This is a genomic window from Cupriavidus sp. YAF13 (genome assembly GCF_052113425.1).
GTDB lineage: Bacteria > Pseudomonadota > Gammaproteobacteria > Burkholderiales > Burkholderiaceae > Cupriavidus.
Window position 1 is genome coordinate 1 of record NZ_JBFRDD010000017.1, and the last position, 56643, is coordinate 56643.

The window sequence follows — 56643 nt, forward strand, 5'->3', positions numbered from 1 at the left end:
GCGGCTATCTGGGCCGTAAGCACGACCGCCCGCCAGGGCCCACTGTGCTCTGGCGCGGCTTCTTCATCCTGCACGAGAGCATCAAGATGTATCGCATCTTCCGCCAGAACGAATGAAGTCATGTCGATGATTTGTGGGTAATCCTGAGCCCACAAGTGGGAGAGGGGAGCCAACCAGCGGCAAGATCAACCAACTGTGGTAGCCGTGTAAAGCGCCCGAAGGGGCGGGAAACACCCACGGCGATGCGAAGCGAGCCGTGGAGGTGTGCCAAGGCCGTATGGGGCGCCTCGGGATTCGGCGAAAAGAGCGGAAAAGAGGGACCCATGTCTGAGTATCGCCTTAAGGCGATGCGAGTTTGGGTCCCGGCCGCTCTTTTCGCCGAAGCCCGAGGGGTAGTCGCCCCATCCGGCGCGCCTTTTTTGCCTACTTTTTTGGCAAGACAAAAAAGTAGGTCGCCGCGCCGCAGGCGTGGTGAAACTGCAGTTGCTTTTGACGTTAAGCAGTTGCAGTTAAGCAGTTGCAGTTAAGCAGTTGCCACAAACACCAAACACCAAACACCAAGAGTAAGGAGCCAACATGCACATAGCCTTCATCGGCCTAGGCAACATGGGCGCCCCCATGGCCCGCAACCTGCTCAAGGCAGGCCACACCCTGACCGTATTCGACCTCAACCCCACCGCCCTGTCAGCCCTGCAAGCCGACGGCGCAGCCGTAGCCCCCTCCGCCCGCAAGGCTGCCGCCGAAGCCGACTTCGTCATCACCATGCTGCCGGCCGCTGCTCACGTCCGCGCCACCTACCTCGGCCCGGAAGGCGTCCTTGCCGGCGTACGGCCCGGCGTACCGCTAGTGGACTCCAGCACCATCGACCCGGCCACCATCCGCGCACTGGCCGTCGAGGCCAACCAGCAAGGCAACCCGATCGCCGACGCCCCTGTCTCCGGCGGCACCGGCGGCGCGCAGGCCGGTACGCTGACGTTCATGGTCGGCGCCGAACAAGCCCTGTTCGAACAACTGAAACCCGTGCTGTCCGGCATGGGCCGCAACATCGTCCATTGCGGCGGCACCGGCACCGGACAGGTCGCCAAGATCTGCAACAACCTGATCCTCGGCATCTCCATGATCGGCGTGTCGGAAGCCATGGCGCTCGGCGTCAAGCTGGGCATCGACGCCGGCGTGCTGGCCGGGATCGTCAACACCTCCACCGGCCGCTGCTGGGCCGCCGACACCTGCAACCCTTACCCGGGCGTGATCGAGACCGCGCCGGCCTCGCGTGGCTACAGCGGCGGCTTTGGCGCGGACCTGATGCTCAAGGACCTGGGCCTGGCCACGGATGCCGCCCGCAGCGTGCGGCAACCGCTGTTCCTCGGGGCGCTGGCCCAGCAGATCTACCAGGCGGTGAGCCAGGCCGGCGACGGACAGCTCGACTTCTCGGGCGTGATCCGCCAGTACCTGGCCCAAGAGGAGCGGCAAGCATGATCGAGCACGTCATCGACGGGCACATCGCCCGCCTCACCCTCAAGCGCCCGCCCGCCAATGCATTCAACGCCGAGGGGCTGGCACAGTTGCAGCAACTGGTAGCCACGCTGAATGCAGACACGCGCGTGCGCGCCATCGTGATCACCGGCGACGGCAGCCGCTTCTTCAGTGCCGGCGCCGACCTCAACGGTTTTGCCGATGGCGATCGCGCCCATGCGCGGCTGATGGCGCAACGCTTCGGTGCCGCCTTTGAGGCGCTGCAAAACGCACGCCCCCTGGTGATCGCGGCGATCAACGGCTATGCAATGGGCGGCGGGCTGGAATGCGCGCTGGCCTGCGACGTGCGCATTGCCGAGGAACAGGCCCAGATGGCGCTGCCGGAAGCCGGCGTCGGCCTGTTGCCGTGTGGCTGCGGCACGCAAACCCTGCCCTGGCTGGTGGGCGAGGGCTGGGCCAAGCGCATGATCCTGGCCAACGAACGCATCGATGCCGCCACCGCGCTGCGCATCGGGCTGGTGGAAGACATGGTGCCCACGGGCCAGGCGCTGGACGCGGCGCTGCGGCTGGCCGAGCGCGCCAGCAATGTGAGCCCGCGGGCGGCTGCCTACAGCAAGCAGCTGGTGCACCTGGCGCGCCAGGGCGTGCCGCGCGGCCCGGCGCTGGCGCTGGAGCGCGAGCGCTTTGTCGACCTGTTCGACGGCGAGGACCAGCGCGAAGGCGTCAACGCCTTCCTGCAAAAACGTGCGCCGCAATGGCGCGATGCCTAGGAGCCACGCCATGCGCCTGAACCCGAACGATGCCGCGCAGGGGCATCCTGCAGCCATGCCGAGCGCCGAAGACGAGGTGTGCTTCGTCGAGATCAACGGTATCGGCCTGATCACGCTCAACCGGCCGCGCCAGTTGAACGCCTTGTCCTACCCGATGATCGGCCTGCTCGATGCGCAGCTTGCCGCCTGGGCCGCACGCGACGACATCGCCGCGGTGGTGCTGCGCGGCGCGGGCCCCAAGGCGTTCTGCGCCGGCGGCGACATCCGCGCGCTGTACGACAGTTTCCACGCGGGTACGGCGCTGCATCGCCAGTTCTTTGTCGACGAATACCAGCTCGACTACCGCCTGCATGGCTACCCCAAGCCGGTTGTGGCGCTGATGGACGGCATCGTCATGGGCGGCGGCATGGGCCTGGCGCAGGCCGCGCACCTGCGCGTGGTCACAGAGCGCTCGCGCGTGGCCATGCCGGAGACCGGCATCGGCCTGGTGCCCGATGTGGGCGCGAGCCATTTCTTGTCGAAGCTGCCGCTGGCCCTGGCGCTCTATGTCGGGCTGACAGGCGTGACGCTTGGCGCTGCCGATACGCTGCTGTGCAAGCTGGCCGACATGGCCGTGCCTGCCGCAAGCCTGGAGCACTTCGAGCAGACGCTGGCAGCCATCAACCGGACAGGCGACGTGCTGGCGGACCTGCGCGCCGCGCTGCAGGCAACGCCTGCCGACAGCGCGCCGGCGGCGCCGCTGCAGTCGGTGCTGCCTGCCGTGCTGCGGCATTTCCGGGCAGACGCCAGCGTGGCAGCCCTGCTCGACAGCCTGGCCGCGGAATCCGACCCGGCCTATGCCGACTGGGCCGCGCGCACGCTCGATATCCTGCGCGGGCGATCGCCGCTGATGATGGCGGTCACGCAGGAATTGCTGCTGCGCGGCCGCGACCTGGATCTTGCCGATTGCTTCCGCATGGAGCTTGGCGTGGTGTCGCACGCGTTCACGCAGGGCGATTTTATCGAGGGGGTGCGCGCGCTGATCGTCGACAAGGACAATGCGCCGCGCTGGCGCGTGAAGGATGCGAGCGAGGTCAGCGAGGCCGTGGTGCAGTCGTTCTTCGACAGCGCATGGCCGCGTGAGTCCCACCCGCTGGTCATGCTTGGCCGATCAGGGAATGCCTGATGGTTGCACGCCGGCCTGGCGCCGGCGTGTGGTCACGTGCATGCGGATAAAACCACGCACTCAGTCCTTGGGCTTCGGCGCGTGGCCGTGCGGCTGGTGCTCGTCCACCGGCACCTTCACCAGCCCGTCCGCGCGGAACATCGCCTTGATGCCGCGCACCGCCTGGCGGATACGCGCTTCGTTCTCGATCAGCGCAAAGCGCACGTACTCGTCGCCGTAGTCGCCAAAGCCGATGCCGGGCGAGACGCAGACCTTGGCCTTGGCCAGCAGTTGCTTGGAGAACTCCAGCGAGCCCAGCGCGCGATACGGCTCGGGGATGCGCGCCCAGATATACATCGACGCCTTGGGAATCTCCACCGGCCAGCCGGATTCAATCAGCCCGCGTGCCAGCACGTCGCGGCGTGTCTGGTAGTGCGCGGCGATCTCCTTGACGCATTGCTGGTCACCTTCCAGCGCGGCAATGGCGGCGACCTGCAGCGGGGTGAACGTGCCGTAGTCGTGATAGCTCTTCATGCGCGTGAGCGCGGCCACCAGATCCGGGTTGCCCACCATGAAGCCGATGCGCCAGCCCGCCATGTTGTAGCTCTTGGACAGCGTGAAAAACTCCACGGCAATGTCTTTCGCCCCTTCCACCTGCATGATCGACGGCGCCTTCCAGCCGTCGAACACGATGTCGGCATAGGCCAGGTCGTGCACCACGAAGATATCGTGCTTGCGCGCCAGCGCGATCACGCGCTCGAAGAAGTCCAGTTCCACGCATTGCGCGGTGGGATTCGACGGAAAGCCCAGCACGATCATCTTCGGCTTGGGATAGCTGCCGCGAATGGCGCGCTCCATCTCGGCGAAGAAGTCCACGCCCGGCACCAGGGGCACGGAGCGGATATCAGCTCCGGCAATCACCGCGCCATAGATATGGATGGGATAGCTCGGGTCGGGCACCAGCACGGTGTCGCCGCGATCGAGCGTGGCCAGCATCAGGTGGGCCAGCCCTTCCTTGGAGCCGATGGTGACAATGGCCTCGGTGTCCGGATCGATCTCGACGTCGTAGCGCTCGCGATACCAGTGCGAGATCGCGCGGCGCAGTCGCGGGATGCCCTTGGAGGCGGAGTAACCGTGGGTATCGGGGCGCTGTGCGGCTTCGGTAAGCTTGGCAACGATGTGCGGCGGCGTGGCGCCGTCCGGGTTGCCCATGCTCATGTCGATGATGTCTTCGCCACGGCGGCGCGCCGCCATTTTCAGCTCGGCGGTGATATTGAAGACGTACGGGGGAAGACGATCGATACGCGCGAAGCGGCGCTTGCCTGCGGAGGCTGACATGGATTTTCCTTGAACGTAAGCGCCCGGAACCGTCCGAGCGACGCTGCCAGCCGTTGGTGCGGCCGACCGGAAAGATCTTAGCGGCGAATACCGGCCGCGTCTACGGCTTTTGCAAGCTGGGCGGCGGCACCACTACGCACCGGGCACGCCGGCCGTGCGGATCAGGGCATCGATCTCGCTTTCATTCCAGACGCGCACGCCAGCCTCGGCCAGCAACGCCGCGGCCACGCCCTGGCCCGGGCGCAGCGCGCCGCCAAATGAACCATCGTAGTGTTCATGATTGCCGCACGACGGGCTCAAGGCTTTGAGCAGCGCGTGCCGGCATTGACGCTGCCGGGCGATGGCCAACKCGTCGCGGGCGCCCGCCACGAACGGCGCGGTCACGTCGGCACCGGTGGCATCGCGCACCATGGCCGCGCCGGCCAGCACCTGCGGGCCGCTGCCGCCGACGATCTCGGCCGGCGGGCGCGGCGTCGGCAAACCCCCCATGGATTCCGGGCAGACCGGGATCAGTTCGAAATGCCGCGCCAGCGTGACCAGCGTGGCGTCGGGCTGGGCCTTGGCCTGGCCGTCATAGCGCACGGGCTGGCCAAGCAGGCAGGCGCTGACAAGAAGGGGCGGCCGGGTGAGAGATATTTGCGGCATGGCGATGAGCGAGAAGAGATGTTGGACAGTGCTGGACAGTGTTGAAGGTCGGGATAGTCGATGGATCCGGCGCCGGGCTGACTACAACGCGTCCTCGCCGACCTTCCTCACCACCGCATCGTCCGGCCCGAGCAGCCGGCCATCCTCGGCACGCACCTCGAGCGGCCGCACCGGCTTGCCAGCCTTGCTGTCCACCAACACGGAATGCGGCTCGCCAGGGACATAGAAGAACGCTTCGCCCCACTGCCGCAAGCCCACCACCACCGGAAACAGCGCGCGCCCTTTCGGCGTCAGCACGTATTCCTGGTAGGCGCTGCCGTCGGAGGCCGGCACCTGTTCCAGGATGCCGTGGGCCAGCAGCGTGCGCAGCCGGCCGGCGAGGATGTTCTTCGCCAGGCCGAGGCTGCGCTGGAACTCGCCAAAGCGCCGCAAGCCATCGAAGGCATCGCGCACGATCAGCAGCGACCACCAGTCGCCGATCACATCGAGCGAGCGGGCCACGGGACATGCAGCGCCTTCCAGGCTGGTTCGCCGGACCATAGTGCAACTCCGTTTCACTCGCCAGATGCGGCGCGCCGCGGAATGCGGCGCCAATGGCGAGGCGGTTGCATTGTAAAACCAGTTGATCCGGCCTTCAAGGCTTGCACTGCCGCCGGCATGCGCCGCTCAGTCGTCGATGTTCTCGTGGACGGCGGCGGCCCCGGCCTTCCAGTAGCTGGCCGCGCGGATGCGGCCCTTCTCGACGCCGCGCTCGCCCACCAGGTACTGACGCACGGCGCGAATCGACGCGGCCTCGCCAGCCGCCCACACATAGCCTTCACCGCGCGGCAGCGTGACCTCGCGCAAGGCTTGTTCCAGCAGCCCGGTGGCGCTATCTGCCGGTGCGCTGTCACGGTGCTGCCAGCGGATCTCCACGTCGGCGCGGCTAGGCAGCGGGATTTCTGCGGCGGCGTTGTCCACCGCCAGCACCACCAGCGCGCGCACACCGGACGGCAACTCATCCAGCCGGCGGCCGATGGCAGGCAGCGCGGTTTCGTCGCCCACCAGCAGGTGCCAGTCGAAGCCCTCGGGAATCACGAACGACCCACGCGGGCCGCCCACGCCGAGATACTGGCCGGGCGCAGCCTGCGCGGCCCAGGTAGAGGCAGGTCCATCGCCGTGCAGCACGAACTCGATATCGAGCTCGCCCGCGGCGGCATCGTAACGGCGCGGCGTGTAGTCGCGCGCGGCGGGCCTCGGCTGGCCTTCGGGAAACACAGGGCCGTTGGGGCCAAGCTCCGGCAGCGCGGGCTTGCTTTGCCCCGGCGCCGGGAAGAACACCTTGATGTGGTCGTCGAAAGACGCGGAGACAAAGCCCTTCAGGTCGTCGCCGGCCAGCGTCACGCGCAGCAATTGCGGCGACACCGCCTGGGTACGCACCACTTGCAGCAAGCGCATCTTGAGTTCATGGCGAACGCGTTGCACGGTGAGGTCGCGAGTAGTCATGGGTTTCCTGGTTGGCGGGAATGAGGGGAATGAGGGGAATGAGGAATACGGAATATGGCGTGTCGGGATGCGGGTCAGCACTAGGCACCCTGGCCGGCGTTGATCTCGGCGGTCGCCCGCGCCAGGATGGCGGCGATGCGCCGCTGCTCGTCCGGCGTGGCATCGGTGCGCAGCAGCAGCGCCCGCTTGAGCGCCACGCGCGCCTCGACGAACTCCGGCAGCCAGCCGCCCGCGGCTTCGCGCTCGTCGGCGGCTGCACCCGCTGCACCCGCCGCACCCGGCTCGGCGGCTTCGCCCGACAGCGCGCGCCGCACCCACTCCATCTTGCGTGCCACGTGCTTGAGCTTGTTGAGCATCAGGGCCAGCCGCTCGCGGTTGGCGTCGAGATGGGCCAGGCCCGGCCCCGCCAGCTGGTAGCGCTTTTTGTTGCCCTCGGTGTCCACCGTGGCGTAGCCAAGTTCTTCGAGGAAGGTCAAGGCCGGATAGACCATGCCCGGGCTGGGTTTGTAGAAGCCATTGGTGCGGGCCTCCAGCGCCTTGATCAGCTCGTAGCCATGGCTGGGCTTTTCTTCCAGCAAGGACAGCAGCATGAGTTGAAGATCGTCCGAGCTGAACTTGCGGCCGCGCCGCCAGCTATCGCCGTCGCCGTCGAAGCCATCGCCGCCGCCGCCAAAGAAGCCGCCCGGGCCGCCGCCGTGGTGGTGGCGGCCAATGGCATGGCGGCCATGATGCTCGCCGTGGTGCTCGCCGTGGCGCGAGGATTGGGACGAAAAATGGGAAGACAGATGGGCAAGCATGTGATGGCTAAGCCTGCCCAGAAGGGGGTGGTGACGCATCGTCGCAGCTCCTACGTATCGAAAAACATATCGTAAGATATATATCGTACGTAAGGATGTCAAGGCGATCTTTGCGGGCATGGCCCGCTGGAGCCGGCGCATGAGGCGCCGGCTCCTCAGCTTACCTGGCGGCCTTCACCGTGCTATAGCTCGCCATCAGGTTGCGATAGTCGGGAATGTGATTGGCGAACAGCGTGCCCAGCCCTTCGATATCGTTGCGCCAGTCGCGGTGCAGTTCGCAGGCCACGCCGAACCAGCTCAGCATCTGCGCCCCGGCTTGCTCCATGCGGGCCCATGCGGCATTGCGGGTGATCTCGTCGAAGGTGCCGGATGCATCCGTGACCACGAACACGTCGTAGCCCTCGGCCATCGCAGACAATGCCGGGAAAGCCACGCAGACTTCGGTCACCACACCCGCGATGATCAACTGCTTGCGCCCGGTAGCCTTGACCGCCCTGGTGAAATCCTCGTTGTCCCAGGCATTGATCTGGCCGGGGCGAGCAATGTAGGGCGCATCGGGAAAAGTCTGCTTGAGCTCCTGCACCAGCGGCCCGTTCGGGCCATCTTCGAAGCTGGTGGTGAGGATGGTGGGCAGGTTGAAATACTTGGCCAGGTCCGCCAGTGCAAGCACGTTGTTCTTGAACTTATCGGGTTCGATATCGCGGACCAGCGATAGCAGGCCGGCCTGGTGATCGACCATGAGGACGGCGGCCTGGCTCTTGTCCAGGCGCTTGTAGGGGGTTGCCATGAGCATCTCCTTTCATTGATGCACGATTTGCGATTACGCCGAACGGGTTAGCGTCCGACGCTAACTACGCCGCTTCGATCTGCCCGAAGCGGCCGCTGCGAAAATCCTGCAGCGCTTGCTTGATCTCTTCCTCGGTGTTCATCACGAACGGCCCGTAGGTCGCCACTGGCTCGTCGATGGCATCGCCATGCAGCACCAGCACCAACGCGTCGCTTGTAGCCGCCAGCGCAAATCCGGCACCAGCGCGATCGAGCAGCACCATCTGCCCCGCTTGTGCGGCCTCGCTGCCGTTGACCAGCACGTTGCCGCGCAGCACCACCAGCGCCACGGCGCGCCCCTCGGGCGCAGGCAGGTCCACGTCCGCGCCATGGCGCAGTTGCACGTCCCATACGTCCATCGGCGTGAAGGTGTGTGCCGGCCCGCGTGCGCTTTCGCCTGTGTTCTGGTACTCACCCGCAATCACGCGCACCTGGCCGGCGCCGCCGGGCAACGGCACCGACGGGATCTGCGCCGACACGATGGTCTGGTAGCCGGGTGCCGTCATCTTGTCGCTGGCGCGCAGGTTCACCCACAACTGCACCATTTCCAGCGTGCCGCCGGTGCGGGTGAAGGCCTCCGAATGGAACTCCTCATGCAGGATGCCGGACGCCGCCGTCATCCATTGCACGTCGCCGGGGCCGATGCGCCCGCCCTGCCCCGTGGAATCGCGATGCTCCAGCTCGCCCTGGTAGACGATGGTCACCGTCTCGAAGCCGCGGTGTGGATGCTCGCCCACGCCGCGCCGCCGGGCGGCAGGCGGGAAGTCAGCCGGGCCCGCATGGTCGAGCATCAGGAAGGGGCTCAGGTGGCTGCCAAGGCTCTGCTGCGAGAACAGCGTGCGCACGGGAAAGCCGTCACCCACCCAATGGGCATGCGGGGCGCGGTAGGTGCCGATGATCTTCTTCATGGGAAATCCTGAACGGTGGCGGGCTGGCTTTGCCCCTGATGGAGATCAGCTTAGGCCAGCGGCAATAGCACCGGTAGCTGCTGTGCGCTATCCTCAGTGTCCTATCGATAGGACGATGCCCCGATGCACCCCGACCTCAACGACCTCTTCTACTTTGCCCAGGTGGTGGACCATCAGGGCTTTGCGCCGGCAAGCCGTGCATTGGGCATCCCCAAGTCCAAGCTGAGCCGCCGCGTGGGCGAACTCGAAGAACGCCTGGGCACGCGCCTTATCCAGCGCTCGACGCGGCATTTCTCCGTGACCGAGATCGGGCAGAGCTACTACACGCACTGCAAGGCCATGCTGGTCGAGGCCGATGCCGCGCAGCAGGCCATCGACCTGACGCACTCGGAGCCCCAGGGCATCGTGCGGGTGACCTGCCCGGTGGCGCTGCTGCACGCGCGGATCGGCGCCATGATCGCTGAGTTCATGGCGGCCTGCCCAAAGGTCATCGTGCATCTCGAGGCCACCAACCGCCGCGTGGATGTGATTGCCGAGCGCATCGACGTGGCCATTCGGGTGCGGGTGCCGCCTTTGAGCGACAGCGACCTGGTGATGCGCACGCTGGCCACCCGCGCGTGGTGCCTGCTGGCCAGCCCCGCGCTGCTGGCGGGCCGCCCCATGCCCGCCGTGCCGGCCGACGTGGCCGAACTGCCCACGCTGGACTGGGGGCCGCCGCAACCCACGCATAGCTGGCGGCTGCAGGGGCCGGAGGGCGCCAGCGTGGAAATCCGCCACACCCCGCGCCTGGTCACCGACGACATGCTGGCCCTGCGCCTGGCCGCGCTGGCCGGGGTGGGCGCGGTGGCACTGCCGAGCATGGTGGTGGAGGATGAGCTGAAACAAGGCCGGCTGGTCATGCTGGTGCCAGACTGGCGGCCAAAGGCCGGCGTCATCCATGCCGTGTACCCCTCGCGCCGGGGCCTGCTGCCTGCGGTGCGTGCGCTGATCGACTTTCTCGCCCTGCGCTTCGAGGCGCTTGTGGAGGCGTAGGCAAAGCGCTGGCGGACAAGCCGGCACATCGCGAGCCACACCGCCCAACTCCGGCGCATGGGCGGCTTTACCGCTAACCTGGCGCCACAAGAAAAATCCCGCGGCCACGCAGCGCCGCGGGATCACCGTCGATGCCAGCGCGCCCTACGGCTTCGCTCGTCCAGAGTGTAGGCAAGGTGCTGAATGACGGCACCGATGGCACCATGGCGTCCTGGACGTCCCCGGCGCGAGGCAAGCGCAAGCCGATCGAAGGCCACCTGACGCCACTGCGCAGCAAGACTGGAAGCTGCCGCCGCTGACAGCCGCCACGGACTGACGGCCTCACAACCTCTCTGTTCATCGATGGACGCCTCACCATGCGGCTCCCCCAGGCTCTCCTCAGGTTCTCAATTCAACCAGAATCTGTTCAGCAAGGTAATCACAGGGCGGTCGCGCAGACCGGGAACTGCGCGCAAGGACGATTTCGAGTTCAGCCAGTGGTGGCAAACCGTCGCTCTGGGATAGCTGAACAAGATGCCCCGGTACGCTGCATCTTGCCAGGGGGGCGACCGCAAGCCCCGCTTCGACCATGCTGACAAGGCCCAGCAAGCTCGGGCTTTCGTAGGACATGCGGTATTTGATGTTCTCCCGCTGCAGCGCGCTGATGGCATTGGCGCGTGCCGTGCTGCCATGCGCGAATACAGCGATGGGCAGCGGGCGCTCGTTCCACACTTTCCGCACGGCCGACCCGACCCAGACCATCGGCTCGAACCGGATGAATTCACCGGCTATGCCCTTGGCTTTGGTCAGGCAGGCCAGGTCGAGTGTGTTGTCCTTGAGCAATGGCACAAGCGCACTGCTGGGCATGCCGATCACCCGGATTTCCACACGCGGGTGCGCCACCGCGAACTGTCTGAGGACCGACGGCAGCAACGATGAGGCGTAGTCGTCAGGCACGCCGATGGTGACGCGCCCCTTCATCTCCGGGCGCACGATCGACGCCCACGCCTCCTCCCGCATCGCGAGCATGCGGCGGCCGTAGTCCAGCAGCGTCTTTCCCTCGGCGGTAATCGTCACATGCCGCGTGGTCCGCACGAACAGCGGCTTCCCAAGCGACTCCTCAAGCGCCTTGATCTGCATGCTCACCGCCGACGSSGACCGGTGYACGGCCTCCGCCCCCCGGGCAAACGAGCCGGTGTCGGCGACCGCCACCACCATCTCAATGACGTCCAGATCGAGCTTTTTCATATTAATCAGAAAATCTGAACAARAAATTCAGTTTAACCCGTTTTACTCGGGCATTCACCAAGTGGATACTGCAGTCGATGTCCACAGGGGAACCCCGAAAATGCACGGTATGGAATCGATCTACGGATTTTTAGCGGTGGGGGGCATGCTTGCCGTGACGCCGGGCCCAAACATGGTCTACGTGATGTCGCGCTCCATTGCGCAAGGACGCAAGGCCGGCCTCGTGTCCCTGGCTGGCGTCATGCTCGGATACCTTTTCTATATGTTTGGCGCGGCGTTTGGCATCACGGCATTTTTCCTGAGCGTGCCCTACGCCAGCAGCATCCTGGGCGCGGTGGGCGCCGCCTATCTGTTCTATCTGGCGTGGCAGGCCGTAAAGCCTGGTGGCCGCTCCCCGCTCGAAGTCCGCGACCTGCCGCACGAACGCCCCCGCCGGCTGTTCGCGATGGGCGCGACCACCAGCCTGTTGAATCCCAAGCTGGCGATGACCTTCCTGTCAGTCTTGCCGCAATTCATCAACTATCGGAACGGCAACGTCCTCGAGCAATCTCTCGTGCTCGGGTCCACATTGATTATCGCGTTCGCCACCGTCAATGGCGCCGTTGCAATCTGCTCCGGCAGCATGGCAACGCTGCTGTCCCGCCGGCCGGGACTCCTGCTAGCCCAGCGCTGGGCCATGGGCGCGGTTCTGCTTGTACTGGGCGCAAACATGATGATCGACGCCCGAAGGCTGGCGGGAATTGGCTGACTTTGGCGATTGCCTGCCACTACCAGCGCACCCGCCCCGCTGAAGACTGTCCGATAAGCCAGATTCCGAATGGGCGGTTTTGCCCACCGCCCCTGGCAGACCTCCGCGTCAGGTGTGCGCAAGCACGTTGATCAGTTTGCCAAATGGGTCGCGAACATAGAAGCGCCGTACGCCCCATGGCTCGTCGACCGGGCCGTACTCGATGGGAATCCCTGCCGACTTCACGCGCTCAAGTGCGGCGGCAATGTTGTCCACTTCGATCGAAAGATCCGGCGTTGGCGTGTCCGATCCTCCTTGTGAAGCGATACTGATCTGCGCTTTCATCGTTTCCGACGACCCGTACGTGGCAATCCAGCCATGATCCATCACCAGGTTGAGACCGAATACGCCCTCGTAGAAGTCCTTCGCATCGCCTACGGCTTGCGTGTTGATATTGGCAACGATTCGTTTGACTTTCATTGCGACCTCGATAGGCGTGTGGAGGGAAAGATGGCGGGACACTACCATACGGCTTCGGCCGCTCCCTCGCCCGGCAGCAGGTGCGCATGCTGRCAATCTTGGGCAACTGTTCCTGGCTGGCAGGCGACCTCTGCCTACGATCCGCTACAGTATCGAGACAGCCGGATGACACTGCTACAGATGAACCACCGCCCTCAACCGCATCGAGCACAAGACCTCCTCACTTCCTATTTCTGGAGCGGCGACGCCATCCGCAGCCGATGCGTCAGTGACATCGTGCTATCCGGCACGGTCGACGTGCCTGTGCCCCCTGCGCGTCTGCTTGCGGATTGGGCAAGGGAGATATCGTCCCGCCTGGTCCTGGAACCCGGGGATGTCGAGGCAATGCCCTTGGCGCGAGCGCGGGCGCGCTGGCCGGACTACGCACGCTGCGTGCAGGCGGTGTCCGATTGGGCGTGCGCGCTTGGACTGCCCGGGGTGCTTGCCGCCAGCGACGTGGCCCTCATGGCCTGCCGCGGGGCGCGGTACCACCATGATGGTGCGCAGTATGGCGGCGTCGCCTTTTGCAATCTCTTCCTGAGCGAGGACAGGGGTCAAGACTTGCATTTTCCCTCGCTGGGCCATCGGATCCCCCTGTCCCGGGGTACGGCTGTGATATTCGATACTTGYCAGCCTCATGGCGTGATTCAACGCCAGAGCAGCGGTTTTCACGCGACCGATTTCCCGCCCGACCAGGATTGCATCCAGCTATTCCTGACCTGGGAGCTTCCCATTGAAGATACCCATGTTGGGCACGCACTCCAGGTTGCCTTCGACACCACCCCTTCAACCTCTTTGCAACTGAATGAAGAGCAAGTCTGGCTGGACGGTGCAAGGGCCGCTGTGTGCCCGGATTCTGGCCGGTGGTGCCGGGCCGACTAATCGTCAGGGTCATGCGGCGGTTTTACCCTGACTGGGCGGACGGGTGCTGCCAGCAGCCGGAAGTCGTTCCAGATGCAAGGCGTACAGCCCGCATGGCCCCTTGGACCCTTGGATCCTGGGCCCCTCCTACTGCCTGCCAGACACAAGCCGCGCATTGCGCTCAGTCAGCGACTGGATCAGCCCCTCCACCCCGCCTTGCTGAATCCTGTCATTGAACTGCTGCCGGTAGGTTTGCACCAGCCAGGCGCCCAGCACGTTCAGGTCATACACGCGCCAGCCTTCCGGCGTCTTGTGCAGTCGGTAGTCGATCTGCACAGGCTGGCCGCTTTTCATATTGGTGGCGACCGTGCGCACCACCACGTCCGTCTCGGTCGGCTCGATGCGCGACGGCGGATACTCGATCTGCTGGTCCGGGCGGAGTTGCGCGATAGCACCGGCATAGGTGTGGATCAGCAGCAGCTTGAACTGCTCCACCACTTGTTGCTGCTGCGCCGGCGTTGCGGTGCGCCAGTAACGGCCCATGGCGAGCTGCGTGGTGCGGTTCAGGTCGGTGTACGGAAGGATGTCCTTGTTCACGATCGCCGTGATGCGCTGGATATCTCCTGGCGCGACCGCGCGGGCGCGCACCTCACGCAGCAACTGCTGCGTCACGGTCTGGATCAGCGCCTGCGGCTTCGACTGGTCATCGACCTGGGCGCAGGCCGCGCTGCCAAAGGCAAGCAATGCCGAAACAAGGGGAATCAGGAATACGTTCCTCATCGGCGGGGGTCCTGTCTGAATGTGTAGCCCGCATGTTAAAACAAAGCGCGCTGCGCTACATCCAGTCACCCGCAGAACCACCTGCACGCTCCAGCATCGTCCGTGCCCCCTTCAATATCTCCCTGGCCACATCCTGGTTGGCCACCGTGCGCGCCAGCATCAGCGCCCCGACGCACTGGGACATGACGCCCCAGGCCGCCTCCCCGCTCCCCAGCCTTACCGCCAGCTCCAGCTGCATGGCTACCATGCCGTCCTCGCAGGCCTGGCGCGTGTCCGCATCGGCGCGGGCGATCTCCGCGCCCAGGCTGGGCAACGGGCAGCCCGTCTCCGGATGCCGCACATGGCCCATGGTGAGGTAGCAATCCAGCATCCTTGCCAGCCAGGCGCCATCGCCTGCCTCCCCGTCAGGCAGCAGCAGCTCCCGGCTGCGCTGCAGCTCGCGCTCGATCACTTCGCGCAGCAATGCCTGCTTGGAATCGAAATGGCTGTAGAACGCCCCGCCGGTCAGGCCGGCGGCGCCCATCAGCTGGTCAACACCCGTCGACGCAAAGCCCTCGCGCTTGACCAGCGCGCCGCTGGCCTCCAGCACCCGCTCGCGGGTGGCTGCTTTGTGAGTTGCGGAATAACGCATTGCAGTTCCTGAGATTGTCCTGGGGCAGATGCCGCTTGACGCGACCCGCATTCATACCATAACGTTCGTTTACTAAACGATCGTTTATCTTATGCCGGATCCGCTTTCGATGGAAGCGGCCAGCGTGGGCACGAACGCAGAGAGCCCGCCCGGCCATTGCCGGCGGATAATTCCAAGACTGGAGACAAGTCATGTCCAACAAGAAAGCCATCCTTGTGGTGGGTGCCGGCGACGCCACTGGCGGCGCCATTGCGCGCCGCTTTGCCCGTGAGGGCTATATCGCCTGCGTGACGCGCCGCAGTGCCGACAAGCTCACGCCGCTGGTCGAGCAGATCCGCGCCGAGGGCGGCGAAGCCTACGGCTTTGCCTGCGATGCCCGCAAGGAGGACGAGACGGTGGCGCTGATCGAGCGCATCGAGCGCGAGATCGCGCCGCTGGAGGTGGCGATCTTCAATATCGGCGCCAATGTGCGGTTTTCCGTGCTGGAAACCACATCCCGCGTGTACTTCAAGGTCTGGGAGATGGCCTGCTTCGGCGGCTTCCTGATGGGGCGCGAGGCTGCCCGCGTGATGCTGCCGCGCGGGCATGGCTCGATTTTCTTCACTGGTGCAACCGCCAGCCTGCGCGGGCGCGATGGCATGAGCGCCTTTGCGGGCGCCAAGCATGCCCTGCGCGCGCTAGCCCAGAGCATGGCGCGAGAGCTGGGGCCGAAGAATATCCATGTGGCGCACCTGGTGGTGGACGCTGCCATCGACACCGACTTCATCCGCTCGAACTTCCCCGACCGCTACGCCACCAAGCAGGACGACGGCATCGTCAATCCGGAGCATATCGCCGACACCTACTGGATGCTGCACCAGCAGCCGCGCGACGCGTGGACGCACGAGCTGGATATCCGTCCGTGGATCGAGCCGTGGTAAGCCCTGCCGGCCAAAGCCTCAAAGCCATGAAAGGCATGAAAACCAACAAAGACAAAGCACCACAACAAGCGGAGACGACGACATGAGCAAGCAAGTTGAATTTTATTTCGACTTCGGCAGCCCGTATTCCTACCTGGCCTACAAGGAATTGCCGCGCGTGGCACAGCGCACCGGCGCGCAGATCGTATGGCGGCCCATCCTGCTGGGCGGCGTGTTCAAGGCCACCGGCAACCACAGCCCCGCGGAGATCCCCGCCAAGGGCCGCTGGTCGAAAACCGACACCGCGCGCTGGTCGCGCCGGTACGGTGCCAACCTGCAGCAGAATCCGCATTTCCCGGTCAACACGCTGGCGCTGATGCGCGCCGCGGTCGGCTTCCAGTTGCAGGACGAGGCCGCCTTCCACCGTTATGTGGAGACGATCTTTGCCGCCATGTGGGAGCAGCAACGTAACCTGAACGACCCCGCCGAGATCGGCGCCGCGCTCACAGCCGCCGGGTTCGACGCGCGCCAGGTGCTGGGGATGATCGATGACCCGGTGGTGAAGGAGGCGCTGAAGCAGGCCACCGAGGCCGCGGTGGCACGCGGCGTGTTCGGTGCCCCAAGCTTCTTCGTCGGCGACGAATTGTTCTGGGGCAATGACCGCCTGCTGTTTGTCGAGGAAGCGCTGGCCGCATAGCCGGCGCTATCCTCGAGCGCGCGCGCCGTCAGAACGCCGGCAGGATCGCGCCCTTGAACTGCGTGGCCAGGAAGTCGCGCACTTCCTGCGACTGGTAGGCTGCCACCAGCGGCTTGACCCACGGCTTGTCCTTGTCCTGCGTGCGCACCGCGATCAGGTTGGCGTACGGGCCGCGCAGGTCTTCGGTGGCAATCGCATCCTTGGTTGGGCTGAGGCCGGCCTTGACCGCGTAGTCGGTATTGATGGAAGCCACGGCCAGGTCATCGAGCGAGCGCGGCAGGATGGCCGAGTCCAGCTCCACGAGCTTCAGCTTGCGGGGATTGGCCTTGATATCGAGCGGCGTGGCGTTCTTGCCGTTCGTGCCGGCGCCATCGCGCAGCGTGACCAGACCCTCTTTCTGCAACAGCAGCAGCGCGCGGTTGCCATTGGAGGGATCGTTCTGGATGCCCACCTTGGCGCCGTCCGGCAGTGCCTTCAGCGACTTGAGCTTCTTCGAATAAAAGCCCATCGGCGCCACGTATGTCAGCCCGACATTGGCGATCTTGTAGTGCCGCGCCGCGATCTGGCTGTCGAGAAAGGGCTGGTGCTGGAAGCTGTTGGCGTCCAGGTCCCCGGCATCCAGCGCGGCATTCGGCTGCGCATAGTCGTTGAACTCGATGATCTTCACGTCCAGGCCACTGCGCTTGGCCACGGTCCGCACGACCTCCCAGATCTGCGCGTCGGGGCCGCTCATGGTGCCAAGGCGCACCACCTGGTCGGCGGCGTGCGCGGCCGGCAGCACAATCATGGCGGCGGCCAGGGCGATGGATTTGAATAGACTACGGCGTTGCATGCAGGCTCCACACTCAGGGTTGCGGCTCTTCGCGCGCCACGCCGATGCGCGGCGGCGCGCAAGCTGGCCGCTGTTATCAAGGCGCGACCGGCACTTGTGATGCCGGCTCGCTGGAGCGATGTTAGCGCCGCGGCCATGGGCATGGAATGAAGGTGTTCGCCTATCGATATGCGTGGCGTGTGCGGCGCGGACACGCTCGGCTGCGGGTAGAATCGCGCTCCAGTTTCCAGCAGATGTCCAGCCAGCCATGACGCAAACCCAGCCAGCATTGCCCACCTGCGAGATTCTCTTTGCCTTCACCGCAGGCGCGGGCACGGTGCTGGAAATCAAGCGCCTCGGCTTGCCCGCCGACGCGCCGCGCTCGCGCAAATACCAGTGGCTGTGGATAGCCTCGGGCAATGGCCCGCGGCAAGCGCTGCCCTTGCAGTTTGTGTCGATGAGCCAGGGAGATTGCCAGGAGCGCGTGTTTGCCGAAGGCACGTTGCGTTTTGGCGAGCAGGATGCGGCAATGACGCTGCGCGACAGACAGACGCTGCATCTGCGGGCGTGCGCGGCGGATGCGGTCCCGCCCGATGTGGCGGCGCTGGTGGCGCGCTATTTGGCTGCGGATTGAGCCAACCTCGATTGAGCCAACCTCACTCGCCCAGGAACTCCGCCACCACTTCCAGCCCCTCCACATGATCCGCCACCACCTTGGCGATCACGGCGATGGGAATCGCCAGCAGCACGCCCCAGGCGCCCCATAGCCAGGTGAAGAGCAGCAGCACGACGAACACCGCGACGGCGTTCATCTTGGCCATGCGCCCCGTCATCCAGGTGGTCACCAGCGCGCCGATCAGCGTGGCGACCAGCAGCGAGCCGCCTGCCGCCATTGCCGTCAGTGCGAAGTCGCCCGACTGCATGAAGGCGGCAAGCCCGATGCAAACCGCAATAAGCACCGCACCGAAGTAAGGCACCAGGTGCAACGCCGCGGCGGCCAGCGCCCACGTGCCGGCATTCTCTACGTGCAGCCATTTCAGCAGGAACCAGGTCAGCACACCCACCATGGCGTTGGTGACCAGCAGCATCACCATATAGCGCTGGATCTGCCGGTTGATCTCGTCGAGCATGTGCACGCTGATCTTCTTTTGCGACAGCGTGGTACCCGCCATCTTGATGAACTTGCGCTTGAACATGTCGCCGGACACCAGCATGAAGAAGGCGAGGAACAACACCACCGCGGCCTGCCCGGCGACGGTGAAGACGCCAACCGAACCTGCCAGCAGGATATTGTTGAGCGAATCCCCGGCGCGCTCCACCACGATCGGCGAGCCACGCACGGGTGGCCCTTGCCCGGTACCGCCCAGCACCGTGGCCGCCCGCCGGATCTTTTGCACCATCGAGTCGTCTCCGCTGAGCAAGGCGCCCACGGAGCGCGACAGCTTGGTGGCCACTTCCGGCAAACGGTCGATCAGGCTGGCAACCTGATCCTGCAGCAGGTACGCGCTGCAGACCACGCTGGCCAGCAGCGCCAGCAGCACCAGCGAGGCGCCGAGCACACGCGGGATGCGCCGTCCGCACAGCACGGTGACCAGCGGATCGAGCATGTAGGCGACAACCACTGCCAGCACCACGGGGATCACGAAAGCGCTAGCCAGGTGCAGCGTGTAGAGCGACGCAAGCACCGCGAGCATGGTCAGTGCCAGTTCACCGCGCCTGGCCGGAACGGGAGGGGTTGCGGCCACGGCAGGCTGGGCCGCCGATGCGCCCGCATCTGCAGCCTCAGGCGGCGCCGGCGGCTGGCTGGCTGCAGGAGCCAGCCAGCCATCACCGGCGCCGCCACGGACATCCGCGGAGACAGACGACTGGCTGGCCGCAGCGGGGCCGGCGTTCAGATCAGCCATGGGATTGCGGTTCCTGTCGTGATGGTCGCGTACGTGCCACGTGAATGCCGGCAATGCAATTGGCATTGCGCGCAGCGCGCGGCATGCTTCATCCAAGCATAGTCTCGCCTGCCGGCGTTTCTGTCGGAGAATGACGCAAGCCTGTGTAGGACAACCACGGCTTGCCGTGCGGCGCGCGATGCACCACATTGAGAGAACACGGATGCGCCGCGAAAGAAGCCTCCCTGCCAGACATAGCAGACCTCCCGACCCGGCATCCCAACCCGCAATGCGCCGTGGCCTGCGCTTTCTTTTGCCGTCCCTGCTGTCCCTGCCATGTCGAACTGACCCATCCTCTGCCATGCAGATACTCGACGCGCGCGCCCGGCTGGTGCTGAAGCACCCGTGGCGCTTCGTACTGCGCACCCTCCGGCAATTCCGGGCCAACCAGGGCTTGCTGCTCGCGGGCGCGGTGGCGTACTACGCCCTGCTGTCGATCGTGCCCTTGCTGATCCTGATGGTGATCGCGCTGTCCCATGTGATCGAGCCGGCATCGCTGCTGGCCACCTTGTCGCGCTACCTGGAATGGTTGCTGCCGGGGCAATCCCGCGCGCTGGTGGGCGAGCTGGCCAGCTTCCTGGCGAACCGCGGGGTGATCGGCTGGGTGCTGCTGGCGAGCATGATCTTTTTCAGCTCGCTGGCGTTCACGGTGCTGGAGAACGCCATGTCGGTGATCTTTGTGCACCGGGTGGCCATCCGCCGCCGCCACTTCCTGGTGTCGGCGGTGCTGCCTTACTGCTACATCATCGTGCTCAGCATCGGCCTGTTGCTGGTGACGGTGGTCGCGGGCAGCCTGCAGGCGCTAGGCGCGCGGCATGTGGAAGTGTTGGGCCACGACCTGTCGCTGGACCGGGTCTCCGGCACCCTGCTCTACCTGCTCGGGCTGGCGGGGGAGATCCTGCTGCTGGCCTCCATCTACCTGGTGATGCCGGTAGGCCGCTTGTCCGTGCGCCATGCGCTGATCGGCGCGGTGAGCGCCGCGCTGCTGTGGGAGATCTCGCGCCACGTGCTGGTCTGGTACTTCGCCACGCTGTCGCAGGTGAGCGTGGTGTACGGCTCGCTCGCCACGGCGATTGTCGTGCTGCTGAGCCTGGAAATCGCCGCCACCTTGCTGCTGCTCGGGGCGCAGGTGATCGCGGAGTTCGAGCGCGGCGGCCTCGATGCGCCAGTGCAGGCGGAGGCAGAGACCGAAACCTTTCATACCTGAGCCGCTGCCCACGCGGGCCCAGGGCTCACGCCAATCAGTGCAACGTCCCCAGCAGCTTCGGCAGCGAGGCCGACAGCAGCGCCACGCCCGATGCGGTCAGCAGGCTCAGCACGATCCTGCGAAATGCGAGCTCGCTGATGCCGATGTACAGCCGCGCGCCAAGGATGCTGGGCACCAGCATGGCCGGCCCCACCACCAGGAACATGGGCAGCATGTCGCGCGTGACGATGCCGGTGCCGACATAGGTCGCCATGGTCACCGCCAGCGTGGCCAGGTTGAAGTTCTGGATGATGGCGCGCTGCTCGTCCTTGGCCAGCCCGCGCAGGGTGCACCACAGCGTGGGAATGACGCCGGTAAAGCCGCCGATGCCGCCCATGATGCCACCGGCCGCGCCGATCACGCCATCGGCCACCCGCCCGCCGGCCCGGATGTGGGGCAGTTGCCTGGACATCAGCATGAGCGGACACCAGATGACCAGCAGCCCGCCCAGGCAAGCCTTGAACACGCTGGGATTGAGTGCCGGCAAGATCGCCACGCCAATGGGAATGCCCAGGATGCCGCCGGCCACGAAGGGCAGCAACTGCCGGGGCGAGAAGCTGCGCCGCACCGTCACCGCCGCCACCACCTGCCCGGTCAGCGAGCCGAACACCGCCATCGTCGCGGCCAGGCGCGGCTCCACGGTCCAGACCCAGAAGGACATGGCCACCATGCCGAAGGCAAACCCGGACAAGCCTTGCACGAAGCCGGCCACGACGGCGCCCAGCGCCAGGATCAGGACAGGAAATTCCATCGGTAACTCGAATACCCGAAAGCCAGGAAGCCAGGAAGCCGGAGAGCCGCGCCATGCGGCACGAAAGCCGCAAACTATGCCGGGGATCGAACGCTTTGTCACCCACCGGTGGCCTTCGCGCCGCGTGCCTGCACGTCGAGCACCTTGGCCCGCGCCGCATCGAAGCGTGCACCCTCGGCAGCCAGCCAATCCTCCACCATGGCGATAGGCGGTGTCTGCCCGTGCGCGCAGACGAAGAAGTAAGACGCCTGCGAGCGCGCATGGATGCCGAACAGGTCGACCAGGCGGCCAGCCTCGATGTCTTCCAGCACCAGCGCCGAGCGCCCCATTGCGATGCCCTGCCCGGCCAGCGCCGCACCCACGGCCAGCTGCGACAGGTTGAAGCGCTGGCCCGCGTCCAGTTCGCCCACCTCCGCCTCCACCCCTGCCACCTGCAGCCAGTGGCGCCATTCCTCGAAGGCTTGCGCGCCGTCCCATGGGCTCACGTCGTGCAGCAGCCAGGCGCCCCTCAGGTCCTGCGGCCTGCGCAGCTCGGGATGCGCGGCCAGGAAGGCGGGGCTTGCCACCGGCAGCAGCCATTCGTCGAGAAACAGCCGGGCCTTGAGGTCGTCGTAGCCACCCAGGTCGAAGCGCACGGCGGCATCGATGCCATCGCGCACCATCCGGGTGCGGTCCAGTGCGTGGAACTCGCCGTAGACGCGCAGGCCCACCTCGGGGTGATCACGGAAAAAGTCGCCCAGCCGCGGGGTCAGCCAGCGCATGGCGAACGACGGTGCGCAGCTCAGCGCAATAGGGCCGGCCTCGCGCGGCTTGCGTAGCTGGGTAAGCGTGCCTTCGATGGCCTGGAAGGACTCGCGCAGCACAAAGCGCAACCGCTCGCCTTCGGGCGTCAGCACCAGCGCGCGCGGCGTGCGCAGGAACAAGGGCCGGTCCAGCCACTGCTCCAGCTGCTTCACCTGCTGGCTGACCGCGCCCTGCGTCACGCACAGTTCCGTAGCGGCGTGGGTGAAGTTGCAATGACGCGCCGACGCCTCGAAGCAGCGCAGCCAGCTCAGCAACGAGGACGATAACAAGGTGCTCATAAGCGGCCGCCGATACGCATGCCCGCCCTCAGACTTCCATTAGCCAAACTAATGCCTCGCTAAATATAAATGGATTGCCAGCGGATCCGCGCAGGCCAACAATGAAGTCACCCAGGAACCCGCAGCAGCCTATCCCTTGCCGATGAACCAGTCTTTAGCCACGAACCCATCAATCGCAACCGGCCCGGACAATGCCGCAGCGCTGCGCGCCAGCCTGGCCGCCGCCACGCCGTTGCTCTGGTGCAATCCGGCGCGCGCCGGGACGCCGCCGCCCGTCCAGGCCGCCGGCGAACACAGCATTAGTCTAGCTGATGTCGAGGCCGCACAGGCGCGCTTTGCCCGCTTTGCCCCGCTGCTGCCGGCGCTGTTTCCCGAGCTGGCTGACACCCATGGCGTCATCGAGTCGCCCCTGGTGGCCGTGCCGTCGATGCAGGCGGCCCTCGGGCTGCCGCTCAGCCAGGGCCGGCTCTGGGTCAAGGCGGATCACAGCCTGCCGGTGGCGGGCTCCATCAAGGCGCGCGGCGGCATCCACGAAGTGCTGGAATTTGCCGAGAACCTGGCGCTGCGCCATGGCCTGCTTGGCCCTGGCCGCAACGGGCCGGAACATTACCTGGCCCTGAGGGCGCCCGCGGCGCGCGCCTTGTTCGGCCGCTACCAGGTGGCGGTGGGTTCCACCGGCAACCTTGGCCTGAGCATTGGCGTGATGGCCTCGGCGCTGGGTTTTCGCGCGGCCGTGCATATGTCGTCAGATGCAAAGGCATGGAAGAAGACGCGGCTGCGCGACCGTGGCGTGGAAGTCGTGGAGCACGCTGGCGACTACGAGGACGCCGTCGCCGCCGGCCGCCGCCAGGCGCAGCAGGACGAGTTCACCTACTTCGTGGACGACGAGCGCTCGCTGTCGCTGCTGCTCGGCTACAGCGCCGCGGCGCTGCACCTGCGCCAGCAACTCGCCGCGCATGCGATCCGCGTCGATGCCGGGCACCCGCTCTTCGTTTACCTGCCTTGCGGCGTGGGCGGCGCGCCGGCCGGCATCACCTTCGGCATGCGGCAGCTGTTTGGGCCGCACGTGCACTGCGTGTTTGCCGAGCCGACCCAGTCGCCCTGCTTCCTGGTGCAGATGATGGCAGGCGCAGGCAATCCGTCCGTCTATGACTTTGGCCTGAGCAACCACACGCAGGCCGACGGCCTAGCCGTGCCGCGCGCCTCCGAGCTGGCCGCTGCCGTCATGCGCCCGCTGCTGTCCGGCGTGTACACGGTGGCGGACGATACCCTGTTCGAACACCTGGCCCTGGCATGGCGCACGCAAGGGCTGCGCATCGAGCCCTCGGCGGCGGCAGGCTTCAGCGGGCCGCGCATGCTGTGCGAGAGCGCGGCGGGGCGCGACTACCTGGCCCGGCACCAGCTCGACGCCACGATGCCGCAAGCCACGCATCTGGTGTGGACCACCGGCGGGCTGTTCGTGCCGCAAGCGGAGTACCAAGGCTTCCTGGACCAGGCGGCCGCGCTCGCGGCCTGAGCCGCCCCCCGCCATCATCCATCCCCCCATCGTCGCACGCAGGAGAGTCAGCATGAAACCCGTCCATACCTTCAAGCTTGCATGCCTGGCCGCCTGTTGCCTGGCGGCGCCCGCCGGCAGCGCGCTGGCCCAGGCCTACCCCACGCATCCGATCCAGATGGTGATCCCCTACCCGCCCGGCGGCGCCACCGATGTGATCGGCCGGTTGCTGGCCAAGAAGCTCGGCGACCACCTGGGCCAGACCGTGGTGATCGACAACCGGCCGGGCGCCGGCACCATCGTTGGCGCCGGCCTGGTGGCCAAGGCCGCGCCGGATGGCTACACGCTGCTGGTCAGCTCGGGCACCACATTCACGGTCAATCCGGCCATCCATCCCAAGCTGCCCTACGACCCGCTCAAAAGCTTCGAGCCGATCGGGCTGACCGGGCGCACCGGCCTGATCCTGCTGGCCAACCGCAATGTGCCGGTCAACAACCTCAAGCAGCTCGCGGCGGCGGTGAAGGCCGCGCCCGGAAAATTCTCCTACGGCTCGTTCGGCACGGGCACCACCGCGCAGTTCGCCGGCGAAATGCTGCTGAACGATCTTGGCATCAAGATGCTGCACGTGCCCTACCGTGGCAGCTCACCGGCCATGACCGACCTGATCGGCGGCCAGATCCCATTCTCGGTGGATACCGTCTCGGCCGCCGTGCCGCAGATCCGCGCCGGCAAGGTCAAGGCCATTGCGGTCACCACCGCCAAGCGCTCATCCCTGCTGCCCGACGTGCCCACCGTGGCGGAAAGCGGATACCCGGGTACCGACATGGATACCTGGCTGGCCGTGGTGGCGCCGCGTGGCCTGGCGCCCGAGGTGAAGGCGAAACTGGAGAAGGCGCTGGCCGAGACCATGGCCGACCCGGACACGCGCAGGAAGCTGCTGGACAATGGCTTCGAGCCATCCTATGGCACGGGCGCGGAGGTGACCGCGCTGATCACCAAAGAACTGCCGCGCATGCGCGCCATTGCGCAGCGTGCCAATATCACGGCGGACTGAGCGTACGCAAATGGCCCATGGCGGGCTTGGTTTGACAGCACCCGCCTCCAGCCCACATCATCGCAAGCACCGCCGCCCCCGAGGCGGCGCCATGCCCTCCGGAAGGATCCGAGGCAGCCCCCGGAAAGCCCAAAGCAGCCCAGAACAGCCCATCCCAGCCCGACATATGACGCTCCCAGATTCCAGTTCAGCCACCCTGCAGCTCGGCGCCTGCGCCGTCCCCGGCCAGCCCGCCGCCGCCATTGACACGCCGGCGCTGATGCTCGACCTCGATGCCTTCGAGCGCAACCTGGCGCAGATGCAGCAAGCCGCCGACCGCGCAGGCGTGCAGCTGCGCCCGCATGCCAAGGCGCACAAATGCCCGGAGATTGCGCTGGCGCAGATCGCGCGCGGCGCGGTTGGCATCTGCTGCCAGAAGGTCAGCGAGGCGCTGCCGTTCGTGCAGGCCGGGGTCAGGGACATCCATATCAGCAACGAGATTGCCGGGGCGTCCAAGGCCGCGCTGCTGGCCCGCCTGGCGCTGCATGCACGGATGAGCGTCTGCGTGGATGATGCGCGCCAGGTCGCCGCGCTGGCGCAGGCCGCCGCGCAGGCCGGCAGCCGCATCGGGGTGTTCGTCGAGATCGACGTGGGCCAGGGACGCTGCGGCGTGGCCGACGCGCCCGCCGCGCTGCGCCTCGTTCAAGCTATCGGTGCGCACCCGCAACTAGCGTTCCGCGGCTTGCAGGCGTATCACGGCGGCATCCAGCATGTGCGCGACTTTGCTGCGCGCCGGCAGGCTGCGGCCGATGCCGCGGCGCGTACCGCCGCCATCGTCGCCGAACTGGCCGAGGCCGGCGTGGCGTGCGCCACGGTGACGGGCGGTGGCAGCGGCAGCGTGGAGTTCGACCTGCACAGCGGCGTCTATACCGAAATCCAGCCCGGCTCCTATGTCTTCATGGACGCCGATTACGGCCGCAACGACTACAGCGGCGCGCTGCGTTTCGAGCACAGCCTGTTTATCGCCACCACCGTGATGAGCGTGGCCGCGGCAACGCGGCCCTCGCCGCGCGTTGTGCTGGACGCGGGCCTGAAATCGATGGCGGTGGATTCGGGCCTGCCGTTGGTGTGGGGCGCCAATGGCCAGGACCACGCGCTGGCCTATGTGGCGGCCAACGACGAACACGGCATTGTCGAGCCCGTGCCCGGCACCAACGCGGCGGGCCTGCCGGGCCTCGGCAGCCAGGTGCTGCTGGTGCCTGGCCATTGCGACCCCACCCTCAATCTGTACGACGAGATCGTTGGCGTGCGCGGGCAGGCCGTGGCCTGCTTGTGGCCTGTGCCGGCGCGCGGGCTGAGCCGCTAGCGCGATCCGGATGCCATGGCGCCCCGCCTGCCATGCCGGCGCGGCGCTTCACCCTACCTGCCAGAGAGTCCACCATGACCCAGACCGATAACCTGCTTGCCCAATCCGCCGTAGCGCTGCGCCGCCTGATCGGCAACAAGGAGATCTCTCCCGTTGAACTGCTTGAGGCGTGCATCGCCCGCATCGAGGCGGTCAATCCCTTTATCAACGCCGTCACCGCCACCTGCTACGAGCGCGCCCGCGAAGAAGCCCGCGTGGCCGAGCGCGCCGTGCTCGACGGCGCGCCGCTGGGCTTGCTGCATGGCCTGCCGCTGGGCGTGAAGGACCTGGAGGCCACGGCCGGCCTGCTCACCACCTATGGCTCGCCGCTGTACCGCGACAATGTGCCCAGCGCCGACAACGTGCTGGTAGCCCGGCTGCGCGCGGCCGGCGCCATCGTCACCGGCAAGRCCAACATCCCGGAGATGGGCGCGGGCGCCAATTCGCGCAACGCGGTGTGGGGCGCCACCGGCAACCCCTTCAACCCCAACCTGAATGCAGGGGGATCCTCGGGCGGCTCCGCTGCCGCGCTGGCGACCGACATGCTGCCGGTCTGCACCGGCTCGGACACCGGCGGTTCACTGCGCATCCCCGCCGCCAAATGCGGCGTGGTGGGCTTCCGCCCATCGCCAGGCGTGGTGCCGAGCTCGCGCAAGCTGCTGGGCTGGACGCCCATCTCCGTAGTCGGCCCGATGGGCCGCACCGTGGCCGATGCCTGCCTGCAGCTGGCGGCCTCGGCCGGCGTCTCGGCCAGCGACCCGCTCACCTATGCGCTCGACCCGATGTCGTTCCTGCTGCCCGCCAATGTCGACCTGGGCTCGCTGCGGGTGGGCTGGACCGAGGATTTCGGCGTGTGCGCGGTCGACAACCAGATCCGGCAAGTCTTTCGCGACAAGATCGCCGCCATGCGGCACCTGTTCCGCAGTTGCGACGAGATCCAGTTCGACCTGGGCGAGGCGCACCGCTGCTTCGACGTGCTGCGCGCCGAGAGCTTTGTCGCCGGCATGCACGAGGCCTATCAGCGCGATCCGCAGAGCCTGGGCCCGAACACGCGCGCCAACTATGAGATGGGCGCGGCCATGTCGCTGGTCGACAGCGCCTGGGCGCAAGCCGAGCAGACCCGCATCCTGGGCCGCTTCCAGGCCGCCTTTGAAGACTACGACGTGATCCTGTCGCCAACCACGCCGGTGTCGCCGTTCCCGTGGACCAACCTCTACGCGGAGACCATCAACGGCGAAAAGCAGGAGAACTATTACCGCTGGCTGGCCCCTACCTATGTGGTCACGCTCACCACCCACCCCGCCATCAGCCTGCCCTGCGGCCTGGACCATGCCGGCATGCCGTTCGGGCTGCAGGTGGTGGGCCGCTTCCGCGCCGATCACCATACGCTGGGCGTGGCGCATGCCATGGAGCAAGCCTTTGCGGGGTCGGAGGCACTGCGCCGTCCGCTGCCGCGGCTGGACCAGTTGCGCGCGGCGCAGCCCGGGCTGAAGTCGATCGTCACCGCGCCGCCGGTGCTGGATGGCTCGCCGGGCGGTGCCGCTTCGGTCTCGGCCGTCTAGCAGGCTGTTGAATTTGGCCCCCGGGTAAACGGGGGATTTGGCGCGCTTTAGTGTGGAGCGATGGATGCCCCAGGTCTCGTAGACCTGCGAAAGAGGACTGCCGCTTACATAAGCCTGAATCGCGTCGCGGCACTGTCCAAGCGTGGTCCGCGCTCCGCTCGTAAGGCCACGCTCGTCCAGTTGGCGATGCGTTCCCGCTCCTTCACTGCATGTCTGGATCGAGATGCGCATGGGGGCTCTGGGAAGTGTCAGTAGACAATACCCCCCTTTTCTGACGGATTTGCCCCCCCCCGGATTTGGCCACTCCCCCGGCGATCGCCAGCCCGATTCAGGCGATTTCGCCAGCGCTGCCCGCCTTCTCGCGCAGTACCTCCATGAATGCCTGCGCGGCGGGGGTCGGCGCCTCGCCCAGGCGCGTGATCAAACCGTAGTCGGGCATGCGGTCCGGCAGCTCGATGGGGATCCGGGCCAGCAGGCCCCTGTTCACGTACTTCTCCACCAGGGCGGCTGGTTGCAGCGACAGCATGTCCGTGCTCTGCATCAGTTCCAGGGCGAACAGGAAAGAGGGAGTCTCGACCACGCCGGACGTGAGTGCGAGCCCGGTGCGGCCGAAGATATCGTCAGACACTTTGCGCACGGCCGTGGAGCGCGGGTAGAGAATCCAGGGCCAGTGGGCCAGCTTGGTCAGATCGAGGTCGTGCGCCCCGCGCAAAGGGTGATCGAGCCCGGCCACCACCTGCAGCGGTTCGCTGGACAGGCGCTCGTATTGGAACTGGGCCCTGTGCGCCTCGTCTGTGAAGCGCCCGATCATCAGGTCGATCTTGCGCTCGGCCAGCCAGATCACCAGCTGGTCGCTGCTTTGCTCCAGGATCCTGAGCACCAGCAGTGGACGCCGGCGCTGGATCTCCGCCACCGTGGCCATCAGCAGGTGCGCGGCCGAGCCCGTGATCGCGCCAATGGACAGGTGGCCATGCCCCCCTTGCTTGAGTGCGTTGAATTCATCCACGAACTTGCGATGCCCGGCCAGCACGGCGTCGGCATAGCGCAGCATGAACAGGCCCAGCTCGTTGGGCAGCATGCCGCGTGACAGGCGCTCGAACAGGCGTGCCTCCAGGATTTCCTCGATATCCATCAGGATCTTGGTGGCCGCCGGTTGCGTGATGTGCATCTGCTCGGCGGTAAGCCTCAGGTTGAGGGTGTGGCCGAGGATGTCAAGGAACTGGAGATGTCGGAATCGCAGCCGCCCGCAGGCCTGCGCCATGGACAGGGGTTTACCCGAGAAAAATTCTGAGCTCATAAGCATTTGGAATGGATCCTAGCAAAAAATTCAGTGGACCGGTACAGGTGCCAGACCTAACCTCTCACCTGCGTCGAGACGGCCCTGAAGAGGTCTAGCGTGGCGCCGATGACGCAGAACCGTCGCGACAAAATCATTCCATTGGAGACATTGATGAAGTTGAAATCCCTCGCCATGGCCGCCACGGCGCTGGCCATGCTTGCCGGCCCGGTGTCTGCGCAAATCAAGGAACGCGTGTTCAAGGTCGGTGTCGGCCTGAGCGAAGACCATCCTCAGGCCATGGCCGTCAAGCATTTCTCCGAACAACTCGCGGCCCGCAGCGGCGGCAAGCTGGTCGCCAAGCTGTATGCCAGCGGCTCGCTGGGCAATGACGTGAGCATGACCTCGGCGCTGCGCGGCGGCACCCTGGAGATGACGGTCCCCGACACCTCCACGTTGATGTCGCTGATCAAGCCCTTTGGCGTACTCAACCTGCCGCTGACCTTCAATAACGAGCAGGAAGCCGATGCCGTGCTGGATGGCCCCTTTGGCCAGAAGCTGCTCGCCAAGCTGCCCGAGAAGGGTCTCATCGGCCTGGGCTACTGGGAGAACGGCTTTCGCCACGTCACCAACTCGCGTCGCCCTATCAACCGGGCCGACGACCTCGGCGGGCTCAAGCTGCGCGTGATCCAGAGCCCGCTGTTCCTGGATACCTTCAATGCGCTGGGCACCAACGCCACGCCCATGCCCTTCACCGAGCTCTATTCGGCGATGGAGCAGGCAGCCGTGGATGGCCAGGAGAACCCGACCGCCACCATCCTGGCCAGCAAGTTCTACGAGGTGCAAAAGTACCTGGTGCTGTCGCGCCACATGTACAGCGCTTGGGTGCTGCTGATGTCCAAGAAGACCTGGGACGGCTTGTCGCCGCAGGAGCAGAAGATTGTGCAAGAGGCCGCGCGCGAGGCCACGTTGTATGAGCGCAAGACCATCCGCGCCTTCGGCGACAAGGCGCTGGGGGAGCTAAAGAAGGCCGGCATGCAGGTCACCGAATTGCCTCCGGCCGAGCAGGCCAAGCTGCGCGCCAAGCTGCAGCCGGTGCTGACCAAGTACAGCAAGGAGTTCGGTGAGGAAACGACGAACGAGCTGATGAGCGAGCTGGCCAAGGTCCGCAAGACCAGCTCCGTCGCGGTGAAATAATCCTCGCAGGCGCGGAGCAGCAGCGACGCGCCGTTCTTCCACTCCCTGACTTCTCCGCTACAGGTTTCGACATGGACAAGAAAGCCAGCCGTGCCTTCCGCTCCCGCGATTGGTTCGCCGATCCCGAGCGCTCGGACATGACCGCGCTCTACCTTGAACGCTTCATGAACTATGGGCTCACGCCCGAGGAGTTGCGCTCGGGCCGGCCCATCGTCGGCATCGCCCAAACTGGCAGCGACCTCTCGCCCTGCAACCGCATCCATCTGGATCTGGCCCGGCGCGTGCGCGATGGTATCCGCGATGCTGGCGGCATTCCGATGGAATTTCCCGTGCACCCCATCTTCGAGAACTGCCGCCGTCCCACTGCGGCGCTCGACCGCAACCTGGCCTATCTGGGCCTGGTGGAAATCCTGTACGGCTACCCCATCGACGCCGTGGTGCTGACGACGGGCTGTGACAAGACCACGCCTGCTGGCATCATGGCCGCCTCCACCGTCGACATCCCTGCCATCGTGCTCTCCGGCGGACCCATGCTCGACGGCTGGCACAACGGCGAACTGGTGGGCTCGGGCACCGTGATCTGGCGCAGCCGCCGCCAGCTAGCCGCGGGCGAGATCGACGAGGAAGAGTTCCTGCAGCGCGCCTGCAGCAGCGCGCCCTCGGCGGGCCACTGCAACACCATGGGCACGGCCTCCACCATGAACGCCGTGGCCGAGGCCCTGGGCCTGTCGCTGCCCGGCTGCGCGGCCATTCCAGCCCCCTACCGCGAGCGGGGCCAGATCGCCTACGAGACCGGCCGGCGCATCGTCGAGATGGCCTACGAGGACTTGCGCCCCTCGCGCATCCTCAGCCGCGAGAGCTTCCTCAACGCCTTGTCGGTGGTCAGTTGCGCAGGCGGATCCAGCAACGCGCAGGTGCACATCATGGCCATGGCCCGCCACGCTGGCGTCGAGCTGCGGCCGCAAGACTGGACCGAGCACGCCTACGACCTGCCCCTGCTGCTCAACATGCAGCCAGCGGGCCGCTTCCTGGGCGAGCGCTTCTTCCGCGCCGGCGGTGTGCCGGCCCTGATGTGCGAGCTGCAGCAGGCTGGCCGCCTGCATGGCGACTGCCTCAGCGTCACCGGCCGTACCGTGGCGGAGAACCTGCAGGGCCGCGAGACCCGCGATCGCGAGGTGATCTTCCCTTTCCATGCGCCGCTGATGGAGAAGGCCGGCTTCCTGGTGCTAAGCGGCAATCTGTTCGACTTCGGCATCCTGAAGACGTCGGTGATCTCCGAGCGTTTCCGCGAGCGCTACCTGAACCGCCCAGGCGAAGAGGGCGTCTTCGAGGCGCGTGCCGTGGTATTCGAGGGCGCCGACGACTACCATGCGCGCATCAACGACCCGGCACTGGACATCGACGAGAGCTGCATCCTGATCATGCGTGGCGCCGGTCCGATCGGCTGGCCCGGTTCGGCCGAGGTGGTCAACATGCAGCCGCCCGACGCCCTGATCCAGCGCGGCATCATGACCCTGCCGACCCTGGGCGACGGCCGCCAGTCCGGCACGGCGGACAGCCCCTCCATCCTCAACGTCTCGCCCGAGAGCGCGGTGGGCGGCGGGTTGAGCTGGCTGCAGAGCGGCGACCTCATCCGCATCGACCTCAACGCCGGCCGCTGCGATGCGCTGGTGCCTCCCGAAGAGATCGAGCGCCGCCGCCGCGAACTCCCCGCGCCCCCGATCCCCCAGAGCCAATCCCCCTGGGAAGCGCTGTACCGGGAGAAGACTGGTCAGCTCGTCGACGGTGCCACGCTGGATTTCGCGTTGAACTACCGGCGCATCGCGGAGAAGACGCCGCGCCACAACCATTGAGCCTCGTCTGCCTTGCAAGCGCTGCGCTGCGCCGCGGGCGGGGCGCGCGGCTTGGGCCGCGGCTTGAAACCTGAAAGGAAATCGTATGAGCGAAGTGACAGCGGCCACGCTGGCCGGTACGGTGAAGCACGTCCAGGTGTTGCCGGATGACGGCCTTGCGGGCACCCTGGTGGGCCGTGTCTGGGTCGGCGGCGCCCTGCCTGGACCGGCCGTCGTCGCCCTGCGCCCAGAGGGCGTGTTCGACCTGAGCGAACACTACCCGACCATGAGCACGCTGCTCGATACCGAGCATCCCGCCAAGGCGGCGCGCCGGGCACCCGGCCGGCGCCTGTGCAGTGTCGACGAGTTGCTGGCCAACAGCCTGCCGGGCACCCGCAACGAGACGTTGCCCTGGCTTCTGGCTCCCTGTGACCTGCAGGTCGTCAAGGCCGCGGGCGTGACCTTCGCCGCCAGCCTGATAGAGCGTGTGATCGAGGAACAGGCGCGGGGCGACGCCAGCCGCGCCCAGGGCCTGCGCAACCAGGTGATCGCGCTGATCGGCGAAAGCCTGGCCGACATCCGTCCCGGCTCGTCGCAGGCAATGGCGCTCAAGGCACTGCTGCAGCAAAAAGGCCTGTGGTCGCAATACCTGGAGGTGGGCATCGGCCCGGACGCCGAGGTCTTCACCAAGGCCCCGGTGCTGGCCTCGGTGGGCTGCGGCGAGGACATCGGCATCCGTGCCGACTCGGACTGGAACAACCCCGAACCGGAAGTCGTGCTGGCGGTAAACAGCCGCGGCGGCATCGTCGGCGCCACCCTGGGCAACGACGTCAACCTGCGCGACATCGAAGGCCGCAGCGCGCTGCTGCTGGGCAAGGCCAAGGACAACAACGCCTCTTGCGCGATCGGTCCCTTCATCCGGCTGTTCGACGCGGGCTTCGGTCTGGATGAAGTGCGCCGCGAGACCGTGCACCTGCGCGTCGCGGGTGCGGACGGCTTCGAGCTGCGCGGCATCAATACCATGAGCAGCATCAGCCGCGACCCGGCCGACCTGGTGGCGCAGACTCTTGCCGCGCACCAGTACCCCGACGGCTTCATGCTCTTCCTGGGTACGCTGTTTGCGCCCATTGAAGACCGCGACCAGCCCGGCGGCGGCTTCACCCACAAGCTCGGCGATGTGGTCACCATCCGCAGCGCCTGGCTGGGGGGGTTGCACAACCGGGTGACACACAGCGAGACCGCCGCCCCCTGGCGCTTTGGCTTGCGCGCCTTCATCGGCAACCTGGCCGAGCGCGGCCTGCTGCAGGGCCGCGCGCTCTGAGTCGGCGTTGGCGGCCGGCCCACCAGCCAGGTTGCCGGCGTCGCCCCCTTCTCCGTTCCAAGATAAGCATTGATGGCGCAGACCATCAGGGAGACAACCTATGCTCAATACCCTCATCGACCGGTATTGCCGGTTCATTAACCTTCTCATCGCCCTGGCCCTGGCCGTCATGGTGGTGCTGGTTTTCGGCAACGTCGTGCTGCGTTATGCCTTCAATTCTGGCATCGCGATCAGCGAGGAGCTGTCGCGCTGGCTGTTCGTCTGGGTCACCTTCCTGGGCGCCGTGGCCGCCATCAAGGAAAACGCCCACCTGGGCACCGACATGCTCGTGTCGCGCCTGCCGGTAATGGGGAAAAAGGTCTGCCTGGTACTGGGTCACCTGCTCATGCTCTACATCACCTGGCTGTTCTTCGACGGTAGCTGGCAACAGGCCAAGATCAATTGGGACGTGCAAGCGCCGGTCACCGGGGCCTCGGTGGCCATCTTTTACAGCTCGGGGGTAGCGTTCTCGGTCTGCGCCGGCTTCCTGCTGATGCTGCAATTGCTGCGCGCGCTGACCGGCCAGCTCAGCGATGAAGAGCTGGTGATGGTCAAGGAGTCCGAGGAACAGGCCGAGCTCGAGGCCCTCCAGGCCGAGCTAGCGCGCGAGAGCGCTGCCGGCGGCTCGCAAAGCCACTCCCCCCTGGGCGACACGCCGCTGCCTCACTCACGCAGATAAGAAACAAGAAAAAGAACCGGAGACCTCAACATGACCGTACTGATCTTTCTCGGCGGCCTCACCGGCGCCATGGCGCTCGGCATTCCGATCGCCTACGCGCTGCTGGCCAGCGGCGTGGCCCTGATGTGGCATCTCGACCTGTTCGACGCGCAGATCCTGGCGCAGAACTTCATCAATGGCGCCGACAGTTTCCCGTTGCTGGCCGTGCCTTTCTTTATGCTGGCGGGCGAAATCATGAACGTCGGCGGCCTCTCGCAGCGCATCGTGAACTTCGCGCTGGCGATCGTCGGCCATGTCAAGGGTGGCCTGGGCTATGTGGTGATTCTGGCCGCCTGCCTGCTGTCGGCCCTGTCGGGCTCCGCCGTGGCGGACGCCGCAGCGCTGACCGCGCTGCTGCTGCCGATGATGATCAAGGCAGGCCACAAGAAAGAAGTTTCGGGTGGCCTGATCGCGGCCTCCGGCGTGATCGGCCCGATCATCCCCCCAAGCATCGGCTTCGTGATCTTCGGCGTCACCGCCAACGTCTCGATCAGCAAGCTGTTCATTGCCGGCATCTTCCCTGGCGTCATGATCGGCGTCGGCCTGGCTGCGGCCTGGTGGTGGCTCGGCCGCAAGGAAGACCTGGTCCTGCCCGAGAAAAAGACCAAGGCTGAAATCTGGCAATGTGCACGCGAATCCCTCTGGGCGCTGATGCTGCCGGTGTTCATCCTGGTGGGCCTGCGCATGGGCGTCTTCACCCCGACCGAGGCCGCGGTGGTGGCCGCCGTGTACTCGCTGTTCGTGGCCAGTGTGGTGTACCGTGAGCTGCCGCTGAGCGCACTGCTCCCGATCTTCACCACGGCGGCCAAGACCACCGCTGTGGTCATGTTCCTGGTGGCCGCCGCGATGGTGTCATCGTGGCTCATCACCGTGGCCAACCTGCCGGCCCAGATGGTGGAACTGCTCAAGCCCTTCATGGACAACCAGACCCTGCTGCTGATCGCGATCATGGTGCTGGTGATGCTGGTCGGCACTGCGATGGACATGACGCCGACCATCCTGATCATGACCCCAGTGCTGATGCCGGTCATCAAGGCTGCCGGCATCGACCCGATCTATTTCGGCGTGCTGTTCATCATCAACAACTCGATCGGCCTGATCACGCCGCCGGTGGGCACCATCCTCAACGTGGTGGCCGGCGTGGGCCGCATGAAGATGGACGAAGTCACCAAGGGCGTGTTGCCCTTCATGCTGGCCGAGTTCGCCGTACTGTTCATCATGGTGGCCTTCCCGCAGACCGTGATGGCACCGCTGCGGTGGTTCGTGGGGTGAGGCACGCGGTCGATCGGGCCCCAGGTTGGCTCAATGACCGCGCCGCCCCCCAGTTTGCAGATTGCTTATATTCACTCCGATTCCTGCCATGAACCAGACCCCTCAATCCTCTTCGGTCATCGATGCCCTGCTTGCCGAGCTGGGCCCGCTGGCCGTGCTCGCCGGCAACGACGTGCCGGTGCGCAACCACAACGACTACAGCGGCCTGCCGGCCAGCCGCCCCCTGGCCGTGGTTCGCCCCGCCGACACGGCAGGGGTGGCCGCCGCGGTGCGCATCTGCCATGAACACGGCGTGGGCGTGGTGCCCCAAGGCGGGCTAACCGGCCTGTGCGGTGGCGCGCGCGCCTCGGCGGGTCAGGTGGCCCTGTCGCTGGAACGCATGGCGGGCATCGAGGAGGTCGATTCGGCCTCGGCCACCATGACCGCGCTGGCTGGCACCCCCCTGGAGACCATCCAGCAGGCTGCCACCGCCGCCGGCTTCTTCTGCCCGCTGGACCTGGGCGCACGCGGCTCGTGCGCGATTGGCGGCAACCTGTCGACCAATGCCGGCGGTAACCGCGTGATCCGCTACGGCATGGCGCGCGAGATGGTGCTGGGCATCGAGGTGGTGCTGCCGAATGGCACCGTGGTCACCAGCCTCAACAAGATGATCAAGAACAACGCGGGCTTCGACCTCAAGCACCTGTTCATCGGCAGCGAGGGCACGCTGGGCATCATCACACGGGTGGTACTCAGGATGTTCCCCAAGCCGGCCTCGGCCATGGTGGCGATCTGCGCCGCCAAGGACTACGACAACGTGCTGACGCTGCTGAACTCGGCGCGCCAGAACCTGGGGCCGCTACTTTCGGCCTTCGAGGTCATGTGGCCCGACTACTGGCAGTTCGCCACCACCCAGGCCCCAGGGGTGCGGGACCCCCTCGAGGGCGACGACACGGCCCACGGCGCCTACGTGCTGGTCGAGGCGCTGGGAACCGACCCAGTGCACGACGCGCAGCGCTTCGAGGCTTGGTTGGGCGGTCTGCTGGAGTCGGGCGTGGTTTCCAATGCGGCACTCGCGCAGTCGCTGGCCGACGGCCGCGCGTTCTGGCGCATCCGCGATGCCAGCGGCGAACTGCACCCGCTGTGGCCAGGCCACCTGGCCTTTGACATCGGCCTGCCGGTGGCTCGCATGGACGACTACGCGCGCCGCTGCCGCGAGGTACTCCATGCCCGCATCCCCAGCGTCCGGGCCCTGTTCTACGGCCACATCGGCGACGGCAATCTGCATATCATCGTCTATCAGCCTGGCGCGGCAGAGCAGCCCAAGGCACTGGTCGACGGCATTGTGTACGGCCTGGTGCGTGAGTACGGCGGCACGGTCTCGGCCGAGCACGGCATCGGCACCCTCAAGCGCCAATGGCTTGGCCATGCGCGCTCGCCCGAGGAGATCGAGCTGATGCGAGTCATCAAGAAGGCGCTCGATCCGCAGGCGCTGCTGAACCCGGGCAAGGTGATCTGACCGGACCGTTTACCCATCGACGCGACATCGTGCCCGGAAGCAAGCTGCTCGTTCCGCGCTGAACAGCACGGCGTTTCAGTGCCCAAAGCAACCCCTGAACTCACTCGAAGCATCGTCATGACACTCCGACTGGCTGGAAAAACCACCTTCGTCACCGCGGCCGGACAAGGCATCGGCAGAGCGACTGCGATCGCTTTCGCCGCGCAGGGCGCGCGCGTGATCGCGACGGATATCAACCAGGAGGCACTAGCTTCCTTGCGCCAGGAAATTGCTTGCGGCACCCACGTCCTGGATGTCACCGATGCCCAGGCCATTCGCGACGTAGCAGAGGCTGCAGGCCCGGTTGACGTGCTCTTCAATGCGGCAGGCTTCGTCCACGCAGGCAACCTGCTCGAGTGCACGGAAGACGAGTGGACGTTTGCATTCGACCTCAACGTGCGCGCCCAATTTCGCACAATCAGGGCCTTCCTGCCAGGCATGCTGGAGCGAGGCGACGGGTCCATCATCAATGTGGCATCCGTCGCGGGGAGCATCAAAGGCGCCCCCAACCGATTCGTGTACGGCACCACCAAGGCCGCCGTCATCGGCCTGACCAAAGCCGTCGCTGCCGACTTTGTCGGCAAAGGGATCCGATGCAATGCCATTTGTCCCGGCACGGTGATGTCACCGTCGCTGCTGGAGCGCATCACGGCCCAGGCACAAGCCACCGGCCAGACGCTCGCCCAGGTCGAGGCGGGCTTCGTGGAGCGCCAGCCCATGGCTCGCCTGGGGCGAGCCGAAGAAATTGCGGCCTTGGCCGTCTACCTGGCCAGCGACGAATCCTCTTTCACAACAGGTACCGCCCAGATCATTGACGGCGGTTGGTCCAACTAAGCTCCCAATTCAACCATGAAACTGCTTCGCCACGGCCCCAAGGGCCAAGAAAAGCCCGCACTGCTGCATACGGACGGCACGGTTCGCGACCTCAGCCCGGTGCTGCCCGACATCGTCCCCGGCACCTTGTCCCAGCCCGGCATGGCGGCCCTGCGCAGCCTCGATGCCAGCACCTTGCCCATCGTCCCACAGGGCCGTCTGGCCGTGCCATGGACCGGCATGCGCAAGTTCATTGCCATCGGTCTGAACTACGCGGACCACGCCGCCGAAGCGAACATGCCGATCCCCAAGGAACCGATTGTCTTCACCAAGACGGTCGACTCGGCCGTGGGCTGCAATCACCCGGTCGTGTTGCCGCAGGGCTCGGTCAAGAGCGACTGGGAGGTGGAACTAGGGGTGGTGATCGGCACCCGCGCCCGCTATGTCAGCGAGGCCGATGCCCTGAACCACGTGGCGGGCTACTGCACAATCAACGATGTGTCGGAACGCGAGTACCAGCTCGAGCGTGGCGGCACCTGGGACAAGGGCAAGGGATGCGACACCTTCGGCCCCATCGGCCCGTGGCTTGTGAGCGCCGACGAGGTCGGCGACCCGCAAGACCTCTCGATGTGGCTCGACGTGAACGGTGAACGCCAGCAGACCGGCAACACCCGCACCATGATCTTCACGGTGGCCCAGCTGGTCAGTTACCTGAGCCGTTTCATGACGCTGGAGCCGGGCGACCTGATCACCACCGGCACGCCACCCGGCGTGGGCATGGGCAAGAAGCCGCAGCCCCAGTTCCTGAAGCCGGGCGACGTCATCACCCTGGGCATCGAGCGGCTTGGCGAGCAGAAACAGACCGTGTTTGCCTGGGATCCGAAGTTGATCGACGAATAAGGGCGTACCGCTGCCCGAGCCGATCGACCCGCGGCGGCGACGTGCAGCAGTTGGTGGCACAAGCGTTCCTGGAGCGCGGGAAGGCCTTCTTCAATGCCGACATCTCGATCCAGAACGGCGGACCCGGCCAGGATCTATGCCGTCATCTCCAACGATCTCCTCGCCGATGGCCAGGATGGCTACACTACGATGAAGTGCGTCGCCGGCAGCACGCCCGGCGACGGCTCGGCCGCTGAGCCGTGTTCCGAAACAAGACGCCCCCTCAAATCTGATCCGGTCTTTTTCCGAGCCGTTGCTTCTGTTATCTGCCGCAAGCTACCGGTAGCATGTTGTCCATGGCATGCCGCCAATCTCCCAGCCTCACTGCTGCCCCATCCATGGACATCCCTGCATCAAACCCGGCCGCCTCGGCGGGTTTCGTTTTGCGAGCAACATCCCCGGGCCATTCGCCACGCCAGCCGGCCCACGAAAAAGAGCACCTCTATGCGCTCGGCCTGTGGTCTACTCTATGTACGCGTGCGCCTGAAACGCAACGTGAATGGACCGCCCCCGAACTGGCCGGCCAAGCCCGTTCCCAATGCCCCACGGAGATCACGACATGTTTGGCTTGAGCGCGCTCGACCTGGCACGGATCCAGTTCGGCTTCACGATTTCCTTCCATATCATCTTCCCGGCCATCACCATCGGCATGGCGAGCTACCTCGCCGTGCTGGAAGGCTGCTGGCTGCGCACGCAAAACACGGTCTACCGCGACCTCTATCATTTCTGGTCCAAGATCTTTGCCGTCAACTTCGGCATGGGCGTGGTGTCGGGGCTGGTGATGGCGTACCAGTTCGGCACCAACTGGAGCTTCTTCTCGGATTTCGCCGGCAGCGTGACCGGCCCCTTGCTGGCCTACGAGGTGCTGACCGCGTTCTTCCTKGAGGCSGGCTTCCTSGGCGTGATGCTGTTCGGCTGGAGCCGGGTCGGCCCCGGCCTGCATTTCTTCGCCACGCTGATGGTGGCGCTCGGCACCCTGATCTCGGCGACATGGATCCTGGCCTCCAATAGCTGGATGCAAACCCCGCAGGGCTACGAGATCGTCGATGGCCGCGTGGTGCCGGTGGACTGGCTGGCAGTGATCTTCAACCCGTCGTTCCCTTACCGCCTCTTGCATATGAGCGTGGCGGCCTTCCTCGCCACCGCGCTGTTCGTGGGCGCCTCTGCCGCCTGGCACCTGCTGCGCCGGCGCGATAACCCGGCCATCCGCAAGATGCTGTCGATGGCCATGTGGATGCTGCTGATCGTGGCGCCGATCCAGGCCGTCATTGGCGACATGCACGGCATCAACACGCTCAAGCACCAGCCGGCCAAGATCGCCGCGCTCGAAGGCCACTGGGCAAACCACGGCGACGAGCCGCTGCCGCTGATCGTGTTCGGCTGGCCCGACATGGCGCGCGAGGAAACCCGCTTCGCGGTGGAAATCCCGCGCCTGGGCAGCCTTATTCTCACCCATAGCCTGGACGGCCAGATCCAGGGCCTGAAGGAGTTCGCGCCGGAGGACCGGCCCAACTCCACCATCATCTTCTGGAGTTTCCGCGTGATGGTGGGGCTGGGCATGCTGATGATCCTGCTCGGCCTCTGGAGCCTCGTGCTGCGCCGGGGCGGCAAGCTGTTCCACGCGCGCGCGTTCCTGCGCATGGCGCTATGGATGGGCCCGACCGGGTTGATCGCGATCCTGGCCGGCTGGTTCACCACCGAGATCGGGCGCCAGCCGTGGGTCGTCTACGGCGTGATGCGCACCGCCGACGCGGTTTCGCCGCACGGCGTGCCGGAGCTGGCGTTCTCGCTCGCGCTGTTCGTGGTGGCTTATTTCTTCGTCTTCGGCGTGGGCATCGCCTACATGATGCGGCTGGTGCGCAAAGGCCCGGTCGAGCATGAGGGCGATCCGGAACCCGATGGCGGACACGCCGTGGAAGGCACGCCGGCGCGACCGCTCTCCGCGGTGGACGATCCAGGCGATGTACCTGGCGCGGTCGCTTCCACCAACCGCCTGGCCGATAGCAGGAGCTGATCATCATGGGCATCGACCTCTCTCTGATCTGGGCCGTCATCATCTTCTTTGGCGTGATGATGTATGTGGTGATGGACGGTTTCGACCTGGGCATCGGCATGCTGTATCCCTTCGTGCCGGACCGCCATGACCGCGACGTCATGATGAACACGGTGGCACCCGTGTGGGACGGCAACGAGACCTGGCTGGTGCTGGGCGGCGCGGGCCTGCTGGCCGCGTTTCCGCTGGCCTACTCGGTGGTGCTCAGCGCGCTCTACCTGCCGCTGATCTTCATGCTGCTGGGGCTGATCTTTCGCGGCGTGGCGTTCGAGTTCCGCTTCAAGGCCAATGACCGCGAGCGCCACGTGTGGGACAAGGCGTTTATCTGCGGCTCGCTGGTGGCGGCGTTCTTCCAGGGCGTTTCGCTGGGCGCGTATATCGACGGCATCAAGGTGACCGGGCGCACTTTCTCGGGCGGCCCGCTGGACTGGCTGCAGCCCTTCCCGCTGTTCTGCGGCATTGGCGTGGTGGTGGCGTACACCGTGCTGGGCAGCACCTGGCTGATCATGAAAACCGAAGGCAAGCTGCATGAGCGCATGCTGGAACTCACCGGCAAGCTGGCCTGGGTGTTGCTGGCTGTCATCGCGGTAATCAGCATCTGGACGCCGCTGTCGCAGCCGCGCATTGCCGAGCGCTGGTTCAGCCTGCCCAACCTGTTCTGGTTCTCGCCGGTGCCGCTGCTGGTGGCGTTTGCCATGTACCGGCTGATCCGCTCGTTGCAGCAGCACGCGCACCTGGCGCCGTTCATGTACACGCTGGCGCTGGTCTTCCTGGGCTATAGCGGGCTGGCGATCAGCGTATGGCCGAATATCGTGCCCCCGGATATCTCGATCTGGGCCGCCTCCTCGCCACCGCAAAGCCAGGGATTTGCGCTGGTAGGCGCGCTGTTCATCATTCCCTTCATCCTGATGTACACGGTGTGGGCTTACTACGTGTTCCGAGGCAAGGTAAAACACGGCGAGGGGTATCACTGATGCCAGCGACGCAACACCGCGGACAATCGCCGGATGGCCCGCCCAGGCCGTGGCTCAAGCGGCTCGGCTGGATGGTGCTGATCTGGGTGGCCAGCGTGGCCGCGCTGGGCGTGGCGGCTTTGCTGCTGCGCCTGCTGATGCGGCTGGCGGGCATGCATAGCTGAGGGGCGTGCGCGCCCCGGCACCTGCGGGGCGCGATCCTCTAGCCGTTGAGCTTTGACCGTTGGCCGTTGGCCTTTTACCTTTTACCGTTGACCGTTGACCCTCAACGGCTCACGCCGAGAGCCCGCCATCCACGCCGATGCTCTGGCCATGGATAAAGCGCCCGGCTGGCGACGCCAGCAACACCGCCAGCCCCGCCACATCCTTCGCCTCGCCAATCCGCCGCATCGGAATCGCGGCGGCCAGGCGCGCCTCCTGCTCCGGGTTACCCCATAGCGCCTCGCGCGAGAACTCCGTGCGCACCGGTCCGGGGTTGATCGCATTCACGTTGATCCCCTTCGGCCCGAGCTCCAGCGCCAGGCTGCGCACCGCGCCGTCCGTCGCGGCCTTGGTGATGCTGTACATGCCAAGCATGGCCGAGCCGCGCTTGGCGGCGATGCTCGACATGAAGATGACGGCGCCGTCGCCACGCTCGATCATCTGCGGCGCCAACGCATTGACCAGCACCAGGTTGCCTCGCACATTGCCGGCCATGGCTTGCTCGAACACTTCCGGGCCCTGGCTCAGCAGCGCGCCAGCCGTGCCGCTGCCCGCCGCGTTCAGCACCAACGCATCCACGCGGCCGTAGGCGTCCAGCGCTCGCCTGGCAAACGCCTTGACGCTCTCCACGTTACCGATATCGCAAGCGATGCCCTTGGCCTTGAAGCCCTCGCCGTCCAGGGTGGCCGCTACCGACTCGGAAGTGGCCTGGTCGCGGCCGGATACCACGAGCGCGGCGCCGGAGGCACCCAGCGCGCGCGCCATTTCCAGGCCCATGCCCTTGGTGGAGCCGGTGATGACGGCAACGCGGCCGGTGAGATCGAACAAGTTCTGCATGACGGATTCTCCTGAGACAGAGGAAAAAGAGGAAAGGAAAAGCGACGCTGCCCGCATCCGGGATGCCGCACGGCGACGCCGGTTTAAATGATGACCAACATTTATTGAATAAATTATGGTCGTCATATAAAATCCGGTCAAGCAAAGTTTCTGCAAGAGAGCCCGATATGGCGCGCGCATCACGAGAGCAGGCAGACAAGCACAGGGAAGCCATCGAGCAGGCCTCTTCCAAGCTATTCCGCGAGCGCGGCCTGAACGGCGTGAGCGTGGCCGAACTGATGGCCAGCGCCGGCCTCACGCACGGTGGTTTCTATGGGCACTTCTCGTCCAAGGACGCGCTGGCCGCGCTGGCGAGCAAGCGCGCCTTCGAGGAATCCGCGCGGCGCTGGTCGCGCGGCATCGAACGCGCCCAAGGCGACAAGCAAGCGATGCGCGCCAGCCTGGTGGAGCCCTACCTCACCACGGCGCATTGCACCAACCCCGGCGATGGCTGCGCGGCGGTGGCACTCGCCGGCGACATTGCCCGCGAGCCGGCGGACAAGCCGGTGCGCCAGGTCTACATCGACGGCTTCAAGACCATGGTCGAGGACTGGATGAAGACGGTCGAGCACGCCGACCCGGCCGAGCGCCGCAAGCTGGCGCTGGGAGAGCTGGCCATGCTGGTAGGCGCCATGACGCTGGCACGTGCCACCGAGGGCGATGCCCTTTCCGAAGACATCCTGGCCGCGGCGCGCGACATGCTGCTGGGCCCGAATCCGCAGTAACAGCAAGGGCCAACGCCCCACGACAAACCGAACGCCCCCCCGGAACCCGACCCATGTTCGCTCAAGCGCTTTCCAGCCGGCTCGACCGGCGCGGCATCCACTACGCGTGGCTGATCGCGGCCCTCACCTTCTGCGTGATGCTCACCACCTCGGCCGCGCTCGGCCTGCCCGGCGCCTTCCTCAAGCCGCTGACGCGCGAGATGGGCTGGGACACGGATCAGATCTCATCCATCCTCGCGTTTCGCTTTGCGCTGTTTGGCCTGATGGCCCCGTTCTCGGCAATCCTGATGGAGCGTTTCGGCGTGCGCAATGTGGTGTGGGCCGCGCTGGCGCTGATTGCCGGCGGCATGGCGCTGGCCACTGTCGCCACCGAGCTGTGGCAGTTGTTCATTGCCTGGGGCCTGATGCTCGGCGTCGGCTCTGGCCTGACCGCGCTGGTGCTTGCAGCCGTGGTCGCCAGCCGTTGGTTCAGCGCGCGCCGCGGGCTGGTGATCGGCATCCTGACCGCCAGCTCGGCCACCGGCCAGCTGGCGTTCCTGCCCGTGGCCGCCTGGCTGATCGAGCATATGGGCTGGCGCATCGCGGTGGTGCCGGTGCTGGGCGCCTGCGCGGTGCTGGCCGTGCTAGTGTTCTGCTTCATGCGCAACCGTCCGGCCGATGTGGGCCTGGCTGCGTTCGGTGAGGTGCCGGTGCATGTGCAAGCCGCGCCGGCACCACCCAGCGCGCCCACGCCGCTGACCTTGCGCGGGCCCTTCGTGGTGCTGCGCGACGCCGCCCGCAACCAGACCTTCTGGATCCTGGCCGGCACCTTCTTCATCTGCGGGCTGAGCACCAACGGCCTGATCCAGACGCACTTCATTTCGCTGTGCGCGGACTTCGGCATGGCCGCCGTGCCGGCAGCCGGCGCGCTGGCGATGATGGGCGCGTTTGACTTTGTCGGCACCATTCTCTCGGGCTGGCTGTCGGACCGCTATGACTGCCGCAAGCTGCTGTTCTGGTACTACGGCCTGCGCGGCCTGTCGCTGTTCTGGCTGCCCCACTCCACATTCACGCTGTACGGCTTGTCCATCTTTGCCATGTTCTATGGCCTGGACTGGATCGCCACGGTGCCGCCCACGGTCAGGCTGGCGGGTTCGGTGTTCGGCAAGGAGCGCGCGCCGATGGTGTTCGGCTGGATCTTTGCCGCCCACCAGGTCGGCGCCGCCACGGCTGCGTTTGGCGCGGGCCTTACCCGTACCTTGCTGCTGACCTACACACCGGCGCTGTACGCCGCGGGCGCGGCGTGCGTGGTAGCTGCACTGCTGGCGTTGATGGTCCGCCGCCCGAGCACGCAGGCTAGCGGCGCAGCCCCGCAAACAGCCAAGGCCTGACATCCGCGGCGCTCGCCGCCGCTGCGTTGCCCACGTCGCCATGACAAGGGCAACGCAGCACGTTTGATCCTCGCAATACGCGTCGCAAAATGCGTCGCCAAATGCGTCGCCATGTGCGTCGCATTACGCCTCGTTTCCCCTCCCGTCGTCGTCCTCCGCGGTCATTCCTGACGCCGCGATTTCCTCGCTTGCCACGTCCTCCAGCCCGCCATCCAGGCAGGGGCTGCGCCTCTGCGTGCCTATCCCATCAAGAATGCAAATGGGCGCATCAGCATTCTTTGCCTCCCTGTCACCCGCATGACAACCCCTTTTCTTACTCTGCCAACGCGTCACGGGGAGCGTGATCGGACGCGCCGCCGGGGCGGCGCGCCGCGTTGGACAACAGAAAAGAGGAACCGGATATGGCATGGAAACAGCAGGCACGCATGGCATGCAGCCTGGCCCTGGCGGGCACGGTAGCGGCATGCGGCGGTGGCGGCAGCGACACGGCGGCAGTGGTGGCCCCCGATCAGAACAACACGGGCGGCGGTGGAGTTGCCAGCAAGAAAGTGCTGCTGGTCGGCGTGGACGGCGCCACCTATAGCCAGCTGCAAAACGGCATCGCCCAGCGCACGTTGCCCAACCTGGCCACGCTGTCGGTCACGCCGGCGTCGACCGGTGGCCGCCTCGGCACCACCACCGAGCAAGCGCCGCTTGCCGGCCCGAGCTGGGCCACGGTCCTCGCCGGCAACTGGGCCAACCGCCACGGCGTCAGCGACGACGTTGCCGTGGCTACCGGCATGCGCACGCCGAGCCTGTTCCAGTACTTGCGCGCCAACGCCGGCTCGAGCCGGCTGCGCCGCGGCGCCGCTACCAGCGCGCCCGTGCTGCCGGCACTGCTCAAGGCCGACGTGGCCGCGGGCAATCTCGATTCGATGCGCGACTGCACCGCTGACGACAACTGCGTGGCGCAAGAGGGTGTGAAGCTGGTGCAGTCTGGCTACGACGTGGTCTTCACCCAGTTCAGCGCGCCTGACCTGGCCGCAGCCAGCCAAGGCTTCCAGAACGGCGGCTACGCCACCGCGCTGTCCGGCTTCGACCAGTCGCTGGGCAAGCTGCTGGCTGCCGTGCAGGCGCGCCGCCAGGCCAATGCCAACGAAGACTGGCTGGTCGTCGTGACCACCAGTCACGGCCTGGACGCGACGGGCTCCACCACCACGCTGCCGACGGTACAAAACCGCACCACCTTCATCGCGCTCAACAAGCCCTTCAACACGGCGGTGGCCAGCAACCTGCCGGCCGCGCCCGCCAATGCGGACGCGCTGGCGGCGCTGCCGACCGAGGCCGACCTGCTGCCGACCGTGCTCGCGCACGTTGGCGTGGCCCTGCCCGCCGCCTCGTACCAGATCGACGGCTCCGCCCTGGCCGGCACGGCAGGCGTGCGGGCCTTGCAGTCCGTGGTGGGCAACACCAATACCTCGGTGGTGCTGTCATGGCAGAACCCCACCACCGCCACCGGCAACATGACCCTGCTGCGCGACGGCGTACAGATCGCCACGCTGCCCGCCGGCACGTCCACCTATGAGGACAAAACCATCGCCGCGCCGGCCAGCGGTCTGTACCGCCTCAACTACACGCTGGTGCGCAACGGGGTGCCCACCGCGTTGCTGGCGCAGATCAACTACGTCAAACCGATCGTGCTGGCTGACACGCTGCGCAACAACCTGGCCGCTTACTACAGTTTCGAGACGCTGCCGGCAACCGACAGCAAGGGCGCGACCACCATCGGCCCCTGGGTCCCCGGCACCGATGGCGGCTCGCTGAGCAGCGACAACTTCGGCGGCAAGGCGCTGAAGGTCGATTCGAGAATCGATGCCTACCAGCTCACCCAGAGCGGCGCCGATATCGCGCTCAGCCCGCAGTTCACCATCGGCTTCTGGTTCAGGTCCGACTGCACCCAAGGCAACGGCACCGGCGAGCCGATCCTGTCGAACAAGAACTGGACCTCCGGCAGCAACCCGGGCATCGCAATCGGTCTGTGGGGCAGCTGCTCGGTGAGCTTCAACATCGGCAGCGGCGGCAAGCGCGACGACATCAAGGGCATGACGTTCAGCGCCAACCAGTGGACCTACCTGGCCTTGTCGATCAATGCCACGGCCAAGACGTTCAGCGCCTACGTCATGGACCCGGTCCTCGGGTTGCAGAAGGCCGAGAACATGGCCATCGTCAACACCGACGTGACCAAGCTCAACGGGCTCGCCACCAAGGTCTGGGGCCTCAATGACGATGCCACGCATGCCTATGTGCCGAACAACGGCGGCGCGCTCAAGGGCGTGATGGAGTTCAACGACCTGGCCATGTGGACACGCCAGCTCAGCCTTGCCGAGCTGCAATCGATCGCCGGTTCGCACCAGCCGCTGTCCACGCTTAATCCCTGATTCCTCCCACGAGAGCAAACGTGACCATGAAGCCTTCGATTTCCTCCCTCGCACGGCCAGGCTGGCTGGCGGCACTGGCGCTGTGCGCCGCGCTGGCCGCCTGCGGCGGCGACTCCACCGACAGCAAGCCCGCCGACCCGGCCCAACCCGGACAACCGCCCGCGGTCACGCCGCAATTGCGCTGCGCGCCATAGCCCCACGGCAAGCGCCGGCCGCACGTCCAGCACAAACCGAACAGTCCAGCATAAAACAAAGATGAGCCTTCACAGCAGACGCAAATTCCTCAAGATGGCCGGCGGCAGCGCCGCCGCCACCGCGGCGCTGGCCGCCTTCCCGCCCTCGATCCGGCGCGCGCTGGCGATTCCCGCCAACAACGCCACCGGCACCATCCGCGACGTGGAGCACGTGGTGATCCTGATGCAGGAGAACCGCTCCTTCGACAATTACTTCGGCACCCTGCAGGGCGTGCGCGGCTTTGGCGATCGCTTCCCGATCCCGCTGGCCGGCGGACTCAATGTCTGGCAGCAGGCCTACACCAACCGCATCGTGCAGCCGTATCACCTCGACAGCACGGCCGGCAATGCGCAGCGCGTCAGCGGCACGCCGCACAGCTACCCCGATGCGCAAAACGCGTGGGACCTGGGCCGCATGAACAAGTGGCCCACCTACAAGAACACCCAGTCGATGGGCTACTACACCCAGACCGAGCTGGATTTCCAGTTCGCACTCGCCAACGCCTTCACGCTGTGCGACGCCTACCACTGCGGCTTCCATGGCGGCACCAACACCAACCGCCTGTTCCACTGGACCGGCACCAACGACCCCACCGGCGCCAATGGCGGCCCGGTGATCGACAACAGCGGCGACTCCATGGGCGCCTCCACCGGCGGCTACCGCTGGACCACGTATCCGGAACGCCTGCAGGCGGCGGGCGTGAGCTGGAAGCTGTACCAGAACATGCCGGACAACTTCACGGACAACCCGCTGGCGGGCTTCGTGCAGTACCGCAAGGCCAACGAGGCGCGGGGCAATACGTCCAATGGCAGCCCCTACCCGGCCTATACCATCGCCGACGACGTCATCAACCCGCTTATCAAGGGCATCGGCAACACCATGCCGGACGGCGGCTTCCTGCAGGCGCTGAAGGACGATATCGCGGCGGGCAGCCTGCCGCAGGTATCGTGGATCGTGGCACCGGCAACCTACTCCGAGCACCCGGGGCCTTCCAGCCCGGTGCAAGGTGCCTGGTACACGCAGGAAGTGCTCAATGCGCTGACGGCCAACCCGGCCGTCTGGAGCAAGACCGTCCTGCTGATCAATTTCGACGAGAACGACGGCTTCTTTGACCATGTGCCGCCGCCGTGTGCGCCCGCCTACGACGCCAACGGCGCGCTCGCCGGCCAATCCACCGTCGCCACCGACGGCGAGTACCACACCGACATGCATCCCTATGGCCCCGGCCCCCGCGTGCCAATGTACGTGGTCTCGCCGTGGAGCCGTGGCGGCTGGGTCAATTCGCAGGTATTCGACCACACCTCGGTGCTGCGTTTCCTGGAGGCGCGCTTCGGCGTCGCCGAAACCAATATCAGCCCGTACCGCCGCGCCATCTGCGGCGACATGCTGTCGGCGTTCAACTTCGTCAGCCCGAACAGCGCGGCGCTGCCTGTGCTCCCCAACCGCGCCAAGACCGATGCCGACCAGGTGCGAACGGCTCAGGACGGCAAGCCACAGGTAGCGCTGCCGACCGTAGCCTTCCAGGCCGCCAACCCGGCCACCCAGCCGGTGGGCACGCGGCCCTCGCGCGCGCTGCCTTACGAGCTGCATGTCAGCGGCCGCGAGGATCCGGGCCGCCCGGATCCCAAAACCAAGGGCATGTGGCTGCTGTTCAGCAACACCGGCACTGCCACCGCGGTCTTCCACGTGTATGACCGCCTGCACCTGGACCGCGTGCCGCGCCGCTATGCGGTCGAACCGGGCAAGCAGCTTAACGGCGTTTGGGACGTTTTCGCCACCGACAACGGCAAGTACGACCTGTGGGTACTGGGCCCGAACGGCTTCCACCGCGCCTTCCAGGGCGACGTCAGCACGGTGGTCGCTGCTGGCGGCACCGCGCCGGAAATCCGGGTGTGCTACGACATCGCCAATGCCGCCGTCTACCTGACCATGATCAATACCGGCACCAACGCCTGCACCTTCACCGTCACGCCCGCCGCCTACCGCGATGACGGCCCCTGGACCTTTGACATCCCGGCCGGCAAGCAGCTCGACCAGCACTGGCCGGTGGGGCTGCAGGGCAACTGGTACGACTTCGTCGTGACCACCACCCAGGGCAGCTTCCGGCGCCGCTTTGCCGGCCGCCTGGAAACGGGCGCCGACGCCGTCTCCGACCCGGCTCAGGGCAAGCCCGCACGGGCCGTGCCCTGAACGCAGCCCGGGCCGCACGCGCCGGCCCGGGCTTGCCGGCTACCCCTGCCTGTTCACCGCGCCGCCGCGCCGCCACGCCCGTGGCCGCGCGGCGAAGAACTGTCATAAATCGCCGCTAGACTGGCGCGCTTACGCAATCCCCACGGAAATCCCCCCATGCTCGGCGACCTGCTGACGACGTTCTATGAAGTGGCACGGCAGGGCAGCATCACCACCGCCGCCAAGCAGCTGCGCGTAAGCCAGCCCACGGTCACCGGCCGCATCCGCCAGCTGGAAGAGAACTACGGCGTGGAGCTGTTCTACCGGCGCGCTGGCCGGGTCGACCTGAGCGACGTCGGCGTGGCCCTGATGCCGGTGGTGGAGCAGTTGATGCAGCACGAAGGCAGCGCGGATTTCCTGCTGCGCAATGCCGGCAACCTGCATCTCGGCCACCTGCGCATCGGCGCTACCGGGCCCTATTACATCCTCAAGAGCGTGGCCGCGTTTCGCGAACGCTATCCCGCCATCGAGATCAGCATCGATATCGGCAACTCGCAGCAGATGCTGGATGCGCTGATCGAGTACCGCATCGACGTCGCCGTCTCCTCGCACGCCGTCGTCGACGATAGGCTTGCCCGCATCACGCTGGCCACCGACCCCATGGTGCTGGTGGTCAACCCCGCCCACCCGCTGGCGCGCGCGCCCAGCGTCAGCCTGGCGCAGCTGGCCACCTGCCACCTGCTGATCCGCGAGCACGGCTCGATGACGCGCAAGGCCACCGAGACCGCGCTGGATGACGCCGGCTTGCCGCTGCCGGCCAGCACCGTCATCGGCAGCCGCGAAGCCATCTATGAAGCCATTCGCCAGGGCCTTGGCGCGAGCGTGGTGCCACTGGGGGAAGTGCCGCGCGACCCGGCGCTGTGCGTTGTGCCGTTTGCCAGCCAGCCGCCCGTGCTGCACGAATACCTCTATTGCCTGCAGGGCCGCACGCATACGCGCCTGATCGGCGCTTTCCTGGAATGCCTCGCGCCGCGCAAGGCGGCGTAGTCGGTGTACGCACCCTCGGCAACCTCGGCAATTTCGCCAAAAGCGGCAAAAATCCCTGATAGCCGTATCGGGATTCTTGCGCCGCGCTTCATCCGTGGGTCATTGCCGTTGGGCATCCTTGCCGCTTTTCCGACCGGAGACGGCGCATGTCCTGCCTTGCCTTGTTTGACCTCGACCACACCTTGCTACCGCTCGATAGCGAATATGAATGGGCACGCTACCTGGTGGAGGCCGGCGCGGCGGATGCCGGCGAAGTCGAGGCCAACAACGCGCTGTGGCTGGCCGAGTACACCGCCGGACGCCTGGACTTCCACCGCCACGCCGCCTTCGCCCTGGGCCTGCTGGCGCGTCATCCGCACGCACGGCTGGAGAGCTTGCGCAGCGGCTTCATGCGCGACGTGATCGCGCCGGCCATCCGCCCTGAGGCGCGCGCGCTGCTGGCCACGCACCAGGACGCTGGCGATCTTTGCTGCATCGTCACCGCCACCTGCCGCTTCGTCACCGAGCCGATCGCCGAGGCGCTGGGCGTGGCGCACCTGCTGGCGGTAGAGGCCGGGCGCGACGCGTCGGGCAATTTCACGGGCGCGGTAGACGGTGTGCCGAGCTTTGGGGTGGGCAAGATCACACGCGTGGCGCAATGGCTGGAATCGCTCGGCATGGCGTGGGCGCAGTTCGAGCGCACCGTGTTCTACAGCGACTCGCGCAACGATATTCCGCTGCTCGAAGCCGTGAGCCACCCGGTAGCCACCAACCCGGACGCCGCGCTGCGCGCGCTGGCGGACGCGCGCGGCTGGCCCCTGCTGATGCTGTTTGCTTCGGCCGAGCCCGCGCCGGCGCTGGCCACGGCCTGAAGTCCGGCGCCAGTCACGGGGCTTTCACAAAACTGGGGGATGATGGCGGGCACGCTTTTGCAACCCGACCGGCTGCCAGCGCCTATATTGACGTTGACGTCCTGACAATCGACCATCGCATCGCCCCCCAAGGAGCCGCCTTCGCCCATGGCGCAGCCACCCAACGCAGGCAGTTTCGCTGAAATGCAGCAACTGGAGGACATCCTGGAAGCCGGCGCCAGCCGACTGGATGCCTGCCGCGTCGGCGAGGTGCAGGCAGGCGGCCAGCGTTTTCCCTTGTACACCGCCAGCATTGGGTCGAACGATCCGCGCGCGCCCGCCATCGGCTTTTTTGCCGGCATCCATGGCCTGGAGCGCATCGGCACGCATCTGCTGCTCGACTACATGCGCATGCTGCTGTGGCGCCTGGAGTGGGACGAACTGCTGGAGCGCCAGTTGCAATCCGTGCGGCTGCTGTTCATGCCGATCGTCAACCCGGGCGGCATGTGGGCGGGCGCGCGCGCCAACCCCAATGGCGTGGACCTGATGCGCAACGCGCCGCAAGACGCGGTTGGCCGGGTGCCGCTGCTGGCCGGCGGCCAGCGCGTGGGGGCCTGGCTGCCGTGGTACCGCGGCAAGCTCGGCGCGCCCATGGAGGTGGAAAGCGCAGCCATGCTGCGTGTGGTGGAGCAGCAGTTGCAGGGCCGGCCCTTGAGCTTCGCGCTGGATTGCCACTCAGGCTACGGCTGGGGCGACAGCATCTGGTTTCCCTACGCGCGGACCGCCGCGCCGATGCCGCACCTGCCCGAGATGTTTGCTCTCAAGACCATGTTCGAGCAGGCACATCCCCACCATGGCTATGCCTTCGAGCCGCAAAGCCGCCAATACCTGCTGCACGGCGACCTGTGGGACTGGGCCTACGACCATACGCCGCCCGGCAATATCTTCCTGCCGATGACGCTGGAGCTGGGTTCCTGGCTGTGGATCAAGAAGAATCCCCGCCAGTTGTTCTCGCGCCAGGGCTTCTTCAACCCGGTCAAGGCGCACCGCACCGCGCGCGTGCTGCGCCGGCACGCCAACCTGCTGGATTTCCTGGCCCGCGTGGCCTACGCGCCCGAGCGCTGGCTGCCACGCGGGCAACGCCGCCAGGAATTGCTCGACCATGCCAACGCGCTGTGGCCCTGGGGGCCGCCCGGATGAGCGACTGGATACTGCTGCGCGGCCTGACGCGCGAAACCCGCCACTGGGGTGTCTTGCCGGGTGTGCTGCAAACCAATGCCGACATCGGGCCCGTCACCATGCTGGACCTGCCTGGCAATGGTGTCGAGGCGGCCGGGCGCGCGCCAGCCGACGTGGCTGCCATGGTGGGGTTCCTGCGTGAGCGTGCCGCCAGGCAGGGGCTGGCGCGGCCATACCGGCTGCTGGCGATGTCGCTGGGCGCCATGGTGGCGGCGGAGTGGGCGCGGCGGCACCCGGAGGAGATCGGCGCGCTGGTGCTGGTCAACACCAGCATGCGGCCCTTTTGCAGCGTGGCCGAGCGGCTGCCGCCGCGCAACTGGCCGGCACTGCTGGGCATGGCGCTGCGCTGGCACAACGCCCCCTACTGCGAGCGCATCATCTACCGGCTGACTTGCAACGCCAGCGCGGCCTTCGCGACGGATGTGGCGCAATGGTGCGCGATTCGCAGCAGCGCGCCGGTAAGCCGGGCCAATGCCCTGCGCCAGCTATGGGCCGCGGCACGCTATCACGCGCCGGGTGCGCCGCCGGCCTGCCCGACGCTGGTGCTGTCGTCGGCGGCGGATCATCTTGTCGACCCGGTGTGCTCTGCGCGCCTGGCCGAAGCCTGGGGGGCGCAGCACCGCCGCCATCCCTGGGCGGGGCACGATTTGCCGCACGACGATCCGGCCTGGCTGGCTGCCACGGTGGCGCGGTGGCTGGCGGCAACCAGCACCAGCCATCGCTGAAGCCACGCCTTCATGCCTTCATGCCTTCATGCCTTCACAGATTCACGAATTCACGGATTCACGGACTTCTCACACCCGCGCGGCAGCGGCACGCCGCATGCGTGGGATGCTCCTGCAGCAGCCTGCGCACCACGCCGTTGGTCCAGCCAAAGCCGTCCTGCAGCGGATACTCGCCGCCCCCGCCGCCTACCGCGCCGTCTTCTCCGGGCTGCAGGGCGTACTTCTCCACCAGCTTGTACTCACGCTGGTAGAGGCTTGCCACGGTCAACAGCCAGCGATGGGCGATCTCGCGCGCAAGCGCCGCATGCCCGTAACGCGCAAACCCGCCGATCGCCAGCCATTGCAGCGGCGCCCAGCCGTTGGGCAGGTCCCACTGCTGGCCGCTGACGTGCTCCGTGGTGGCAATGCCGCCGGGCTGCAGCAGCCTCGCGGCCACGGTTTGCGCCACCCGTGCCGCCTGCGCGGGGGTGGCCGCGCCGACGTAGAGCGGCACCACGGTCGCCGCCGTCAGGTTGGCGCGGGCGTGGTGGCGTTGCCAGTCGAAATCGAAGTAGGCGCCCTCTGCCTCGCGCCACATGAGCCGGTCGATGGCCTCCCGGCGGGCCTGCGCGCGCTGGGCCAGGACCGGTGCGTCGGCATCGCCGGCGGCCCGGGCCAGTTCGGCGAGCTTGTGCTCCAGCTTGAACAACAGGCAATTGAGATCCACCGGCAGGATCGCCGTGGTGCGAACGCTCTCCAGCCCGCCGCCGGGCTCCTGCCAGCGCGAGCTGAAGTCCCAGCCCGATTCGGCCGCGGCGCGCAGGTCGCGGAATACCTCGGCGGCCGGCCGCGCCGCCAATGCGGCCGTGCCCATGTCTTCGATATAGGCTTCCTCGCGCGGGGTGTCGCGCTCGTCCCAGTAGCGGTTCAGCAGGCTGCCGTCGGCCAGCCTGACCACCCGCCGGCACAATTGCCCCGGCGCGAGGCAGTCGGCGCCTCGCATCCAGAAGGCGTACTCCTTGCGCAACTGTGGCAAGAAATCCAGCTCAGGCTGCACGCCGTGGTCCTCGAACAGCTCCACCATCAGCGCGAACACGGGCGGCTGCGAGCGGCTCAGGTAGTAGCTGCGGGTACCGTTGGGGATCACGCCATAGGTGTCGAGCAGGTAGGAGAAGTTGTCCGCCATGCCGCGCAGCAAGCCGCCCTGCCCGCTGGCGGCCAGGCCCAGCATGGTGAAGTACGAATCCCAGTAGTAGAGCTCGGAGAAACGCCCGCCCGGCACCACGTAGGCATGCGGCAGCGGCAATAGCGAGCATTGCGGCGGGTGCTGCGCGGGATGCCGCGTCAGCACCGCCCATAGCCCGTCGATATGGTCGGCCAGCGGCTGGTCGGGGTCGGACTCGTAGCAGCTGCGCGGCACCTCGGGCACCACGAAATATTCGTGCACAAAGGCGGCTAGGTCGAAGCCGGCGGCGCCGGCGCGAGCGCGGTAGGCAGCCAGGATGGTGGCCGGGGCCTGCCGGGGCATGGCGTCGGTGAAGGTCTTGCTGTCGGGAAATATGCGCCCCATCTGCACCGCCACGAACAACTCCTGGTAGCGATCGGCGGGCGTGAGCGGATCGGCATGCGCACAGCCTGCCAAGCGGTGCGGGGCGAGTGTCTGGCCGCCGGTGGGGTCGCCCACCTCGCGCACATGAGGCTGGCCGGCCGGGTGGCCGCCTTCGATGGTGATGCGTGGTGCCACGGCCCCTCCCGTTCTTCACCCGCGCGGCAGCGCGGGAGGCTGCCGACAAGCAATGAGAGTGGCTGGCGGGCGGGCGAGTTCCACCGCCGGGCGAAGGCGCTGCGTGCGGCCGGGACCGCAATGAAGGCACAGATCACGACACCCGCGCACAGGATGCATCGCAAGCGCCAGACGTACCGGATGCGCCGGATGCGCCGCCTAGCGTTCCGGTGTCTGTGTCGTCACCAGCCGCGGCCCGACCACGGCGTGGGCGCGGCGGAAATGCTCGAGCGGCTGCGGGCGACCGAGCAGGAATCCCTGCGCTTCATCGCAGCCCTCGGCCTGCAGCAGGCTGAGCTGCTCGTCGGTCTCCACGCCTTCGGCCAGCACCGGGATCGCCAGGCTCTGGCCAAGTGCCAGAATGGCGCGGATGATGGCCTTGGCCTGCTGGCTGTCGGAAATTTCCGCGATAAAGGTGCGGTCCAGCTTGATCTTGTCGAACGGGAAGGAGCGCAAGGTGTCGAGCGAGGAGTAGCCCGTGCCGAAGTCGTCGATGGCAATGGTCACGCCCAGCGCCTTGATGCGGCGCAATATATCCAACGCCCGCTCCTTGTCGCCGATGATGGTCGACTCGGTAATTTCCAGCTCCAGCCGTCCGGCCGCCAGCCCGGTCTCCTCCAGCACTTGCGCCACCAGCGTGACCAGGTTGCCGTGGGTGATCTGCACCGGCGACAGGTTGACCGAGATCTTGCGCGGGAACGTCCACTGCGCGGCTTCCTGGCAGGCGGTACGCAGCACCCACTCGCCGATCGGCAAGATGGCGCCGCATTCTTCGGCCAGGGGGATGAAGCTGTCGGGCGCGATCAGCCCGCGCTCGGGGTGGCGCCAGCGCAACAGCACCTCGCAGCCGATGGCCTCGCCGCTGGCAATGGCGGTCTGCACCTGGTAGTCCAGCACGAACTGGTTGGCGGCAATGGCGGTCCACAGCTCGCCGGCCAGCGCGCGCCGCTCGCGCTCGGCCTCGTCCATCCGGCTTTCGTAGAAGCAGATC

Annotated in this window: 54 protein-coding genes (1 of these 54 only partly in view); 35 read left to right on the plus strand and 19 right to left on the minus strand. The window is 66.5% G+C overall.

The genetic code is table 11. The annotated features are described in order from the left end of the window. The first annotated feature begins 576 nt into the window (after positions 1 to 576). From mmsB to AB4061_RS15610, 3 genes are read left to right on the plus strand one after another with little or no spacing between them, the layout of a single operon-like run. The gene (gene mmsB, locus AB4061_RS15600; RefSeq protein WP_441635242.1) at positions 577 to 1476 is read left to right on the plus strand and encodes a 3-hydroxyisobutyrate dehydrogenase; all 900 of its coding nucleotides are present in this window, start codon (positions 577 to 579) and stop codon (positions 1474 to 1476) included. After that, the gene (locus tag AB4061_RS15605) at positions 1473 to 2243 is read left to right on the plus strand and encodes an enoyl-CoA hydratase (protein WP_441635244.1); all 771 of its coding nucleotides are present in this window, start codon (positions 1473 to 1475) and stop codon (positions 2241 to 2243) included. The genes mmsB and AB4061_RS15605 overlap by 4 nt, the downstream gene beginning before the upstream one ends. Before the next feature lie 10 nt (positions 2244 to 2253). Then, complete coding sequence (locus tag AB4061_RS15610) at positions 2254 to 3408, plus strand: enoyl-CoA hydratase/isomerase family protein (RefSeq protein WP_441635246.1); 1155 nt, start codon at positions 2254 to 2256, stop codon at positions 3406 to 3408. Between the two features lie 60 nt (positions 3409 to 3468). Here the strand turns inward: AB4061_RS15610 and alaC are convergent, their stop codons facing one another. The 7 genes from alaC to AB4061_RS15645 form a co-directional block, all read right to left on the minus strand. Next, on the minus strand, positions 3469 to 4725 hold the full coding sequence (alaC, locus tag AB4061_RS15615) for an alanine transaminase (RefSeq protein WP_150985560.1): 1257 nt from the start codon (positions 4723 to 4725) through the stop codon (positions 3469 to 3471). 132 nt (positions 4726 to 4857) lie between these two features. Continuing rightward, positions 4858 to 5370: a DUF523 domain-containing protein gene (locus AB4061_RS15620; RefSeq protein WP_441635248.1), complete on the minus strand. Its 513-nt coding sequence runs from the start codon at positions 5368 to 5370 to the stop codon at positions 4858 to 4860. An 81-nt stretch (positions 5371 to 5451) separates the two neighbouring features. Continuing rightward, on the minus strand, positions 5452 to 5910 hold the full coding sequence (locus AB4061_RS15625; RefSeq protein ID WP_441635250.1) for a winged helix-turn-helix transcriptional regulator: 459 nt from the start codon (positions 5908 to 5910) through the stop codon (positions 5452 to 5454). Positions 5911 to 6036: 126 nt separating this feature from the next. Beyond that, complete coding sequence (locus AB4061_RS15630) at positions 6037 to 6855, minus strand: siderophore-interacting protein (RefSeq protein ID WP_441635252.1); 819 nt, start codon at positions 6853 to 6855, stop codon at positions 6037 to 6039. An 80-nt stretch (positions 6856 to 6935) separates the two neighbouring features. Continuing rightward, the gene (locus tag AB4061_RS15635; protein WP_441635254.1) at positions 6936 to 7691 is read right to left on the minus strand and encodes a PadR family transcriptional regulator; all 756 of its coding nucleotides are present in this window, start codon (positions 7689 to 7691) and stop codon (positions 6936 to 6938) included. A gap of 121 nt (positions 7692 to 7812) precedes the next feature. Continuing rightward, positions 7813 to 8439, minus strand: coding sequence for an isochorismate family cysteine hydrolase YcaC (gene ycaC / locus AB4061_RS15640; protein WP_441635256.1), 627 nt, complete (start codon positions 8437 to 8439; stop codon positions 7813 to 7815). Positions 8440 to 8503: 64 nt separating this feature from the next. Then, a complete protein-coding gene (locus AB4061_RS15645; protein WP_441635258.1) occupies positions 8504 to 9385 on the minus strand; it encodes a pirin family protein in 882 nt (293 codons plus the stop codon). Positions 9386 to 9508: 123 nt separating this feature from the next. Here AB4061_RS15645 and AB4061_RS15650 point away from each other — a divergent pair, with 123 nt between their 5' ends. Together AB4061_RS15650 and AB4061_RS15655 are read left to right on the plus strand one after the other, a co-directional pair. Continuing rightward, entirely contained in the window at positions 9509 to 10417 is a 909-nt protein-coding gene (locus tag AB4061_RS15650; protein ID WP_441635260.1) for a LysR family transcriptional regulator, read from the plus strand. 131 nt (positions 10418 to 10548) lie between these two features. Next, positions 10549 to 10716: a hypothetical protein gene (locus tag AB4061_RS15655; RefSeq protein ID WP_441635262.1), complete on the plus strand. Its 168-nt coding sequence runs from the start codon at positions 10549 to 10551 to the stop codon at positions 10714 to 10716. Between the two features lie 79 nt (positions 10717 to 10795). On the opposite strand, the gene AB4061_RS15660 is transcribed toward AB4061_RS15655, so the two are convergent. Then, a complete protein-coding gene (locus AB4061_RS15660; protein ID WP_441635264.1) occupies positions 10796 to 11644 on the minus strand; it encodes a LysR substrate-binding domain-containing protein in 849 nt (282 codons plus the stop codon). Between the two features lie 100 nt (positions 11645 to 11744). On the opposite strand from AB4061_RS15660, the gene AB4061_RS15665 reads away from it, so the two are divergent. Next, positions 11745 to 12392: a LysE family translocator gene (locus tag AB4061_RS15665; protein WP_441635266.1), complete on the plus strand. Its 648-nt coding sequence runs from the start codon at positions 11745 to 11747 to the stop codon at positions 12390 to 12392. A 108-nt stretch (positions 12393 to 12500) separates the two neighbouring features. On the opposite strand, the gene AB4061_RS15670 is transcribed toward AB4061_RS15665, so the two are convergent. After that, the gene (locus tag AB4061_RS15670; RefSeq protein WP_441635268.1) at positions 12501 to 12851 is read right to left on the minus strand and encodes a VOC family protein; all 351 of its coding nucleotides are present in this window, start codon (positions 12849 to 12851) and stop codon (positions 12501 to 12503) included. A gap of 165 nt (positions 12852 to 13016) precedes the next feature. Between AB4061_RS15670 and AB4061_RS15675 the strand changes: the two genes are divergently transcribed. Continuing rightward, a complete protein-coding gene (locus tag AB4061_RS15675) occupies positions 13017 to 13772 on the plus strand; it encodes a hypothetical protein (RefSeq protein ID WP_441635270.1) in 756 nt (251 codons plus the stop codon). 126 nt (positions 13773 to 13898) lie between these two features. Here the strand turns inward: AB4061_RS15675 and AB4061_RS15680 are convergent, their stop codons facing one another. After that, on the minus strand, positions 13899 to 14531 hold the full coding sequence (locus tag AB4061_RS15680) for an MlaC/ttg2D family ABC transporter substrate-binding protein (RefSeq protein WP_441635272.1): 633 nt from the start codon (positions 14529 to 14531) through the stop codon (positions 13899 to 13901). 55 nt (positions 14532 to 14586) lie between these two features. Further along, entirely contained in the window at positions 14587 to 15162 is a 576-nt protein-coding gene (locus AB4061_RS15685) for a TetR/AcrR family transcriptional regulator (protein ID WP_441635274.1), read from the minus strand. A 191-nt stretch (positions 15163 to 15353) separates the two neighbouring features. Between AB4061_RS15685 and AB4061_RS15690 the strand changes: the two genes are divergently transcribed. Together AB4061_RS15690 and AB4061_RS15695 are read left to right on the plus strand one after the other, a co-directional pair. Continuing rightward, positions 15354 to 16082 carry an SDR family oxidoreductase gene (locus AB4061_RS15690; protein ID WP_150985585.1) on the plus strand — a complete coding sequence of 243 codons (729 nt, stop codon included), beginning with the start codon at positions 15354 to 15356 and terminating at the stop codon, positions 16080 to 16082. An 82-nt stretch (positions 16083 to 16164) separates the two neighbouring features. Then, on the plus strand, positions 16165 to 16758 hold the full coding sequence (locus tag AB4061_RS15695) for a 2-hydroxychromene-2-carboxylate isomerase (protein WP_441635276.1): 594 nt from the start codon (positions 16165 to 16167) through the stop codon (positions 16756 to 16758). 28 nt (positions 16759 to 16786) lie between these two features. Here the strand turns inward: AB4061_RS15695 and AB4061_RS15700 are convergent, their stop codons facing one another. Beyond that, on the minus strand, positions 16787 to 17590 hold the full coding sequence (locus AB4061_RS15700) for a MetQ/NlpA family ABC transporter substrate-binding protein (protein ID WP_441635278.1): 804 nt from the start codon (positions 17588 to 17590) through the stop codon (positions 16787 to 16789). A 247-nt stretch (positions 17591 to 17837) separates the two neighbouring features. Here AB4061_RS15700 and AB4061_RS15705 point away from each other — a divergent pair, with 247 nt between their 5' ends. Beyond that, complete coding sequence (locus AB4061_RS15705) at positions 17838 to 18203, plus strand: hypothetical protein (RefSeq protein WP_441635280.1); 366 nt, start codon at positions 17838 to 17840, stop codon at positions 18201 to 18203. Between the two features lie 22 nt (positions 18204 to 18225). Here AB4061_RS15705 and AB4061_RS15710 read toward each other — a convergent pair whose 3' ends face one another. Beyond that, complete coding sequence (locus AB4061_RS15710; protein WP_441635282.1) at positions 18226 to 19473, minus strand: AI-2E family transporter; 1248 nt, start codon at positions 19471 to 19473, stop codon at positions 18226 to 18228. A 340-nt stretch (positions 19474 to 19813) separates the two neighbouring features. Here AB4061_RS15710 and AB4061_RS15715 point away from each other — a divergent pair, with 340 nt between their 5' ends. Then, positions 19814 to 20719, plus strand: coding sequence for a YihY/virulence factor BrkB family protein (locus AB4061_RS15715; protein ID WP_441635284.1), 906 nt, complete (start codon positions 19814 to 19816; stop codon positions 20717 to 20719). Positions 20720 to 20753: 34 nt separating this feature from the next. Here AB4061_RS15715 and AB4061_RS15720 read toward each other — a convergent pair whose 3' ends face one another. Both AB4061_RS15720 and AB4061_RS15725 read right to left on the minus strand, forming a co-directional pair. Next, on the minus strand, positions 20754 to 21509 hold the full coding sequence (locus AB4061_RS15720; protein ID WP_441635286.1) for a sulfite exporter TauE/SafE family protein: 756 nt from the start codon (positions 21507 to 21509) through the stop codon (positions 20754 to 20756). A gap of 98 nt (positions 21510 to 21607) precedes the next feature. Continuing rightward, complete coding sequence (locus AB4061_RS15725; protein ID WP_441635288.1) at positions 21608 to 22591, minus strand: LysR substrate-binding domain-containing protein; 984 nt, start codon at positions 22589 to 22591, stop codon at positions 21608 to 21610. Between the two features lie 142 nt (positions 22592 to 22733). Between AB4061_RS15725 and AB4061_RS15730 the strand changes: the two genes are divergently transcribed. The 4 genes from AB4061_RS15730 (at position 22734) to AB4061_RS15745 (ending at position 28086) form a co-directional block, all read left to right on the plus strand. Then, positions 22734 to 24107, plus strand: coding sequence for a D-serine ammonia-lyase (locus AB4061_RS15730; RefSeq protein ID WP_441635290.1), 1374 nt, complete (start codon positions 22734 to 22736; stop codon positions 24105 to 24107). Between the two features lie 52 nt (positions 24108 to 24159). Beyond that, positions 24160 to 25140, plus strand: a complete 981-nt coding sequence (locus AB4061_RS15735) for a Bug family tripartite tricarboxylate transporter substrate binding protein (protein ID WP_441635292.1) — start codon at positions 24160 to 24162, stop codon at positions 25138 to 25140. A gap of 166 nt (positions 25141 to 25306) precedes the next feature. Continuing rightward, the gene (locus AB4061_RS15740; protein WP_441635294.1) at positions 25307 to 26485 is read left to right on the plus strand and encodes a DSD1 family PLP-dependent enzyme; all 1179 of its coding nucleotides are present in this window, start codon (positions 25307 to 25309) and stop codon (positions 26483 to 26485) included. 74 nt (positions 26486 to 26559) lie between these two features. Then, positions 26560 to 28086 (plus strand): amidase, encoded by a 1527-nt coding sequence (locus AB4061_RS15745; protein WP_441635296.1) that lies wholly within the window; start codon positions 26560 to 26562, stop codon positions 28084 to 28086. 328 nt (positions 28087 to 28414) lie between these two features. Here AB4061_RS15745 and AB4061_RS15750 read toward each other — a convergent pair whose 3' ends face one another. Beyond that, positions 28415 to 29383 (minus strand): LysR family transcriptional regulator, encoded by a 969-nt coding sequence (locus AB4061_RS15750; protein WP_441635298.1) that lies wholly within the window; start codon positions 29381 to 29383, stop codon positions 28415 to 28417. A gap of 153 nt (positions 29384 to 29536) precedes the next feature. On the opposite strand from AB4061_RS15750, the gene AB4061_RS15755 reads away from it, so the two are divergent. The 11 genes from AB4061_RS15755 to AB4061_RS15805 all read left to right on the plus strand — a co-directional run bounded on the left by AB4061_RS15755 (position 29537) and on the right by AB4061_RS15805 (position 42221). Next, positions 29537 to 30559, plus strand: coding sequence for a TRAP transporter substrate-binding protein (locus AB4061_RS15755; protein WP_441635300.1), 1023 nt, complete (start codon positions 29537 to 29539; stop codon positions 30557 to 30559). 71 nt (positions 30560 to 30630) lie between these two features. Then, entirely contained in the window at positions 30631 to 32412 is a 1782-nt protein-coding gene (locus AB4061_RS15760; RefSeq protein ID WP_441635302.1) for an IlvD/Edd family dehydratase, read from the plus strand. A gap of 85 nt (positions 32413 to 32497) precedes the next feature. Then, complete coding sequence (locus tag AB4061_RS15765; protein ID WP_441635304.1) at positions 32498 to 33712, plus strand: fumarylacetoacetate hydrolase family protein; 1215 nt, start codon at positions 32498 to 32500, stop codon at positions 33710 to 33712. A 100-nt stretch (positions 33713 to 33812) separates the two neighbouring features. Further along, complete coding sequence (locus tag AB4061_RS15770; RefSeq protein ID WP_441635306.1) at positions 33813 to 34430, plus strand: TRAP transporter small permease; 618 nt, start codon at positions 33813 to 33815, stop codon at positions 34428 to 34430. A 30-nt stretch (positions 34431 to 34460) separates the two neighbouring features. Beyond that, a complete protein-coding gene (locus AB4061_RS15775) occupies positions 34461 to 35741 on the plus strand; it encodes a TRAP transporter large permease (RefSeq protein WP_441635307.1) in 1281 nt (426 codons plus the stop codon). Positions 35742 to 35829: 88 nt separating this feature from the next. Beyond that, a complete protein-coding gene (locus AB4061_RS15780) occupies positions 35830 to 37239 on the plus strand; it encodes an FAD-binding oxidoreductase (protein ID WP_441635309.1) in 1410 nt (469 codons plus the stop codon). 117 nt (positions 37240 to 37356) lie between these two features. Then, positions 37357 to 38112, plus strand: coding sequence for an SDR family oxidoreductase (locus AB4061_RS15785; protein WP_441635311.1), 756 nt, complete (start codon positions 37357 to 37359; stop codon positions 38110 to 38112). Positions 38113 to 38127: 15 nt separating this feature from the next. Beyond that, positions 38128 to 38991, plus strand: coding sequence for a fumarylacetoacetate hydrolase family protein (locus AB4061_RS15790; RefSeq protein ID WP_441635313.1), 864 nt, complete (start codon positions 38128 to 38130; stop codon positions 38989 to 38991). A gap of 598 nt (positions 38992 to 39589) precedes the next feature. Further along, positions 39590 to 41044: a cytochrome ubiquinol oxidase subunit I gene (locus tag AB4061_RS15795; RefSeq protein WP_441635315.1), complete on the plus strand. Its 1455-nt coding sequence runs from the start codon at positions 39590 to 39592 to the stop codon at positions 41042 to 41044. A gap of 5 nt (positions 41045 to 41049) precedes the next feature. Beyond that, positions 41050 to 42057 carry a cytochrome d ubiquinol oxidase subunit II gene (cydB, locus tag AB4061_RS15800; RefSeq protein WP_441635317.1) on the plus strand — a complete coding sequence of 336 codons (1008 nt, stop codon included), beginning with the start codon at positions 41050 to 41052 and terminating at the stop codon, positions 42055 to 42057. Beyond that, positions 42057 to 42221: a DUF2474 domain-containing protein gene (locus AB4061_RS15805; protein ID WP_441635319.1), complete on the plus strand. Its 165-nt coding sequence runs from the start codon at positions 42057 to 42059 to the stop codon at positions 42219 to 42221. The genes cydB and AB4061_RS15805 overlap by 1 nt, the downstream gene beginning before the upstream one ends. A gap of 109 nt (positions 42222 to 42330) precedes the next feature. On the opposite strand, the gene AB4061_RS15810 is transcribed toward AB4061_RS15805, so the two are convergent. Next, positions 42331 to 43095 (minus strand): SDR family NAD(P)-dependent oxidoreductase, encoded by a 765-nt coding sequence (locus AB4061_RS15810; RefSeq protein WP_441635321.1) that lies wholly within the window; start codon positions 43093 to 43095, stop codon positions 42331 to 42333. 167 nt (positions 43096 to 43262) lie between these two features. Here AB4061_RS15810 and AB4061_RS15815 point away from each other — a divergent pair, with 167 nt between their 5' ends. The 9 genes from AB4061_RS15815 to AB4061_RS15855 all read left to right on the plus strand — a co-directional run bounded on the left by AB4061_RS15815 (position 43263) and on the right by AB4061_RS15855 (position 53890). Then, positions 43263 to 43859, plus strand: a complete 597-nt coding sequence (locus AB4061_RS15815; protein ID WP_441635323.1) for a TetR/AcrR family transcriptional regulator — start codon at positions 43263 to 43265, stop codon at positions 43857 to 43859. A 53-nt stretch (positions 43860 to 43912) separates the two neighbouring features. Then, positions 43913 to 45229 carry an MFS transporter gene (locus AB4061_RS15820; RefSeq protein ID WP_441635325.1) on the plus strand — a complete coding sequence of 439 codons (1317 nt, stop codon included), beginning with the start codon at positions 43913 to 43915 and terminating at the stop codon, positions 45227 to 45229. A gap of 401 nt (positions 45230 to 45630) precedes the next feature. Next, on the plus strand, positions 45631 to 47646 hold the full coding sequence (locus AB4061_RS15825) for a hypothetical protein (RefSeq protein ID WP_441635327.1): 2016 nt from the start codon (positions 45631 to 45633) through the stop codon (positions 47644 to 47646). 20 nt (positions 47647 to 47666) lie between these two features. After that, positions 47667 to 47840: a hypothetical protein gene (locus AB4061_RS15830; RefSeq protein WP_441635329.1), complete on the plus strand. Its 174-nt coding sequence runs from the start codon at positions 47667 to 47669 to the stop codon at positions 47838 to 47840. Positions 47841 to 47901: 61 nt separating this feature from the next. Further along, the gene (locus AB4061_RS15835) at positions 47902 to 50070 is read left to right on the plus strand and encodes a phosphocholine-specific phospholipase C (protein ID WP_441635331.1); all 2169 of its coding nucleotides are present in this window, start codon (positions 47902 to 47904) and stop codon (positions 50068 to 50070) included. Between the two features lie 156 nt (positions 50071 to 50226). After that, positions 50227 to 51096, plus strand: a complete 870-nt coding sequence (locus tag AB4061_RS15840) for a LysR substrate-binding domain-containing protein (protein ID WP_441635333.1) — start codon at positions 50227 to 50229, stop codon at positions 51094 to 51096. Positions 51097 to 51242: 146 nt separating this feature from the next. Then, positions 51243 to 51947: an HAD family hydrolase gene (locus AB4061_RS15845; RefSeq protein WP_441635335.1), complete on the plus strand. Its 705-nt coding sequence runs from the start codon at positions 51243 to 51245 to the stop codon at positions 51945 to 51947. A gap of 147 nt (positions 51948 to 52094) precedes the next feature. Continuing rightward, a complete protein-coding gene (locus AB4061_RS15850; protein WP_441635337.1) occupies positions 52095 to 53126 on the plus strand; it encodes a M14 family zinc carboxypeptidase in 1032 nt (343 codons plus the stop codon). Then, positions 53123 to 53890: an alpha/beta fold hydrolase gene (locus AB4061_RS15855; RefSeq protein WP_441635339.1), complete on the plus strand. Its 768-nt coding sequence runs from the start codon at positions 53123 to 53125 to the stop codon at positions 53888 to 53890. Before AB4061_RS15850 ends, AB4061_RS15855 begins: the two co-directional genes overlap by 4 nt. A gap of 58 nt (positions 53891 to 53948) precedes the next feature. Here AB4061_RS15855 and treF read toward each other — a convergent pair whose 3' ends face one another. Both treF and AB4061_RS15865 read right to left on the minus strand, forming a co-directional pair. Further along, the gene (gene treF / locus AB4061_RS15860; protein WP_441635341.1) at positions 53949 to 55613 is read right to left on the minus strand and encodes an alpha,alpha-trehalase TreF; all 1665 of its coding nucleotides are present in this window, start codon (positions 55611 to 55613) and stop codon (positions 53949 to 53951) included. 198 nt (positions 55614 to 55811) lie between these two features. After that, positions 55812 to 56643, minus strand: the end of a protein-coding gene (locus AB4061_RS15865; RefSeq protein ID WP_441635343.1) for a sensor domain-containing protein. 1346 nt of this gene lie beyond the right edge of the window; 832 of the gene's 2178 nt are visible here — the last part of the coding sequence; its start codon lies beyond the right edge, outside the window — the gene reads right to left on this strand; the stop codon is at positions 55812 to 55814.

Coding starts and splice junctions, on each gene's coding strand:
- AB4061_RS15710 (WP_441635282.1), bottom strand. CDS start 19,473: ATGGCTGATCTGAACGCCGGCCCCGCTGCGGCCAGCCAGTCGTCTGTC.
- cydB (WP_441635317.1), top strand. CDS start 41,050: ATGGGCATCGACCTCTCTCTGATCTGGGCCGTCATCATCTTCTTTGGC.
- AB4061_RS15670 (WP_441635268.1), bottom strand. CDS start 12,851: ATGAAAGTCAAACGAATCGTTGCCAATATCAACACGCAAGCCGTAGGC.
- AB4061_RS15850 (WP_441635337.1), top strand. CDS start 52,095: ATGGCGCAGCCACCCAACGCAGGCAGTTTCGCTGAAATGCAGCAACTG.
- AB4061_RS15785 (WP_441635311.1), top strand. CDS start 37,357: ATGACACTCCGACTGGCTGGAAAAACCACCTTCGTCACCGCGGCCGGA.
- AB4061_RS15635 (WP_441635254.1), bottom strand. CDS start 7,691: ATGCGTCACCACCCCCTTCTGGGCAGGCTTAGCCATCACATGCTTGCC.
- AB4061_RS15650 (WP_441635260.1), top strand. CDS start 9,509: ATGCACCCCGACCTCAACGACCTCTTCTACTTTGCCCAGGTGGTGGAC.
- AB4061_RS15665 (WP_441635266.1), top strand. CDS start 11,745: ATGCACGGTATGGAATCGATCTACGGATTTTTAGCGGTGGGGGGCATG.
- AB4061_RS15840 (WP_441635333.1), top strand. CDS start 50,227: ATGCTCGGCGACCTGCTGACGACGTTCTATGAAGTGGCACGGCAGGGC.
- AB4061_RS15685 (WP_441635274.1), bottom strand. CDS start 15,162: ATGCGTTATTCCGCAACTCACAAAGCAGCCACCCGCGAGCGGGTGCTG.
- AB4061_RS15765 (WP_441635304.1), top strand. CDS start 32,498: ATGAGCGAAGTGACAGCGGCCACGCTGGCCGGTACGGTGAAGCACGTC.
- AB4061_RS15775 (WP_441635307.1), top strand. CDS start 34,461: ATGACCGTACTGATCTTTCTCGGCGGCCTCACCGGCGCCATGGCGCTC.
- AB4061_RS15815 (WP_441635323.1), top strand. CDS start 43,263: ATGGCGCGCGCATCACGAGAGCAGGCAGACAAGCACAGGGAAGCCATC.
- AB4061_RS15855 (WP_441635339.1), top strand. CDS start 53,123: ATGAGCGACTGGATACTGCTGCGCGGCCTGACGCGCGAAACCCGCCAC.
- AB4061_RS15630 (WP_441635252.1), bottom strand. CDS start 6,855: ATGACTACTCGCGACCTCACCGTGCAACGCGTTCGCCATGAACTCAAG.
- AB4061_RS15835 (WP_441635331.1), top strand. CDS start 47,902: ATGAGCCTTCACAGCAGACGCAAATTCCTCAAGATGGCCGGCGGCAGC.
- AB4061_RS15725 (WP_441635288.1), bottom strand. CDS start 22,591: ATGAGCACCTTGTTATCGTCCTCGTTGCTGAGCTGGCTGCGCTGCTTC.
- AB4061_RS15790 (WP_441635313.1), top strand. CDS start 38,128: ATGAAACTGCTTCGCCACGGCCCCAAGGGCCAAGAAAAGCCCGCACTG.
- AB4061_RS15720 (WP_441635286.1), bottom strand. CDS start 21,509: ATGGAATTTCCTGTCCTGATCCTGGCGCTGGGCGCCGTCGTGGCCGGC.
- AB4061_RS15845 (WP_441635335.1), top strand. CDS start 51,243: ATGTCCTGCCTTGCCTTGTTTGACCTCGACCACACCTTGCTACCGCTC.
- AB4061_RS15755 (WP_441635300.1), top strand. CDS start 29,537: ATGAAGTTGAAATCCCTCGCCATGGCCGCCACGGCGCTGGCCATGCTT.
- AB4061_RS15690 (WP_150985585.1), top strand. CDS start 15,354: ATGTCCAACAAGAAAGCCATCCTTGTGGTGGGTGCCGGCGACGCCACT.
- mmsB (WP_441635242.1), top strand. CDS start 577: ATGCACATAGCCTTCATCGGCCTAGGCAACATGGGCGCCCCCATGGCC.
- AB4061_RS15750 (WP_441635298.1), bottom strand. CDS start 29,383: ATGAGCTCAGAATTTTTCTCGGGTAAACCCCTGTCCATGGCGCAGGCC.
- AB4061_RS15730 (WP_441635290.1), top strand. CDS start 22,734: ATGAACCAGTCTTTAGCCACGAACCCATCAATCGCAACCGGCCCGGAC.
- AB4061_RS15655 (WP_441635262.1), top strand. CDS start 10,549: ATGCCAGCGCGCCCTACGGCTTCGCTCGTCCAGAGTGTAGGCAAGGTG.
- AB4061_RS15700 (WP_441635278.1), bottom strand. CDS start 17,590: ATGCAACGCCGTAGTCTATTCAAATCCATCGCCCTGGCCGCCGCCATG.
- AB4061_RS15760 (WP_441635302.1), top strand. CDS start 30,631: ATGGACAAGAAAGCCAGCCGTGCCTTCCGCTCCCGCGATTGGTTCGCC.
- AB4061_RS15625 (WP_441635250.1), bottom strand. CDS start 5,910: ATGGTCCGGCGAACCAGCCTGGAAGGCGCTGCATGTCCCGTGGCCCGC.
- AB4061_RS15610 (WP_441635246.1), top strand. CDS start 2,254: ATGCGCCTGAACCCGAACGATGCCGCGCAGGGGCATCCTGCAGCCATG.
- AB4061_RS15605 (WP_441635244.1), top strand. CDS start 1,473: ATGATCGAGCACGTCATCGACGGGCACATCGCCCGCCTCACCCTCAAG.
- alaC (WP_150985560.1), bottom strand. CDS start 4,725: ATGTCAGCCTCCGCAGGCAAGCGCCGCTTCGCGCGTATCGATCGTCTT.
- AB4061_RS15695 (WP_441635276.1), top strand. CDS start 16,165: ATGAGCAAGCAAGTTGAATTTTATTTCGACTTCGGCAGCCCGTATTCC.
- ycaC (WP_441635256.1), bottom strand. CDS start 8,439: ATGGCAACCCCCTACAAGCGCCTGGACAAGAGCCAGGCCGCCGTCCTC.
- AB4061_RS15735 (WP_441635292.1), top strand. CDS start 24,160: ATGAAACCCGTCCATACCTTCAAGCTTGCATGCCTGGCCGCCTGTTGC.
- AB4061_RS15740 (WP_441635294.1), top strand. CDS start 25,307: ATGACGCTCCCAGATTCCAGTTCAGCCACCCTGCAGCTCGGCGCCTGC.
- AB4061_RS15645 (WP_441635258.1), bottom strand. CDS start 9,385: ATGAAGAAGATCATCGGCACCTACCGCGCCCCGCATGCCCATTGGGTG.
- AB4061_RS15820 (WP_441635325.1), top strand. CDS start 43,913: ATGTTCGCTCAAGCGCTTTCCAGCCGGCTCGACCGGCGCGGCATCCAC.
- AB4061_RS15780 (WP_441635309.1), top strand. CDS start 35,830: ATGAACCAGACCCCTCAATCCTCTTCGGTCATCGATGCCCTGCTTGCC.
- AB4061_RS15805 (WP_441635319.1), top strand. CDS start 42,057: ATGCCAGCGACGCAACACCGCGGACAATCGCCGGATGGCCCGCCCAGG.
- AB4061_RS15705 (WP_441635280.1), top strand. CDS start 17,838: ATGACGCAAACCCAGCCAGCATTGCCCACCTGCGAGATTCTCTTTGCC.
- AB4061_RS15810 (WP_441635321.1), bottom strand. CDS start 43,095: ATGCAGAACTTGTTCGATCTCACCGGCCGCGTTGCCGTCATCACCGGC.
- AB4061_RS15825 (WP_441635327.1), top strand. CDS start 45,631: ATGGCATGGAAACAGCAGGCACGCATGGCATGCAGCCTGGCCCTGGCG.
- AB4061_RS15680 (WP_441635272.1), bottom strand. CDS start 14,531: ATGAGGAACGTATTCCTGATTCCCCTTGTTTCGGCATTGCTTGCCTTT.
- AB4061_RS15715 (WP_441635284.1), top strand. CDS start 19,814: ATGCAGATACTCGACGCGCGCGCCCGGCTGGTGCTGAAGCACCCGTGG.
- AB4061_RS15770 (WP_441635306.1), top strand. CDS start 33,813: ATGCTCAATACCCTCATCGACCGGTATTGCCGGTTCATTAACCTTCTC.